Source organism: Arthrobacter sunyaminii (genome assembly GCF_018866305.1).
In the GTDB taxonomy this organism is placed as follows: Bacteria; Actinomycetota; Actinomycetes; order Actinomycetales; family Micrococcaceae; genus Arthrobacter_B; species Arthrobacter_B sunyaminii.
The window spans coordinates 3,768,605-3,823,915 of the sequence record NZ_CP076456.1; the positions used below are offsets into that span (position 1 = coordinate 3,768,605).

Genomic DNA, 55,311 nt, shown 5'->3' on the forward strand with positions numbered 1-55,311 from the left:
CCCGCGTCCGTTGTGCCCGCGCACTGTTCCGCCCGCGCGGACGCTCTGGGATTATTTGGAAGGGACCGGCGTCTGCCGGACCGGACAGGGGCGCCCATGGCTGCGGCTGAATCGCCGGACGAGTCCGGCACTGTTACGCGGTCCCGCAGCACGGCACCCGCCACCGGGTACAAGGGGCAGGATGAGGCCACTGTGGTGGCGCGTGCCCAGGACGGAGATCTATCCGCCTTCGAACACCTGGTGGAGTCTTATCAGGGACGCCTGTTCCGTCTGGCATACCGGCTGCTCAATGACCGGGGTGACGCAGAAGACGTTGTGCAGGACACCCTGACCGCCAGCTGGCGTGCCCTTCCCGGACTGGACCGCTCAAGTGCCTTCGGCAGCTGGGTCTACCGGACAGCTACCAACCGGTGCCTCGACGTTCTCCGCCGCCGCACCGCCCATCCTGAAGACAGCGTCGATCTAACCGGCCTTTGGCCTGCAATCGGTCCGCTGTCCGGAGACCCGCACCGGACAGCAGAACTGGCGGCCCAGTTCGAGTGTTTGTCCCGGGCACTCGCGGAACTTCCGCCCGACCAGCGTGCGTGCTGGCTGCTGCGCGAAATGCACGACCAGAGCTACGCGGAAATAGGCGCCACCCTGGGAATAGGAACGGGCACGGTGCGCGGCCGGTTGGCACGGGCACGGGAAAAACTCGCGGAGGCGATGATCCAATGGCATTAGAGATGCGCGCTGGCCAGGTTGACTGCGGGCGCACGGTCAACCGAATCTGGCAGGACATGCTGCAGCCGCCGGACCGCCACACCCGGTCCTGCCCGGACTGCCGAAGCGTCCGTGCCGATTTGGAGCCGCTGTTCAGGGCCACGAACGTGCTTCGGGACCACGACCTGCGGCACCCGGGTCTCCGGCCGCCGTATGCGCTAAAAGAAAGGGTCCTGGATGCGGCCTTCCTGCAGATGCGGCGCAGCCCCCGGTTGTTCCTGGACGGCACCGCGGAGGGAAGGGTGGAGATCAGCGAAGCGGCCCTCGCCGCCGTCGTGCGCGACGCAGCCCGCGCCATTGGAGGTGTGCGCGCCCGCCGCTGCCGCATTCACCATGAGCCGGAAACAGGTGCCGGGCTGCTGATCCATCTGCGCACTGCAGTGGCCCCGGGAGTCGACATCTGCCGGGCCATGGACTTCCTGCGCCTGACCATTCACGACGCCGTTGAAACGTCCGTGGGCGTTGCACCGCAGGCGGTCCATTTGACGGTAGAGGATCTGTACGATGACTGACCGGCCGCTGCGCGGCAAGGTGATCGGCAGTTCGGTGATAGCTTCTGTGGCCGCACGGGCCGCAAGGGAGACACCCGGAATCCTTCGGTTGGGGCCCCCGCTGGGGCAGCTGGTGGCGCGGGTCCGTTCGGCAGCCCGCAACACCCTGCGCCGGGTTCCGGATACGGGCTACCGGACGAGCCGGGACGGGGTTTTTGCCGCCGTCTCCGACGGCCGTGCAACCGTTGACGTGGAGGTGGCCACGGATGCCCGGTTCAATGCCCTGGAAGTTGCGGCTGACCTCCAGGAACGCGTCCGCCACGCCCTGCGCAGGACCGGAGTTGCAGTCAGTTCGGTGAACGTCACCATCCTCGCCATTGAGGACCCGCCGCCCCCTGCAGCCCCGGGGCGGTGAACCGCGCTTGGGACCGTGGCAAGGCAACTTCACGCAGTGGGCACCGGTGTGGGCGGCGGTGCGCGGGCTGGGAAGCACCCTGGACGGGGACGCGGTGCTGATGGCCCCTTTTGGCGGGGGCGCACCGCAGTATGTGGTTACCTGGCCCGGGCGGAACACTCCCCGGGCCGCCGCGGAGGTCTCCGCGACCCCCGGCGCCCGGCTCACGCTGGTGACCGATGATGCGGACACGGCAAGGGAGTTTGCCGCCGGGCAGGGACTCGCTTCGCTGTCCACGCTGGCGCTGATGACCGCTGATCCCGCAGACCTTCCCCAGGTTCCCCAGCTGCCCGAAGGTGCAGACCTCACCCTGGCGGAATCCCGGGACTATTCGGTGGTGGAAATCAGTGCCTTCGGGGAACCTGTGGCCCGCGGGCGGATTGCACGGGGCGAAGGGTTTGCCGTGTTCGGCGGCATCGACATCCGCCGGCCGGACCCCGACCACACCATGGAAACCGCGGTGCTGGCGGCCCTGGCCGAGGAAGCAGCAGTGCGGGACCTGCCGCTGATCCTGATGCCGGCCCTGCCCAAGTCCGGGTTCTGGTATGCCCGCCAGGGATGGAGCACGGCGGCGGAAGTGCTCACCTTCATGCGCACGCTGGACGCCTAAACTTTTCGTCATGTTTTCACTAAACAGACAAAAATATCCACGATGCGGAAAGCAGTGGAAAGAAAGAGTGTAAGCTCCAACGCATCGATGCATCGGCTGACAACCCAGCCGTCTCACCACTCGTAGGGAGAAACACCATGGCCATTGATGTGAGCGACATGTCCCCCGCCCCGGGGGCCGAAAAAATCCTGACGCCGGATGCGCTGGCGTTTATCGAGGAGCTGCACCACCGGTTCCGGCCCACGCGGGACAACCTGCTGGCAGCCCGGGCTGACCGCCGCAACCGCATCGCGGCCGGAGAAAGCCTGGATTTCCTGCCTGAAACCGCCAGCATCCGTGAGGGCGACTGGAAAGTGGCTGAGGCCCCCGCTGCCCTGACCGACCGCCGCGTCGAGATGACCGGACCGGCATCGCCGGCCAAGATGGCCATCAACGCACTCAACTCCGGAGCAAAAGTGTGGCTGGCGGACTTGGAGGACGCCCACACCCCCACTTGGCACAACGTGGTGGACGCCGAATACAACCTCTACCGGGCGGCGAGGGGGGACCTCTCCTTCATCTCGCCCGAGGGCAAGGAATACACGCTGCGCACGGACGTGCCGCTCGCCGTGCCCGTCGTACGGCCCCGCGGCTGGCACCTTCCGGAAAAGCATGTAACGGTCGACGGCGAACCCGCCGTGGGCGCGCTTGTGGACTTTGGACTGCACTTCTTCCACAACGCCCGGCAGCTCCTCGACAACGGCCAGGGACCCTACTATTACCTGCCGAAGATGGAAAGCCATCTGGAGGCCCGGCTCTGGAACGACATCTTCACCTTCTCCGAGGAATACGTGGGCATCCCGCAGGGTTCGATCCGCGCCACCGTTCTCATTGAGACCATTCCGGCCGCCTTCGAGATGGACGAAATCCTCTACGAACTGCGGGACCACGCCTCCGGCCTCAACGCAGGCCGCTGGGACTATCTCTTCAGCATGATCAAGGTCTTCCGCGACTCCGGCAAGGATTTCCTGCTGCCGGACCGCGCCGACGTCGCCATGACCGCACCGTTCATGCGCGCCTACACGGAGCTGCTGGTCAGCACCTGCCACCGCCGCGGAGCCTTTGCCATGGGCGGCATGGCAGCCTTCATCCCGAACCGGCGGGAACCGGAAGTCACGGCCAAGGCCTTCGAAAAGGTGACGGCGGACAAGACACGGGAAGCCAACGACGGTTTTGACGGGTCCTGGGTGGCCCACCCGGACATGGTTCAGACCTGCCGTGAGGTGTTCGACTCCGTCCTCGGGGATAAGCCGAACCAGGTGGACAAGCTGCGCGACGACGTCTCCGTCACGGCCAAGGACCTGCTGGACGTCTCCACGGCGGAAGGCGCCATCACCGAGGCCGGCCTGCGGTCCAACCTGTATGTGGCCGTGGCCTACACGGCCGTCTGGCTCTCCGGCAACGGTGCCGTGGCCATCCACAACCTCATGGAGGATGCAGCCACGGCTGAAATCTCCCGCTCGCAGGTGTGGCAGCAGGTGCATAACGGCATTGTCCTGGAGGACACCGGAGCCACCGTGACCCCGGAACTGGTGGAACGCCTGCTGGCCGAAGAAACCGAGCGCCTGCGCAGCGAGGTTCCCGAGGATCAGTTCACCCGCTTCTACGCTCCGGCGAGCCAGCTGATTGCAGATATCAGCCTGGCCGACGACTACGTGGACTTCCTGACCCTGCCCGCCTATGAGCTGATCGACTGAGGACCCGCCCGCAGCTCCGGTGCCGCTTCCGGGGCTGCGGGCAGGTAGCCCCGCGCCCACTGGTCCACTACCGCGTAGGCACGCCGGCGCACCGGTTTTGCGGACAGGAAAACATCGTGCAGGGCGTCCGGCACCCGCGCCACGGTCACGCAGTTTCCCAGCGACAGTGCCCGGTTGGCCACCACGTCCACGTCCAGTGCGACGTCGGCCTTTTCGGCGTCGGCTGACCACCGGGGTTGCAGATAGCTCTTGTCGGAGAGCAGCACGAGCACGGGAATGTCGAGGCGGAGCCCCTGGGCGACCACAGCCTGGGCGCGGAACACCGCGTTGAGGAACGCAACGGTGCCCGGAAACCCCCGCAGCGGACGCCACAGAAGGTTGTAGGTCCACTCTCCGCCGAAGGCGGAAAAGACGGCGCGGGCGTAGTTTCCGGCGTCCACCGGAGGCAGCGGTGCGAGGGGGTGCCGTTGTGCCTCCCTGCCGATCAGCGGCGAGATGATCCGCCTGCCCAGTTCCGTAGCCTGGAATTCGAGCCACGGACTGTTCAGCACCAGGGCCGAGGCCGCCCCCGGATGCCGGGAAGCCCAGAGACTCAGGGTGAGCCCGCCGGTGGAATGCCCCAGCAGAATCAAGGGCCGCGCAGGCGTCCCGGAATCTGCGGCTTGGCCGGCATTCGGCGGGACGGGCCTCCCCATCGCGGCGAGTGCCGCGGCGATGTCGGCGTCGTACCCGGTAAGGTCCGTGGTGAATCCGGGGCTTTGGCCCGGACGGAGGCTGCGGCCGTAGTTGTGCAGATCCAGGGCATAGAAGCGCATCCCGGCCTGCGCCCAGTACCGGGCAAGTTCGGTCTGGAAAAAGTAGTCCGACCATCCGTGCACATAAAGGACATCGCCGGCGCCGGCGCGCTCCCCGCCGGGCGGGGTGTCCGCGGGCGAGTAGCGGACCAGTGTTGCCGGAGCGCCGTCGGGCAGGTCAAGCGTCAGCTGCTCAAAGCCTTCACCGAGAATGTCAGGCTGCCAGTCTGCCCGGGACGACCGGTTCCGTTCTTGCAAGACAAAAGTTCCCTTCATGCCGCTTGCCCGGAGACCGGATGGCGTCCGCGCGGCTACCGTCCATGCTCCCGCGCCGCCGAGTCTGCGGTCAACGCAGCCGGGCGGCAGCGCCGCTTGGCCAGCGCACGGAGCGGGTGAGGTTATTGCCGGGGATCTTTGGCAAGATGGCAGCATGACCCCGACCCCTCTCCGTACACCTCCGCTCCCGGCCGCAGAGGTGCGGGCACTGTCCCGTGCACTTTCCGCGGGCGACGTGACCGTTTTTGTTGACGGGACTGCGCTGCGCCTGCCCGCTGCTGCCCGCGATGCTGTGCTGGACCTGCTCGCACGGCTGGGGCGGGGTGAAGGCGTTGTGGTGGCCTCCGACGACGGGGCCGAGCCGGCGGCATCCCGGCCGGCGGCGCAGCCGTCCGGTGCACCGTCAGGGCCGACAACCCCGGGTGCCCGGAGCGGCTCCAACATTCCCCTCCTGACGACATCGCAGGCTGCGGCGGCGGCGGGGATCTCCCACACGTATCTGCGCAATCTCACGGATGCGGGAATCATCCCCGTTGAATACCGCGGCACGCACCGCCGCATCCGCCTGTCCGACGTCGAAGCCTGGCTTCAGGCGCAGCAGGCGGCCAGGCCGGCACGGACACAGGACAGCGGCGCACAAGTTGAGGAGTGAGGGCTCCACTCCCCTATGCTGGGGAGAAACCCGGCGGTTGCCCGCCTCACCTGCAATGCAACGGAGCTAGCTGTGATTATCGGTATCCCCAAGGAAATCAAGAACAACGAATTCCGGGTGGCCATTACGGCCTCCGGCGTCCATGAGTTCACGACCCGCGGGCATCAGGTGCTGGTGGAATCCGGCGCGGGCACAGGTTCCAGCATCAGCGATGCCGAATATGCCGGGGCGGGTGCCTCAATTCTGGATTCGGCTGATGATGTCTGGAACCAGGCCGATCTCATCCTGAAGGTCAAGGAACCGGTGGAATCGGAATACCGGTTTTTCCGTCCCGATCTGGTGCTGTTCGCCTACCTGCATCTGGCGGCCGCACCCGAACTGACGAGGGCACTGCTGGCATCGGGAATGACGGCCATTGCCTATGAAACAGTGCAGGAAGGACGGGTGCTGCCGCTGCTGGCACCCATGTCCGAGGTGGCCGGCCGGCTCTCCGTCCAGGTGGGCGCACAGTGCCTGACGTCCCCGGCCGGAGGTCCCGGACTGCTTCTTGGCGGCGTGCCGGGCGTTCGTCCGGCAAAGGTGGTGGTCCTCGGTGCCGGGGTGGCAGGCACCAATGCTGTGGCTGCGGCAGCGGGCGCCCACGCCGACGTCTCCGTCCTGGACATCAACATTGACCGGCTGCGCCAGCTCGATGCCCAGTACGCCGGCCGGATCCGCACCATCGCGTCCAACGCCTTTGAAATTGAGCGCGCGCTGGCGGATGCCGACCTGGTCATTGGTTCGGTGCTCATTCCGGGAGCCCGTGCCCCGAAGCTGGTCACCAATGACATGGTCTCGCGGATGAAGCCCGGCAGCGTCCTGGTGGACATCGCCGTGGACCAGGGCGGATGCTTCGAGGACTCCCGGCCCACCACCCACGAGGATCCGACCTACCGGGTCCACGGGTCCCTGTTCTACTGCGTGGCCAATATGCCCGGCGCGGTGCCCAACACCTCCACGTATGCGCTGACCAACGTCACGCTGCCCTACGCCGTCGCACTGGCCGACCGCGGCGTCCGCGGCGCGTTTGACGCTTCCCCGGCGCTGGCCCGCGGACTGAACATCGCCGGCGGCAAGGTGGCCCATGCCTCAGTGTCCACGGCGCTCGGCCTGGAGCTGACGGAGGACTGGTCCGCGCTCGTCCCGGCCTGATGCGGAAAAGCGCGGACGGCGGAACATTCCCGGCCGGCCGCGCACCGGGCGCTAGCCTTCAGTGAAATGGGTGGCGGCGGGTTCACCGTTCAGCCGCTCAACTATTTCGCCCGCCAGGACCCGCACCTTGACGTTGCGGCTGTTGGAGGCCCGCCGCAGGATGTCAAAAGCCTCCTGCTGAGTGCAGCTGTTTTGTCCCATGATGATGCCCACGGCCAGATCTATGGTGGTCCGTGAGGCGAGCACACCCTGCAGATCCTCCACGGTGGCCGCATGCTGCGAGACCCGCACTGCCAGAAGCAGGGCCTGCGAGGCTTCGGCGGCGTAAGTTTGGGCGACGCGGCGGAAGTCCTCGTCGAAAACATCCGGACTCTTGGCGTACAGGTTCATTGCTGCTTTGGCATGCCCGCCCAGCTTGAGCGGAACCGCATACATGGACCGGATGCCGTAGTTCCGGATGCAGTCCATGTACTCCGGCCAGCGGCTGTCGGTGGCAGCATTGCGCACGTGCACCTCGGCCTGGATCCGGATCGCGTGCAGACACGGCCCGTCCCCGAATGCGTACTGGAGTTCATCCATCTGCAGTGCCTCGCTGTCGCTGCTGGCCACGGTGAACTGGTGGTCGCGCGAGCGCTGGAAGGTGATACCGCAGTATGTGGTTCCCCGAAGGGAAAGCGATGACGCCGTCAGAACCGCAAGTTCAGATAGAAAGTCCTGCACATCCTCGTGGTGAACGAGCAGATCCTGCAGTTGTGCCCACGGGGCCCTTGTGGTGCTTGAGTCGTCCATGATTCCTCTGCTGGCACATGCCACATCGGAGAGGACGGCGGCAGTATGCGATGGCGGGCGGCAAGCCCGGGCGCGGAATTGTCTGCCGTGCCGTTTGATATTACGATAAAAATTTCACGGTCAAGACGCGGCCATGGCTTTCTGCGCACCCTCCAGCAGAGGATACCCATGGATCCTGCAGTTCAAATTCCCGTCTGTCACCAGTGCGGTGTGGACGACTTTCTCATTTTTGAATCCTTCACCCCGGCGGCAGGCGATACACCCGCTATGGCCAACTACACATGTTCCGTCTGCGAATCCTTCGCAGGACACTTCGTTCCGGCCGGCTGGTTCCCTCCCGGATGGGGCAAATGAGCGCTTCGACCGACAGGTCCGCGCCCGGATATGTTCCCCGGCTGCTTTCCGCCGCAGCGTTCCTCACCAACCGTGCCACCGAAGAATCCCTGGCGGAGCTGCGCCTTACCCATGAACGCACGCTCATCCTGCGGCTGTTGGCCGAATCTCCGGCAACGGAGGATCAGCTCTCCGCGAGTTCAGGGCTGCCCGCCGCCTGCGTCCGCGACTGTCTGGTGGCCCTCCAGCCTTGCGGGTACATCACCTCAGGCTCCGGAGGCCAGTGGACGATCACTGCCTCCGGGGAGAGCATCAGCGCACAGGCCACCCACACCGAAACCCAGCTCATGCTCCTCGCCGACACCGACGTCGAAGGCTTGCGGGCTGAACTGCACGCCCTGATCAGGGCCCTGACGCCGCCCCGCTGAGCACAAACCCAGTTAACGACGAAAGGGGAAGCCAGGCGGTGACTACCGCCTGGCTTCCCCTTTTGAAAGATGCTGCCCGGTTTCCGGCGCAGCGTCCCGGTTACGGAACCATCGTCGGGAAGCGCTCCCAGACGCGGTGGCTTGCCAGCAGTCCGCTGACGCCTGCCGTTACCTCGGCTGGGGTTCCCACCACAACGCCGGGGGCGTCCACAGGAACACCTGCGGCCATGAGGACCGAGCCGCCGTCGCCCAGTGCACCAATGGCCTTGGCATGGCGGAAGGCCTCAGCCAGGAGCATGGTGACGCGCGGGTCAAGGGACGGATGACCCTCGGGGTTGCCTGCCTTGGCATCCAGGCTGTCGACGGCGTCGGGAGCCGGAGCGCCCGTTGCCGCCACCACAATGGCGTCAAACTCGGTGGAGCGCGCGGTCAGGTAGGTCCGCTGGATAGTAACTTCGCCGCCCAGCTTGCCGCCGTGCGGAGCGATCACCAGCGGAACCATGCCCTCGGCGGCGACAGCGGAGAGCACTTCGTTCAGCGCACCCAGGTCCGTTGCGTCGTCGGCCACAACGCCAACCAGACGGCCGGCCACGGGCCAGGTGCCGCCCAGCTGGCTCAGCGCCGGGCTCGGCGGGGTGTCTTCAACGACGACGCTCGGTGCCGGCGCTTCAAGGCCCAGACCGGTTGCCACCTCGGTGGCGAGGCGCTCGTCAATGTTAGCCAGGGACTGTAGCTGACGCAGCCGGATGTTCTCCTCGTAGCACTTGCCGAGTTCAAACGTGTAGGCCTGCACCACATGGTCCTGCTCCACCGGAGTCAGCGAACGGAAGAACATCCGCGTCTGGCTGTAGTGGTCATCGAAGGTTGCCGGATTTTCGCGGACCTTGCGGGACGCCGGCACCTCGGTGGGGACATCGATGAAGGCGCCCATGTCCGCGCCGGCCATGAAGGGGCAGCCGCCGTCGAGCGAATTGGGCTGGTAGGGAGCAACACCCGAGTGGTCCGCGTCCTGGTGGAACCCGTCGCGGAGCATGTCGTTGACCGGGGCGTGCGGACGGTTGATCGGAATCTGGGCGAAGTTCGGACCGCCCAGACGGGTCAGCTGCGTGTCAATGTAGGAGAACAAACGGCCCTGCAGCAGCGGATCATTGGTGACATCGATACCCGGCACCAGGTGTCCGGGGTGGAAGGCCACCTGCTCCGTTTCCGCGAAGAAGTTCGTGACATTGGCGTTCAGGGTCATGGTGCCGATGATCTGCACCGGAGCCAGTTCCTCGGGAACCAGCTTGGTGGGATCGAGGAGGTCGATGCCCTCGAACATTTCGTCTTCGGTGTCCGGGAAGACCTGGATGCCCAGGTCCCACTGCGGGAAGGCGCCGGCTTCAATGGAGTCTGCGAGGTCCCGGCGGTGGAAGTCGGGGTCCATGCCGTTGATGATCTGTGCTTCTTCCCAGACCAGCGAGTGCACGCCCTGCCGCGGCTTCCAGTGGAACTTCACCAGCGTGGTTTCGCCGGCGGCGTTGACCAGGCGGAAGGTGTGAACGCCGAAGCCCTCCATGGTGCGGTAGGAGCGCGGGATGCCGCGGTCCGACATGTTCCACATGGTGTGGTGCTGTGCTTCGGTGTGCAGGGAGACAAAGTCCCAGAAAGTGTCATGGGCACTCTGCGCCTGCGGAATTTCGCGGTCCGGGTGCGGCTTGCCGGCGTGGATGACATCAGGGAACTTGATGGCGTCCTGGATGAAGAACACCGGAATGTTGTTGGCAACCAGATCATAGTTGCCCTCGTCGGTGTAGAACTTGGTGCTGAAACCGCGGGTGTCACGGACGGTGTCCGCGGAACCGCGGGAGCCCAGGACCGTGGAGAAGCGGACAAACACCGGCGTTTCGGTGCCCTTGGCGAGGAAACCTGCCCGGGTGACGCCTTCTGCGGCGCCGTTGGCAACAAACACGCCGTGGGCAGCTGCGCCGCGGGCATGGACTACGCGCTCGGGGATGCGCTCGTGGTCAAAGTGAGTGATTTTTTCCCGCAGGTGATGGTCCTGCAGAAGGATCGGTCCGCGGGGACCTGCCTTGAGTGAATGGTCCGTGTCGCCGAGCCGGGCACCCTGTGCGGTGGTCAGGTACCGGCCGCTCTGCGCGTTTGAGGATTTCGGCGCTCCGGTGGGAACGCCGGTGGGTGAGACCGTTTCTGGTCCGTCCTGGTCAGGCTTCGGGGGCAGCGGTTCCCGCGGCTCGGTCGGCTCAGCCAGTTCCGGAGCCTGCGGCCCCGGTACGCCCGGAATCGAACCGCCGGGTACGGATGTGCTCTTGTCAGACATGTAGCCTCCATCATCGTTCGAACCAGACGCCGCCCAAATACGGCGGCCTCTAGACACCCTACTAAATTAGTAAGCCTGCTGACACTTATTTGCTGTCACCGATTCCACTAATTCCAGCCAGCCTTCGGTTATCCGCTCCAGCGGCATCCCCGCACTGCGATGCAGATGCAGCAGCAGCCCGGCTTCCAGGAAGGACTCCAGCTGGTAGGCGGTCAGCTCCGGATCGCGGATCATCGGAAGGGCGGACAGGAGCATCCTGAGATGGCTCAATTCGAGCTGGCGGGCCGGATGCCGGTAGTGCATCAAGGCATCGACGTCGGCCGCCCGCCGCAGCTCCCCGGTGATATCCAGCGCCTGGATCCGTGCAACCCCGAATGCCCGCAGGCGTTCCAGCGGCGGCGCTCCCGGTCCCAGAGGTGCGGGACCGGCCATATAACCTTCCTGAAAGTCCCGTTCTGCGTGGTCAAGCAGTGCCCGCATCACGCCGGCACGGCTACCGAAGCGCCGGAAAACGGTTCCCTTTCCCACGCCTGCACGGCGTGCCAGATCGTCCATGGTGAGTGCTTCCGCACCCCGCTCGGAAACCATTTCCAGCGCGGTGTGCAGCAACAGGCTGCGGTTTCTTGCCGCATCCAGACGCTCACATCCGCCGCCCGCGCTCTCTTCCCTGCCTGCCTGCATGCGCGCCAGTCTAACCCCCGCGGAATAAAAGCGGACCGTGGTCCGCTTATAGTCTTAGATGCAATACCTGTGCCTCAAACCGGCACGGTCCCTGATAGGAGTTTCCTTGAGCACTAAAGTACTTACCCTGGTCGGCAGCCTTCGGGCCGGTTCCGTCAACCGTCAACTTGCCGAAACGGCCGTCCTGAACGCCCCCGAGGGTGTTGAGATTGTCATCCATGAGGGCATCGGAACCATCCCGTTCTACAACGAAGACATCGACGTCGAGGGCTCCATCCCCGAAGCCGCTGCGGCACTGCGCAAGGCAGCTGCTTCCTCCGACGCCCTGCTGCTGGTGTGCCCGGAATACAACGGAACAATGCCCGCTGTCCTGAAGAACGCCATTGACTGGCTTTCACGCCCGTTCGGCGCTGGTGCCATTGCCGGCACCCCCGCAGCCGTGATCGGTTCCGCCTTCGGCCAGTTCGGCGGGGTCTGGGCCCATGACGACGCCCGCAAGTCCCTGGGAATTGCCGGTGCCCACCTGGTGGAGGACGTACGCCTGTCCATTGGCGGCTCCGTGACCCGCTTCGCCGAGATCCACCCCAAGGATGATGCCGAGGTGGTGGAACAGGTCCGCAGCGTGGTTTCGTCGCTTGCCGGGGCTTCCGCCTCCACCGCTGCCTAGCAGCCCCCTTACACAAATAAGGACGGACCCTGCTGCTGCCGCAGCAGGGTCCGTCCTTTTTGTGTCTCAGTCTTTGTGTCTCAGTCCGGTTTGGTGTCTCAGTCCGGGAAGTTTATTTCCTCAATCCCAGAAGCCGCCGGCCCAGGCCGCGTCCCGCAGGTAGTCACGTGCGGGACCAACGTCCCAAAGCTCTCCGCTGGAGGCAACAATCCCCTTGTCCCGCAGGTCTTCAACAACGTCTTCGGAGCACCCAAGGGCCTCTGACAGGTCTTGGGAAGTCGACGCTACTATGAACTCGTTGCGGCTTGTCACGGGGTCTCCTTCTGGTAGGGCTTGATCGTTGCCTAGTGCCGGTCCAGCAGTGCCGCTTCGTGTTCAGTGCTCCAACTGCGTGCATACAGGCCCAGTGCGGCCTCCTCCCGCAGTGAAAGCCCGAGTCGGTTCAGCAGCATGTGCGCCTGATACACGGTCAAATGCTGTGCGCTCCTGCTGAGCCGGGCTTTGTCCGCCCGGTAGAGGTAATTGTCGAGGCTCCTGAACCAGCGGCGGCGCCAGTTCTCCACTGCGTTTTCGGCAGCGGTGGCAGCCATCAGACGGTGGGTGGGCGTCACCTTCGCGGCAACCTGAATGGTCATCGCCTCCCTGACACTTCCGGCCCGCTGCCCAAAGCCGGCCGTACAGCTGCGCAAATGGCTGTCCCAGTAGTAGTCCCAGGAGATTCGCCGCCGGTCCGGCCAGCTTGCCGAGTGGGGGCCCTTCATCATGGCGCGGGCGGAATCGAACAGCAGGAGCGATCCGAAGGCCCACCTGTTCTGGACCTTCGGAAACCTGACCGTGGCCCAGGCGCCCAGCTCCGAGGAGAGTTCAAAGACCTCTTCCGCCAGGGCCAGTCCTTCCAGGCCCCCGTATTTGGCCAGATCAGCCTCGAGCCTGGGATTCTGGTGTTCCGCTCCGCCGGGACCCAGACGGTCCGTGGCCGGATCGCTGATCTGCTGGGTCATTTCGAGATGGCCAATGACGCCGCTGGCCTGATCCCGCAGCGCGCCCAACAGGGGCGTCAGCCGCTCAAAAATTTCGGGTTCTCCAAGGAACCGGACCCGCACATGCGCGTTGGCCGGTTCCAGGCACCTCGTGTAGTACCACCTGCTGGCCCCGTAGGCCTGTGCTTGGGCCGCCAGCGGGGTAACCAGTTCTCCAATGATGCCGTCCGCTACATCGAAGCCCCCGGTGTAAAAGGAGACTGTCCACCATTGTGCCGTCGGGCGAGTTCGTGAGGCGTTTCGAACTGCTGTCAGCTGTGTCATGGCGTGAGTCCCCTCCGGGGTTGGTGCTTGGTTACCGCCGCTGAGCGGGGTCTTGCTGGTTACTCGTTGTAAATCAAGTTGCTTTCCCCCTGAGGGGATTCCCTAGATCCAGTCCCAAACTTTGGTCATCTTCATTCCCCTCCTGTACCTGCGGCCGATGTGCCGGCCTGTGCGGTTGGTTGACTCCGAAAGCTTCCCCCGCTGCGCAACGCCTCGTCTACCCTTTCCGGTGCCCGGTTCCTGTCATGGCCCCTTTGGCCCTTGCCTGTCATTTATTTGCCTCTGCTCTTGACGAATCGGCCGCATGTCAACAAGGAATATGGCGGATATCCGGTCTTTCTGTGCCGGCTTCCCTGTGATGGCATTAAGCGGTCATGGCAGTCTTTTCGCGGCGGCTATTCTTCCGGCAGCTTGGCCCGCAGGATGTCCCGGATGTAGTTCCGGTTCATGGCAGCCACCGAGAGTCCGTCACCGCCGTAGTGCTCCACGCACATCGGACCGTCAAACCCTGCCTCCAGGGCCATGCCAATGGCCTCCCGATAATTGATGAATCCGAGGGCCAGCGGCGCCGGTGCCGAGGCGTAGGCACCGGTGGCGGGATCGTGATCCCGGAAGTAGTTCTTCAGCTGCCAGTAGTTGGTGTGCGGGAGCATCTTGACCAGCATTTCGCGCCAGTCCTCAACCGGACGGTGGAGGCGCACAATGTTGCCGATGTCGGGGCAAAGCCCCACGTTGGGCAGATCCACCGCTTTCACCAGCTGAACGGAGCTGTCCGCCGTTCCCAGGAAGGTGCCTTCATACATCTCCAGCGACAGGCTCACTCCGCGTGTCGCCGCATACTCGCCCAGCTCCCTGAAGCGCCCGGCCGCCTTGTCCCGGTTGGCGGTTGTGTCCTCGTCCTCGATTCCCTTGGCGAGCCAGAACCAGGTCGCGTCCTTCTGCTCCTGCGTGAGGGGATCATGCAGTCCCAGGCAGACCATGGGTGCTTCGAGGTCCGCCGCCGCGTCTATGGTCCGCTTGGTGTAGGCCATGTTCCGCTGCGCCTGCTCTTCATCGGCGGTGATCACACTTTTGCGGGTGACGGCGAGGTCGCTGAAAGCGAGCCCGTAGGAACGTGCCGTCTCCAGCAGCTGACGGCGCCCGCCGGCGTCGAGGTCCCCCGCCCGGACCCATGAATCCGTCAGGTCGACGTGGTCGAACCCAGCCACCCTGACTTCCCGCAGGGTCTGTTTCCAGGCCTGCGGCCCGGCCTCGGTGCGGTCCAGACCGTCCTGCGTTACTCCCGTGAAGTTGAGCAGGGCCGCTCCGATGGGCCATGTCTCGGGTGTGTACGTCATGTTCTTCTCCTTGCGTTGGTCGATGATGCGGGTTAATGGGCGGGTTCACACCATGTGCTTGCCGCCGTCGATGAAGTACGAGGCGCCGTTGATGAACCCCGCCTCTTCGCCCACCAGGAAATTCACCAGGGCGGCAACTTCGGACGGGCGGCCAACCCGCTGCACGGGAATGTCTCCGGACAAAGCGGCCTTGCGGTCCTCGCTGAGCGGACCGCCCATGATGTCCGTGTCGATGGGTCCCGGGACAACGGCATTGCAGGTGATGCCGTGCGGCCCGAGCTCCCGGGCTGCACCACGGGTGAGTCCCAGCACGGCTGCCTTTGCCCCCGCGTACCCCGTCTTCGAGAAGGTCCCGCCGCCGTCGTACGCCGTTATGGACGAGGTGTTCACAATGCGTCCGCCGCAGCCGCCGTCGATCATGCGGCGGGCTGCAGCCTGCATCATGAGCAGTGTTCCCGTGGCGTTGGCGTCCATGACGCGGGTCCACAGTTCTTTCGTGAGCTCGAAGAGGGTGTGCGGGCTGGCGATTCCGGCAAGATTGACCAGTGCAAGCACCGGAGGCAGCTCCTCATCCATTCGGACAAAGGCTGCCTCCACCGAGGCGGGGTCCGCCACATCAACGGCTATGCCCAGGACGGGCTGCACCGCTTCCGTCGCGAGCTCTGCGGCAAAGGAGTGCACTCCTGCCTCGTCCAGGTCCAGCACAGCCACGGCCCAGCCTTCCCTAACAAGACGGCGGGCAACGTGGCGGCCGATCCCGCGTTCGCTGCCCGTGCCCGTGACAACTGCGGTCCGGCGTTCCGGGAAATTAGCCATGAAAACTCCTAAAGGGGTAGGGAGCCGGCGTCACGCGGCGGTCAGGCGGCTACTGCGTAGACAACCCATGCCAGCGCAAAGGACAGGAAGCCGATCGCCGTGCCCACCACGGTCCAGGTCTTCAAAGTGGTCAGGGTGTCGAAGCCGCAGAACTTTCCAATCAGCCAGAAACCGGAATCATTGACGTGGGAGAACGTGATGGAGCCTGCTGCAATCGCCACCACCACGGCCGCCAGGCCAATTCCGGAGACACCAAGCTCCATGACAGCCGGGGCCATGATGGAACCGGCCGTTGTGGCTGCGACGGTGGCGGATCCCTGCGCAACGCGGAAGGCGATCGCCACCAGGAATCCGGCGAGGATGACGGGAAGGCCAACGGCGTCCAGTCCGGAAGCTATGGTTCCGCCGATGCCGGTTTCGGTCAGGACGCGGCCGAAAGCTCCGCCGGCACCGGTGATCAGGATGATGGAACAAACCGGGGCCAGCGCATGGTCGACCAGGTCCTCCAGGGCACTGCCGATTTTGCCGCGGCCGCGTCGCGGCCGCATGTAGAGCAGGTACATCGCCGTCAGGGTGGCAATCAGCAGCGCGACGGGAGTGTTTCCGATCAGGCGGGAGAGCTGGAAGAGAATGTTGTCTTCGCCCACTGCCCCGGTTGCCTCGAGTGTGCTGAAGAGGGTGTTGAAGAAGATCAGGACCAGAGGCAGCAGGAGCACGAAGATGATGGTCCAGAACCCCGGCCGCGGAGTGTCCTCATCCAGGTCCGCCTCCCCCAGCAGATTTGGAACGGGCATGTCCGGGTACCGCCTGGCAATAATCAGCGCCAGCCGGTACCCGGCGAGGTACCACGCCGGAAGGCCAACCAGCAGAGCAACCACAATCACCATGCCAATGTCTGCACCCATGACCGTTGCCGCCGCGGTGGGACCCGGATGCGGCGGGGTCAGCGCATGCATCATGAGGAACGAGCCGATAGAGGGAAGCACATACAGCATGAAGGAGCCGTCAAGGCGGCGCGCCACCGTGTAAATGATCGGCAGCATCACGATGAATCCGGCATCAAGGAAGATGGGGAAGGCATAGAACAACGAGGCGACGGCCAGCGCCAGAGGTGCCCGCTTCTCCCCGAAACGGCGAAGCATCGCATCCGCAAGGACCTGGGCACCTCCCGATACCTCCACGAGGCGCCCCAGGACGGCACCAAATCCCACCAGCAGGGCAACGGTTCCAACGGTGGTGCTGAAGCCGGCCACGACGACGGTCATTACGTCCCCGATGCCGATGCCGGCTGCCAGCGCGGTTAGGACGCTGATGATAATCAGGGCGAAGAAGGCATGGATCCGCAGTTTGATGATCATCAGCAGCAGGACTGCGATGGCCGCCACGGCGATCGAGATCAGTGCCCAGGAGGGCCTGTCGGCCAGGACGAGTGTTTCAGCGGGTAGAACAGCGGGAATGCGCATAGAGGGAACACCTTTGTTCGCTGGAGTTGCTCCACGGGTATGTGATGTGGGCCATAGTTCGGCACGTCTGGGCTATACCCTATAGGATATTGGGATACTGTCCAGCTGGCCGCCGACCCGCACGGACGGCGAGCCTTCAGCCGCCACGCTGCAAACCCCCAGGCGGGGCGGACCACTGCCTTGTGGGAAAATCTTGAAGGCACACCAACGGCGGGACCAAGAGGAGCACCATGGGTACGGATGCAGCAGGGAGCGGTGCCTGGGTGCAGCGCAGCGTTTTGGCGGATCAGGTTTACACGGAGATTCTTGCGCGCCTGATGGACGGAAAGCTTGCCTCGGGGGACCCGCTCAGCATTGACGGCACCGCCAGGGATCTTGGCGTGTCCCCTACCCCCGTCCGGGAGGCACTGGCCAGGCTGGAAGCCACCGGCATGGTGGTGCGCGCCGCCCTGCGCGGCTACCGCGTGGCACCCGTCCTGAGCCATGACGAGCTCCTGGACCTCATGGATGCCCGGCTGCTGATCGAGGGGCACGCCGCCGAGGTTGCCTGCAGGCACGCGGACGAGGCGTTTCTGGCGGAGCTCGAGCGTTCCATCGAAGACCTGCGGCAGGCGCCCAACGGACCCAACTTTTCCGATTACCGGTCCTATTGGGAAGCAGACGAGCGTTTCCACCGGACCATCGCCGAACAAACCCGCAACCGGTTCCTCCTGGGCGCCTACAACTCCCTGGGCGGACACGTCCACCGCTTCCGCCTGTTTGGAGGAACCGGCGTCCGGGATGCACGCAGTGCCATTGAGGAACATACCCGGATTGTCGCCGCCATGCGCCGGGGTGACGCTGAGGAAGCACGCGCCGCAATGGCCGGCCACATCTGCGGCGTTCGGGACCGTGCTGCGCGGGAACACGAGGTAACCCGCACCGGCACCGGACAGCCGGACTGACACCCCTCTCCCGGCCGAGCCGTCTACTGTGTGGTTGACATCACAGAGTTGCACATGGATCCTATAGGAAAGATGAAATAGCTCCGGTCGAATCCGATCGGACGAATCATTGACCAGTGCATCGGAGGACTCGCCAGTGACCCAGCGAACAGTAGCCGTAGTAGGTTCCGGATACATGGGCGGAGGCATTGCGCAGGTCCTCGCCCTGGGAGGCGCACGAGTTGCGCTTGCCGATGTGTCGCAGGAAGTAGCCGAGAAGAATCTCGAACGCCTGCTCGCCGAAGCGGAGTTGTTCGTTTCGGACGGCCTGTTTCCCGAAGACGCGGTCCGGCGGCTGCGGGAAAACCTTTGGGCGGCCCCCAGCATTGAAGATGCCGTGGCGGATGCCTCCTACATCGAAGAAGCCGTCCCTGAGATCCTTGAGATCAAGCACGCCACTTTGCGGCGGATCAGTGATGCTGCACGGCAGGACGCTGTTATCGGCTCCAACACCTCCACCATCCTGATCGCCACCCTGGCCGAGGCAGTCTCTAACCCGGGCCGCTTCCTGGGGGTGCACTTCTCCAACCCCGCTCCCTTCATCCCCGGAGTGGAAGTCATTCCCCACGCGGGCACCACCGCAGCAACCGTTGAAACAGCCCGGGAAATTGTCGCGCTCACGGGCAAACATGCCGCCGTCGTGAAGGATGTCACGGGCTTTGTGCTCAACCGCCTCCAGTACGCGCTGTTCCACGAGGCCGCCCAGGTGGTTGAGGAGGGCATTGCATCCGCGGAGGACGTGGACACCCTGGTCCGGACCACTTTCGGCTTCCGGTTACCCTTCTTTGGCCCGTTTGCGATCGCCGACATGGCAGGCCTGGACGTTTACTCCTTCTGCTACGCATCGCTGCAGACTTCCTTCCCGGAACGGTTTGCAACCCCGGGAATCCTGAAGGACCTTGTCGATGCCGGGAAGCTCGGCACCAAGTCGGGAGCCGGCTTCCTGCAGATTCCCGCGGACAAATCCCAGGACCTTGTGGCCTACCGGAACAAGGCGTATGTTGCCATGTCCGGGCTGCTGAAGGAGCTCGGACCCAGTCCCGCCGAGGAGGCAGGCCTGGACACCGCCCACACTTCCACGGAAACCCGCTGACCCATGACGTACCTCCTGAACGACCCCGCAGACTTCGCCGTCGACGCCCTGCGCGGATACGCTGCAGCGCACCCGGCGCATGTGATGCCCGCGCACGGCGGTGTGGTGCGCTCCACGGAAACGCCGGAAAACCAGCCTGCCCTGGTGATCGGCGGCGGTTCCGGGCACTACCCGGCTTTTGCCGGCTGGGTAGGCCCGGGCCTTGCCCACGGTGCACCGTGCGGCAACATCTTTTCCTCCCCGTCCGCCTCCCAGGTGTACTCCGTTTCCCGGTCGGCGGAAAACGGCGGAGGCGTTCTCCTGGGCTTCGGGAACTATGCCGGGGACGTCCTGCACTTTGGCCAGGCGGCCGAAAAGCTGCGCGCCGAGGGCGTCGATGTCCGAATTATCAAGGTCTCGGATGACATCGCCTCTGGCCCCGCCGAATCCCACCGGGACCGCCGCGGAATTGCCGGGGACCTGATTGTCTTCAAGATCGCCGGTGCGGCCATTGCGGCCGGTGCAGATCTGGATGAGGCCGAGCGGGTGGCCTGGAAGGCCAACGACGCTACCCGCTCCTTTGGTGTGGCGTTTGACGGATGCACACTGCCGGGAGCCGGGGAGGCCCTGTTCCACGTGCCGGACGGCCAGATGGCCATCGGCCTGGGAATTCACGGCGAACCGGGAATCCGCGAGGTTCCCATGGGAACTGCTTCGGAAGTCGCAGACCTGCTGCTCACCGGCGTCCTCGAAGAGGAACCGGAGCGAAACGGCCCCTACAGCGGCCGGGTCTCAGTGGTACTCAACGGCCTCGGCACGGTCAAGTACGAGGAACTCTTTGTGGTCTACGGCCGGGTGGCTGAGCGGCTGTCCGAGAAGGGGTTTACGGTGGTGGCCCCGGAAATTGGCGAACATGTCACCAGCCTCAACATGGCCGGGCTCTCGCTGAGCATCGTGTTCCTGGACGATGAACTGGAGCAGTATTGGCTGGCACCGGCGGACACCCCCGCTTTCCGGCGAAGCGCGGCCCAAGAGCCGTCGGCACCGCCGCGGACCGGAGTCCACGTTCCGGGCGAGGATCCCATTCCGGAAGCGGCGGAGGAATCCCGGGCATCCGCTGCGGGGATCGTGCAGCTGCTGGAAATGCTGCGCGACACGGCGGCGGAGCACGAAGAGCATTTTGGCCGGCTGGACGCGGTGGCCGGCGACGGCGACCACGGCCAGGGGATGACCTACGGAACCAGGGGTGCAGCGAAGGCCGGCAGCGAGGCTGCAGCCAAAGGCGCCGGAGCGCGGACGGTCCTGCTTCATGCAGGAGACGCCTGGGCAGAGGAAGCAGGTGGCACCTCCGGGGCACTGTGGGGGGCGGCCCTCACCGCGGCCGGCAGCGTCTTCGACGACACCCGCGCCGTGGCGGCACCCGAAATTGTCCAGGCTCTTGCCGCGGGAATCGACGCCGTTGTCCGGCTTGGCGGGGCCCGCCCCGGAGACAAAACCATGGTGGACGCCGCGCTTCCTTTCCGCGACGTCATCGCGGCGGAATTCGCTTCCACCGGCGACCTGGCGGGCTCGGTGAAAAAGGCCGCGGCCGCGGCGCAGGAGGCAGCCAAAGCCACGGCAGACATCACCTCCCGCCTGGGGAGGTCCCGCATCCTGGGCGAAAAGAGTCTGGGTACGCCCGATCCCGGCGCCCATTCCTTCTCGGTCCTGATGGATGCGCTGGGGAATTTCCTCAGCTCCTCACCCGGCACCTCCTGAGGAACAATCGTGACTGTTTGGGTTGGCACCAGCTGGAAGATGAACAAAACCGTCGCCGAGGCCGAAGGATACGCCCGCGGCCTGCTCACCGGTCTTGACGGCCGGCGGCTGGGCGCCGTGCAGCCCTTCATCATCCCCCCGGTCACGGCTCTGTCCGCGGTGGCCGGGATCCTGGAAGATGACCGCCGGGTGCTGCTGGGAGCGCAGAACGCCCATTGGGAGGACAACGGCGCATGGACCGGAGAGGTTTCCGTTCCCCAAGTGGCCGACGCCGGTGCGCAGCTGGTGGAAATTGGCCACTCGGAGCGCCGCGCGCACTTTGGGGAGACCGATGAAACGGTTCGGCTCAAAGTGGCAGCGGTATTGCGGCACGGACTGACTCCGCTGCTGTGCGTCGGTGAGCCTGCCGACGTCTTGGCTGCGGGAAACTCCGCCGAGTTCATTCTCCGGCAGGCCGCCGCGGCACTGGACGGCCTTTCCGGGCAGGAAATCTCCCGGGTCCTGATTGCCTACGAGCCTGTCTGGGCGATCGGTGCCGCCGGGCGGCCTGCCGAACCGGATGAGCTCCGGGCCCCGTTCGCAGCCCTCGCACACAGCTGGGGACACCAGGTGGCCGGACTGCTTTACGGCGGATCGGTGGCACCGGACAACGCCGCCACCCTGCTCGGGATCCCGCACGTGAACGGACTGTTCATCGGCCGCGCCGCATGGCAGGTGGACGCCTATCTGAACTTGCTTGACATTGCCGCGGACACTGCAGGGTGCCGGATCCCCGACCCTATCGACAACAAAACCACCAGCCGAACAAGGAACTGAGGAAATCATGAGCGAGGCCCGGAAACTGCGGATAGTGATCGGCGGAGACGACGCCGGATTTGATTACAAGGAGGTTCTGCGCCGGGACCTGGAGGCGGATGACCGCGTTGAAAGCGTGGTGGACGTGGGTGTTTCCGACTCGGAGAATACTGCCTACCCCCACGTCGCCGTCGACGCCGCACGCATAGTAGCCGCAGGCGAAGCGGACCGTGCCCTGCTGATCTGCGGCACGGGCCTGGGAGTGGCCATTTCCGCAAACAAGGTCCCCGGCATCCGGGCGGTCACCGCCCATGATTCCTATTCCGTGGAGCGCTCCGTGCTCAGCAACAATGCCCAGGTGCTCTGCATGGGCCAGCGAGTGGTCGGCATTGAGCTGGCGCGGCGCCTCGCCAAGGAATGGCTGGGTTACGTGTTTGACCCTGCCGGTGCTTCAGCGGAGAAGGTGGATGCCATCTCCGGCTATGACAAAGGATGACAACATGCCTTTGGCGCAGCGCCGGATAAGGTAGCCTCAGCCGAATCGAAAGGAACGGATGTGGATGACTTGTCCCAAGCTGTCTACCGTTACGCCGTAAGCAGTCCGGGCTGGACCGTAGACGATGCTTCCGAGGCGCTGGGCTTCACCACGCGTTCCATCGAGGCGGCCGTGAACTCTCTGGTGGAGCGCTGCCTGCTGGTCCAGGCCAACACCGGCCGGCGCAGCTACACGGCCGTCTCCCCCGACGTCGCACTGGCTGAACTGGTTGATCCGGATGAGAGGGCGCTCCTGGATCTCCGTTCGCGGATCGGAGCCAAGCGCCGTGAGCTGGCCGCACTGGTTCCCGTCTTTGCCGAGGCCAGCCGGCGGGTATCCACCGATGCCCCGGTGGAGGTCCTGGAGGATCCGGACCAGGTGATGCGCATCCTGATCGAATACGCCAGATCTGCGTCCGAGTGTGTCCTGATGGCGCGGCCCGGGCAGGGGGCCACCGCCGACACCCAGGAAGAGAGCATCCAGAAAGATGTGGACATGCTGCAGCAGGGGGTGTCCCGCCGCACCCTCTACCACTCCAGCATCCGGGACCATATGCCCACGCGCAGAGCCGTTGAGGTTGTCACTGCGGCCGGCGGGGAGTTTAGGACCCTCCCCCAGATGCCGCTCCGGGCAGTGATTTTCGACGGCAAGGTTGCAGTGATCCCGCGGGCAGCACATGCCCAGGACCGGGCGGGGCTGGTCATCCGGGATCCCAACGTGGTTTCCGTCTTTGTCCGGCTGTTTGAGTTCGCCTGGGAGCTGGGCGAGCCGTTCCTTGCCGAAGAACCACGCGGAAATCAGCTGAGCAGTGTGCAGCGCTCAATCCTTCGTGCCCTCGCCTCCGGTCAACCCGATGAGGTCATAGCCCGCCGGATGGGCATCAGCGTGCGGACCTGCCGGCGCCACATCGCCAAGATGCTGGAGGACCTGGGCGCAGAAAGCCGCTTCCAGGCCGGAGTAAAAGCCCACCGGGCCGGGTGGATCTAGACAACTATTGTTGCCGAGAGAGCAACAAGCCGGGCTAGGATGTGGGGATGACTTCCGAGGAGACGACCGCCACAGTTCTGACGGCAGAGACCCAGGCAGCCCTTGACCGTGCCGTTTCTTCCACGCACCGCCATGAAGCCCTCTTTTCAGACCGTGCCTTCCATATCAAGCAGTCGGCGGTGCGTGACGTCTTTGACATCTCCATCCGGCCGGGGCTGATCTCGCTGGCGGGAGGCAGCCCCTATCTGCGTTCGCTTCCCCTGGCCGAACTGGGCCTGTCGGCGCAGCGCATCATCGCCGAACACGGACTCGAAGCGCTGCAGTACGGTGCCGGACAGGGCATGGAGGAACTCCGCATCCAGGCCTGTGAGGTCATGGCAGCGGAAGGAATTACCGACGCCGATCCTGCGGACATTGTCATCACCACGGGCTCCCAGTCCGCCCAGGACGTTGCCGCCAAAGTATTCTGCAACCCCGGAGACGTGGTGCTGTGCGAGGACCCAACCTATGTTGGGGCGCTGAACGCCTTCGAAGCGTACGAGGTTCAGATGCACGCCCTTCCGGTGGACAGTGAGGGCCTGGTGCCTGAAGCGCTGGAGGAAGCGATCGCTTCGCTGCGGAAGCAGGGCAAGACCATCAAGATGCTCTACATCATTCCCAGTTTCAACAATCCCAGCGGAGTGACCCTGGCCGCCCGCAGACGGCCCCGCATCGTGGAAATCTGCGCGCGGGCGAACATCCTCATCCTCGAGGACAACCCCTACGGAATGCTCCGCTTTGACGGGAACCCGCTGGTCCCGCTGCGGGCAGGCAATCCCGATGACGTCCTGTACCTGGGTTCCTTCTCCAAGATCTTTGCCCCGGGCGTCCGGGTGGGCTGGGCACTGGTCCCCCGCCATCTGCACCGCCGCTTCTACCTGGCCTGCGAGGCTGTGGTCCTCTGCCCGTCGCCGCTCACGCAAATGCTGGTGTCCGCCTATCTGCGCGACTACGACTGGATGCAGAACATCCGCGACTCCCGGATGCTGTATGCCTCACGCTGCGCCGCCATGCTCGCGGCGCTGACCGAAGAACTGCCCGACGGCGTGAGCTGGACGGTGCCCGACGGCGGATTCTTTGTGTGGCTGAGCCTGCCCGAAGGCGTGGACACCTATCCCCTGCTGTACGAGGCCATCGATGCAGGTGTGGTGTTCATCCCCGGAGCCGCGTTCTCACCGTCGGATGAACCTTCCAACAAGTTGAGACTGGCCTTCAGCGCTGTTTCAGAAGAGGACATTGCCGAGGGCGTGCGGCGGCTCGCCCCGGTCCTGCGCCGCGCCATGGACCACGCTGCAGGCTAGCGGTTCCTTCGCCGCCGTTCCAGGAACGGAAAGACGACGAGAAACAGGCCCAGGATGATCAGCAGACGCCAGAAGGTGCCCAGTCCGGGGAACAGCATGATCAGCAGGCTGGAGATGACAAAGGCCACTGCCAGCAGGATAAGCGTGCGTTTAAGGTCAATGCGCGGCGGGCCGCCTTGCCCCTGGGGGCTCCGAGGAATAGTCATAGTGTCCCGATCGTATCCGCCGTCAGCCGCGAAAGCAGTGCCTGCTGTGCGTTTGGCCTCTCCGCTGCCTAATCCAGCAGCAGTGCAGGCTCCTCCAGGATGGATGCGACGTCGGCCATGAAACGCGCGGAAAGGTCACCGTCCACCACCCGGTGGTCGAAGGAACCGCCCAGGGTGGTCACCCAGCGCGGAACGACTTCGCCGTCCACCACCCAGGGCTTTTGCTTGATCGTCCCGAAGGCCACGATGGCCACTTCACCGGGGTTGATGATGGGTGTGCCGGTGTCGATGCCCAGGGCGCCGATGTTGGTGATGGTGAGGGTTCCGCCCGACATGTCCGCCGGCGGGGTTTTCCCTGCCCGCGCCGTCGTCGCCAAGGAGTTGAGGGCCATGGCCAGTTCCTTCAGAGACAGGTCCTGGGCATCCTTGATGTTCGGGACCATTAGTCCGCGGGGCGTGGCGGCAGCAATTCCGAGGTTCATGAAGTGCTTGACCAGGATTTCGTCCCCGGCCCAGGTGGCGTTGACCGACGGGTTGCGGGCGGCAGCCCAGATCACGGCCTTTGCCAGGATCAGCAGCGGCGAGACCTTGATGCCGTCAAAGTCCCGTGACGCCTTCAGGCGCTTGACGAACTCCATGGTCCGTGAGGCGTCCACATCCACGAAAATGCTGACGTGGGGTGCGGAAAATGCGCTGTCCACCATGGCCTTGGCCGTAGCCCGGCGCACTCCCTTGACCGGGATGCGTTCAATCCGCTCGTCACGGGGCTTCTGCGCGCCTGCCCAGAAGGTATCCGCGGACTTCTGCTCGGCTTCGCGCTGCGCCTGGTAGCTGATCAAATCCTGCTTGGTCACCTCGCCGCCGGCGCCGGTTGCCGGCACTTCCGCCAGGTTGATGCCGAGGTCCTTCGCCGCCTTGCGCACCGGGGGCTTGGCCAGCACCCGCTGGATCAGGCGGGAGAGGGTGTCCTGCACCGCGGCGCCTGCAGCAGCGACGGCCGGCGTGCGGGCATCGAGTGAGCGCCCGGGGTTCGGTGCCGGCGACGGCGCCGCGGGTGAGGGTGCCGCCGGTGAGGGTGCCGCGCCTGACGGAGCCGGCTGGCTGACGGGCGAAGGAGCAGTCCGGCCGGTCCGCGGCCGCCGCTTCACGGCGTCGGCCTTGGGGCCTGTGCCGGTGAGGGAAGCGCTGGGCTGCCCGTCGTCGTCGGCTGCCGCCGGAACGGGCGCGGGGGTCATGGGCGCCCCCGGCTGCTGGCCGCTCTCCTGGGCCGGTGAACCGGCCGTGACGCTGATAATGGGCGTTCCGACATCCACTGTCTGCCCCTCCTCCACCAGCAGCGCAGACACGGTGCCGGCGTAGGGCGAGGGGAGCTCCACCAGTGATTTTGCCGTCTCAATCTCAACGATGACGTCATTGACGGCCACGGTGTCGCCGGTTTGAACCTTCCACTGGACAATGTCGGCCTCGGTCAGACCCTCGCCCACGTCGGGAAGGTGGAACGTTCTTTCAGTCATGGTTTCTCAATCTTTGTGTGCGGCAAACTGCTTGGCGGCCGGAGGTTAGTAGGCGAAAGACCGGTCCAGGGCATCCATCAGCTTGTCGATGTCCGGCAGATAGTGCTCTTCGACCTTGGCCACCGGATACGGCATGTGGAAACCGCCGACACGGATCACAGGTGCCTCCAGGGACAGGAACGCGCGTTCGGTTACCCGGGCCGCGATCTCCCCGCCGATTCCGCCGAACGTGGGGGCTTCGTGGGTGACGATAAGGCGGCCGGTCTTGCGGACCGACTCGGTGACGGTGTCGAAATCGATCGGCGAGATGGAGCGCAGGTCAATCACTTCGATGCTGCGTCCGTCTTCCTCAGCGGCCTTCGCGGCGGCGAGGGCCACCGGCACCAGCGGTCCATACGCCACGATGGTGGCGTCGGTGCCTTCGCGCAGAACGTGGGCCGCAAACGGATCACCCGAGGGCTTTTCCGTGTCGACGTCGCCCTTCAGCCAGTAGCGGCGCTTGGGTTCGAAAACGATCACCGGATCAAGGCAGGTCATGGCCTGCTGGATCATCCAATAGGCGTCCTGGGGGCTGGACGGGGTAAGGATCCGCAGCCCGGCCGTATGGGCAAACAGTGCTTCCGGTGATTCCGAGTGGTGTTCGATGGATCCGATTCCGCCGCCGTAGGGGATCCGGATAACCACCGGCGCGCTGAGGGCTCCCTCGCTTCGCGAATGCATCTTGGCCAGCTGGGTGGTGATCTGGTTGAACCCGGGGAAGACAAAGCCGTCAAACTGAATTTCGCAGACAGGCGTGTAGCCGCGCAGCGCGAGACCGATAGCGGTACCGATGATCCCGGATTCCGCCAGCGGAGTGTCCATTACCCGGTCCGCGCCAAAGTCCGCTTTGAGCCCTTCGGTTACGCGGTAAACGCCGCCCAGATCGCCAATGTCTTCGCCCATCAGCAGCGACTTGGGGTTCTGTGACAGTCCTGCCCTCAGTCCGGCGTTAATGGCTTTGGCCATGGTCATCGTGCTCATGCGGTGGGCTCCTGGGAGTCGGCAAAGCCAGCCTCGTAGCGGCGGTGGAACTCCAGTTCCTCCTGGATCAGCGGGTGTGCTTCGGCGTAGACGTCGGTAAAGGCATCCGTAAACCCCGGTGATGACATGGCAAGCACATCCTGACGGAGCTTCTCCGCCATGGCCTGTCCTTCCGCCGCCAGCGTCTCGAAGAATTCGTCATCCGCCAGCCCCGCGGCACGGAGGTGCTTCTCCAGCCGGGTGAGCGGATCACGCGAGATCCAGGCTTCCTCATCGGCGCTGAGACGGTACTTTGTGGGGTCGTCGGCGGTGGTGTGGGCACTCATCCGGTAGGTGAAGGCCTCGATCAGCACCGGCCCCTTGCCCGAGCGCGCGTGTTCCAGCGCCCAGCTCGTGACGGCCCGGACGGCAACCGCGTCATTGCCGTCCACGCGGATGCCCGGGAAACCGTAGCCCTTGGCCCGGTTGGCGAGCGGAATGCGGGACTGCACTTCGGTGGGCACCGAGATGGCCCAGTGGTTGTTCTGGCAGAAGAACACCACGGGCGCGTCGTAGGAGGCCGCGAAGACCATGGCTTCGTGGACGTCGCCCTCGGAGCTGGCACCGTCGCCGAAGTAGGCCACTGTGGCGGCCTCGGGCAGCTGCGAATCCAGCTTGCGGTCACGGGCCATGCCCATGGCGTAGCCGACGGCGTGCGGCACCTGTGCGGCGAGGACCAGCGTGTAGAGGTGGAAATTTGTTTCGCTGGGGTCCCACCCTCCGTGGGATACACCGCGGAACCGGCGCAGCAGCGAAGACAGTTCCAGGCCCCGCGTCAGTGCGACGCCGTGCTCCCGGTAAGTGGGGAAGACGTAGTCCTGCGGCTGCAGGGCACTGCCGGAGCCGATCTGCGCGCCTTCCTGCCCGGTCATCGGCACCCACATCACCAATTCACCCTGGCGCTGCAGCGCCGTGGCTTCCTGGTCGAAGCGGCGGATGGTGTACATGTCCCGGTACATGCCGCGAAGATCTTCGGCGTCCAGCTCGGCAGCATAGGCACCGTAGGGACCCTGCAGGAGAAGCTCACCCTCCGGGCTGAGCATCTGGACCATGGCCGGATCGGCCTCCCTGCCCAAAATGCCGATGTCCGCGTTGCCTGCCTCGTCTTCAGGCAGGCCGGAAGCGTTGGCCTCCGGCCGGACAGCCAGGTGCTTCAGATCCATGCTTACTCCTCGCCGGGGCGGTCAGCGACCTGCCCCGCGCTAGATACATATGCCTCAGAAGGAATAGATCACCACTGCGGCATATATGCGGAACGTACCTCCCCAGCCTAACGAGGGCCGCGTCCCGGTCCGCAGTCAGGACACGCTAGGAAACCCCGGGTCCCTTTGTATAGGTCGCACATAGCGCGAGGAATCGAGTGTTGGCCTCCTGCTCACCGATGGTGACCCGCACGCCCTCCGTTCCGAACGCCCGCGCAGCCAGGGCCTGCTGCTCCGCCAGTGCCGCAAACTCGGGGGTATTCTCCCCCAAATCCAGCCAGACAAAGTTTCCCTGCGCCTCGGGTATCCGCCATCCGAGCGCCTTCAAACCCGCCACAACCCGGGTCCGCTCCTCGACGAGTCCTTGTATTCTTTCCACAAGTTCACCGTGGTGCTGCAGTGAGGCAACGGCAGCTGTTTCCGCCAGCTGGGAGACGGCAAACGGCACCGCCGCCACCCGCAGGTACTGGGTCACCGGGGGGTGTGACACGGAGTACCCGACGCGGAGGCCCGCCAGTCCGGCACCCTTCGAGAACGTCCGCAGCACCACAACATTGGGGTGTTCCCGGTACATCTCGATCCCGTTCACGGCCTCCGGATCCCGGACAAAGTCTTCATACGCTTCATCGATCACCACCAGTACGTCAGCGGGCACCTGGACAAGGAAGTCCTCAACCTGGACGGAGGTCAAAGCCGGACCGGTGGGGTTGTTGGGCGTGCACAGCAGGATCACGCGCGTCCGGTCGGTAATAGCCGCCGCCATGGCTTCCAGGTCATGGGTGCCGTCCGCCCGCAGCGGCACCTGGACGCCGTCCGCCCCGGACAGCCCCACGCTGATGGGATAGGCCTCGAAGGAGCGCCACGGGTAGATGACCTCGTCCGGAATGCCGTGCTCGTTCTGTCCGGCAAACGTGGAAAGCAGCTGGTTCAGGGCACCCAAGCTGCCGGCGCCGGTGACGATATCCTCAGCCGGCACGTCCAGGAACGCCGCGAGTTCAGTACGCAGGGCCGTGGACAGCGGGTCCGGGTACCGGTTGATGTCCTGCCTGTTGCTGATGGCCTCAAGCACGGCCGGCAGGGGCGGAAAGGGGTTTTCATTGGATGACAGCTTGTAGCTCTGCAGCCCCTCGATAATCGCCGGCGGCTTGCCCGCGGCGTAGCGGGGCAGCTTCCCCATCACGTTTCGGGGGCGGATCTCGGGAGCCCGGACCTCAGCGGCGTGGGTGTCCTTTTCGGTGGTCGTCATGGGCTTAAGCGTAGTCGCCTTCCACCAGTGGGTGATTTGGAACACTGAAGCCGGTCCATGCCTCCCTCCGCGTCTTGAGCATGCGACTGTGTCAGCATGGAGCCATGCGCTTCCTGATCCAGATCATCATTAATGCCCTCGCCCTGTATGTGGCCGCGTGGCTGTTTCCCGGCATCACGGTCTTCGAAACGGGCGACGCCGTCACCGGCAACCCCACCATTGATCTGGTGCTGGCGTTCCTCTTTATCGGGCTGCTGTTCGGTATTGTCAACGCACTGATCCGGCCGGTCGTCAAGCTTCTGACTCTGCCGCTGACCATCCTGACTTTGGGACTTTTCACGATTGTCGTCAACGCGGCCATGCTCATGCTGACGTCTTGGCTGAGCAGCTACACCCCGGTTGATTTCAGCGTGGATTCCTTTTTCTGGACCGCCATACTCGCCTCAATCATCATCAGCCTGGTCTCCATGGTGGCCGGTTCACTGACCGGGACCCGCCGGTAGCGGGGATGGTGCCCGCGGAGAAGGCATTGGGGCGGGCGCGGGCGACGGCGCTCGTTTCGCCTGGCCGGCCGCATTCTTCGAAGGTGTGGGCGCCGGTTTCCGGGAAAAGCTGAAGAGGCTCCTCGTGGCGATTGATGCGGGCGGAATGATCTCCGCGAGGTATCCCAGCGAATCCTTTAAGGACGGGTCTGCGCTGGCATCAGCCTGGTCGGCCAGCTCCAAATAGAGGTCCAGGTCATGCGCCGGACCCAGTCCGTCACGGCTGGCATCCGCGGGAACCGCGGTCCGTCCCGTCACCGTAACCCGGTCGGCGGTGTCCGGGTTCAGGGTTCCGTCCGCGCCGGGGACCCAGTCCTGATAGTGCTCCAGGTGGAGCACTTTCACTCCATCCGGCGTGCTCCTGTCCCCTGCGGGCGCGGCCGCCGTCACCACCATCTCAACGGAGAATTCTCCCGACTCCGCCAGGCGTGCTCCGGTATTCACGGCGTGGATCCCGCCCTGGCTGTAGCCGACCAGGATGACCGCGTCCTCTGCTGAGGCTCCCGCCTGCCGCAGGGCGTCCGCCACGGCATCGGCAATATATTGGCTGTCCCGTGCACGGCCCTCCGCAATTCCGTAGTTGTCGAAGGGGTTCGGTCCCACAACTATGGTGCCGCTGTCCTGAGTGCCGGGCAGGGTGACAATCCGGACACGGCGTTCACCCTCGTCCACGGTCAGTATTTCCACCACGCCCCGTTCCGGTCCGTCCAGCAGGGTTTTTGAACGTTCCAGCAAACCCCGGGCCGATCCGGCAAGCGGAACCGGCGCCCCGCTGTCCTCCAGCGCGGTGACGTCGATCGGTCTAAGCTCTCCGAACCTGCCCTCTGCCAGCCGCTCCAGCAACTTTTCAATGAGAAAGCCGTCAAACGGCGGAACCATCAGTTCGCTCACACTGCGCTCGGGGAAGCCGCCACCGCCTCTCCGCCACACTTCGATCCCCGCCGGCACTCCGACGGCCAGCCACGAAATCGCTTCTTCCAACCGCCCTTCCGTGTCCAGATAATTCCGGGCAGCCCGGCGAAGATCAACGGCGGCTTCCTCCAGCTCCTGCTGGTTCCGGGAAAGGCCTTTGATGACGAGCTCCGCAGCGCCGGCTGCCTCACGGGCGTGGATGTGCACCGCGCTCGTTCCAACGAGCAGCAAATACATTTCCATGCATCCGGACCGCAGGGAGGTGAGCTGTCCAACGGTTTCCTCCAACGCGCCGGCCACTGACTCCAGCTCCCCGTACTCCACCGTCAGGCCGTGTGCACCGCCCCGGACATGGATTCCCGCCGCGGCATTGTCTTCCGTGGACCATTGATAAGACATCTATGACACCTCATGACCAGAGGCACGGATTTCCTCCACATGCCGGGCAACGGCCTCAGCACAGGTTCTCAGATCTTCCAGCGTGGTCGACACGTTCTTGATGTGCTGCCGGAGGAGGGCCGTGAATTCTCCCGCCGCCGGGGAATACCAGTCCATCCGGATGAGCGCCGGCAGATCCTGTTCGATACCCGCCAGGTCCTTCACCGCCCGGGCGACCCAAGCGGCTGCCTCGCCCGCAGCGTAGACATCGCGCGGGTTGACCACAATCGACTCCGCAGACCTGTCCATCAGCCACCTCCCTTTCCTGGCGGGCTGAACACCCGTTCAGCGATTGCCGTTTCAGTTCTTTCATGTCCGGTCCTCCAGCGGTTCTTCCGGGCTGGGGATGGGGAGGAGCATTCGCCGTCGTCACAGTGCATGCGGCCCTGTGGAGGACAAGGACCGGGTCCCGACCCTCCTATGTCACAGAGCGCCTATGTCACAGAGCGGGAGGCCCCGGTGGAACATGAAAGAATTAGCGCATGGCTGAATCCGCTGCTCCCCGCGTCCCCCTTGCCTCCGTCACCCCCGCCATTGCCCTTGGCCCGCTGGACGGCCGCTACCGCGGCGTCACGGCACCGCTGGTGGACTACCTGTCCGAGGCCGCCCTGAACCGCGACCGCACGCACGTGGAAGTGGAGTGGCTGATCCACCTCACCTCCAACTCAGTGCTGCCGGGCACCTCCCCGCTCAGCGATGAGCAGCAGGCACAGCTGCGCGAAATCGTCACCGGCTTCGACGGCGCCTCCATCACGGAACTGGCCGAGATTGAGCAGGTCACCGTCCACGATGTGAAGGCCGTGGAGTACTACATCGGCCGCCGGCTGGCAGCGGTCGGCATTGAAAACCTGACGGCCCTGGTGCACTTCGGCTGCACCTCCGAGGACGTCAACAACCTCTCCTACGCCCTGGGTATTAAGGGTGCAGTGGAAAACGTGTGGCTTCCCGCAGCACATGACCTGGTGGACCGGATCACCGTCATGGCCGAAGAAACCCGTTCCGTGCCGATGCTCTCTCGCACCCACGGACAGCCGGCCACGCCCACCACGCTGGGCAAGGAACTGGCCGTCACTGCGCACCGGCTCACCCGCCAGCTGCGCCGGATCGAGAAGACCGAGTACCTGGGCAAGATCAACGGCGCCACCGGCACCTACGCCGCCCACTACGCTTCGGTGCCCGGCGCCGACTGGCAGCAGGTGGCCCGCAGCTTTGTGGAGGGCCTGGGCCTGACCTGGAATCCCCTCACCACGCAGATTGAGTCCCATGACTGGCAGGCCGAGCTCTACGCGGACATCGCCCGCTTCAACCGGATCCTGCACAACTTCTGCACGGATGTGTGGAGTTACATCTCCATTGGCTACTTCAAGCAGATCCCGGTGGCCGGCGCCACCGGTTCCTCCACCATGCCGCACAAGGTCAACCCGATCCGCTTCGAGAACGCCGAAGCCAACCTGGAGATTTCCAACGGCCTGCTGGACACCCTGGCCTCCACGCTGGTGACTTCCCGCTGGCAGCGCGACCTCACCGATTCCTCTTCCCAGCGCAACATTGGCGTGGCCTTTGGCCACTCCGTGCTGGCCATCTCCAACGTGGCCAAGGGCCTGGAGCGGCTGGATGTGGCCGACGACGTCCTTGCCGCGGATCTGGACACCAACTGGGAGGTGCTCGGCGAAGCCATCCAGATGGTGATGCGCGCCGAGGCCATCGCCGGTGCTCCCGGCATGGAAAACCCGTACGAGCGCCTCAAGGAACTGACCCGCGGCCACCGCGTGGACGCGGAGCGGATGCGTGAATTCGTCACCGGTCTGGGACTGCCCGCCGAGGCTGAGGCCCGCCTGCTCGACCTCACCCCCGGCAAGTACATCGGCATTGCCGATTCCCTGGTGGACCACGTCACCAAGTAGTCCAAAACGTACGACGACGGCGGGAGGCCGGGTTTTCCAACCCGGCCACCCGCCGTCGTCGTTTTGAACACGCCGGACCTTTAGGGTTGGCCCATGACCGGTTTCCCGCAGCTGCTCCACACGGTTTTGGACACTACTGATGTGCGGGCCCTGGCGGAGTTCTACCGCCAGCTGCTCGGGCTGCAGTATCACCACGGAGATGAACCCGCGCCGGAAGGCGCACCCGACAACGTCGATTGGCTGGTACTGACCGACGCGCACGGCAACCGAAAACTCGCTTTTCAGCACGTGGAACAGCTTGAGCGGACCACCTGGCCCAGGCCTGCTGTGCCCATGCAGATGCACCTTGACCTCACCGTTCCCGACCGTGGGACGCTCGAAGACCAGCACTCCAGGGCAATGGCGCTGGGTGCTGAACTCCTTTTCGACCGGACGGATGATCCCGAGGAGCCGTTGTACGTCTACGTCGACCCGGCCGGGCACCCGTTCTGCATCTTCGTAGCCTGAAGCGGACTCAAGACCCCGCATTTGGGCGGCGGGCCCGTGAAAGGCAGACTGGGCGTCATGGGGTTCATGACTAAGATTCAGCGATACCTCGGCGTGGAGCCGGTAAAGGTACTCGACCAGTATGAGAAAGCAACACGCGCAGCACATTTAACGTGCCGGAGGTGCGGAGCCTTTGTCGCAGCTGAGCACCAGATGTTGCACAACAGCTGGCACGCGGCCCACGACGGGTAGGGGGCTGATGCCCCTACCCGCCCACGTGTTTCCGGGTTCCTAGTCCGCGGCAGCCAGCTGGCCGCAGGCGCCGTCGATCTCCTTGCCGCGGGTGTCGCGCAGGGTGGTGGGGATGCCGGCGTCGATCAGGTGGTTGATGAACTCGCGGGTCACGTGCGGTTCCGGCGAGGTCCAGATGGAACCCGGCGTGGGGTTCAGCGGAATCGGATTCACGTGCACCCAGCCGCGGCCGCGGGAGTTCAGCTTCTTGGCCAGCAGGTCCGCGCGCCACGGATGATCGTTCATGTCCTTGATCAGCGCATATTCGATCGAGACGCGGCGGCCGGTGACGCGGTAGTAGTTGTACGCGGCGTCCAGGGCCTCGTCCACCTTCCAGCGGCTGTTCACCGGAATCAGCTCGTCACGCAGTTCGTCATCGGGAGCATGCAGGCTCAGAGCGAACGTCACCGGGATGTTCTCCTCGGCCAGCTTGTTGATTGCCGGCACCAGGCCCACGGTGGAAACGGTGATGTTCCGGGCGCTCATGCCCAGGCCCTCGGGAACCTCTGCGGCCATCCGGTGCACGGCATTCATCACGCGCTTGTAGTTGGCCAGCGGCTCACCCATGCCCATGAAGACAATGTTGGTGACGCGCTCGGCGTCGTGCCCGCCGTCGCGGCGCTTGCCGCCGAGGCCGCCTTCCTTGATCACCCGGTTGGCCTGGACAATCTGGTCCAGGATTTCCGCCGTGGACATGTTCCGGGTCAGACCGGCCTGGCCGGTGGCGCAGAACGGGCAGTTCATGCCGCAGCCGCACTGGCTGGACACGCACAGCGTGATGCGGCCGGGGTAACGCATCAGGACGGACTCCACGAGGGAACCGTCGAAGAGGCGCCACAGGAACTTGATGGTGTCGCCGTTGTCCGTGGTCAGGCGTTTGACCTCGGTGAGCAGCGTCGGGAACATTTCCTTCACCAGGTCATCGCGGCGCTCCTTGGGGAGGTCGCTCATGGCTTCGGGGTCCGTGGTGTAGTGCTGGAAGTAGTGCACTGAGAGCTGCTTGGCGCGGAACGCCGGGAGGCCCAGCTCTTTAAGCTTGGCCTGGCGCTCGGGCAGGGTCAGGTCAGCCAGATGGACCGGCGGCTGCGACACCCGCGGGGACTTGAACTGGAGCAGCGGGCGGCCGTCGGGTTCCTTGGCCTGTTCCCAGCCCTCGGTGGCGGGCCGCACCTGCGTCTTCCGTGCCTGCAGCTGGGCCTTGGAGGTGCCAACCGGTCTGGACGGGTTTGCGGGGGAAGTATCGAGGGAAGTCATCCCTTCCATTTTTGCATGCATCCGGGTTCTCCGCTTCTCTTAGCCAACTTGCCATGCAGCTGAAACACCGCTGAAACGGCACGCCCCTAGATTGAAGGAAAATCCCGTTCCGGAGCACCCTCAGCAGGAGGCCCTATGCTTGCCGATCAGCCGCCGCACCTCACCATCCGCGAAGTGCCCTGGAGCAACCCCGTGGGCGCTGACCTGCGCGCCGCCCAGCAGGCAGAATTGAACAGCCGTTGGGGAACATCCGCACCCGAACCGGCGCCGCCCACCGCCGAAGACGTGGCCGTTTTCCTCGTTGCGTATGAGAAGAGCTCCGGCCAGCCGCTTGGCTGCGGCGGGCTGCGGCGGCTGGATGACTCGACGGCCGAGATTAAACGGATCTATGTTCTTCCCTACGCCCGGGGTTCCGGCGTGGCCACCGCCGTGCTGACCGCCCTGGAGTACCGGGCGCGGGCCGCCGGATATGCAGTCATCGCCGCCGAATCAGGGTCGGCCCAGCCCGACGGCCAGCGCTTTTACCGGCACGGCGGCTACACCGTGGTGCCCAACTTCGGCCCCTACGCCGAGGTGGCGGACTCGGTGTGCTTCGCGAAGACCATCGGCCCGGGTGTCCAGCCGCCAATCCCTCCGGCGGCCGCTCCCTGGGGCAGGCTCGGCTGAGGCGTGGCCAACCGGCCGAGCGCAACCGCACGTCAGTAGTCGACGCGGTTCTCCGCAACAGTCCAGGCCTCAAACGGGGCGGTTGCCGACACATCCTGAGCCGCAGCCTGCGTCACCTGAAGCGAGCGCTCCGCAACCGGCTTCTCAAAGTACTCGTAGAACACAGCATCATCGAAGCCTGCGCGGGCCGCATCATGGCGGTCCGCCGCAAAAACCACACGGTCCAATCGAGCCCAGAGTGAAGACGCCAGGCACATGGGGCAGGGTTCGCAGCTGGTGTACAGCACGGCGCCGCTGAGGTCGTGGGTTCCGGTGCCGGCACCGGCGGCCCGGATGGCCGTCACTTCGGCGTGCGCCGTTGGGTCATTGTTGGCGGTGACCCGGTTGAGGCCCTCAAAAACCGAACCGTCGGCCGTGACGACGATGGCACCGAACGGACCGCCGCCGGCGGCAACGTTGGCGGTGGCCAGCTTGATGGCACGGGCAAGGTACTGAGCGTCACTGGTGGTCATGGATATCTCCTTGAATGCGGATGGCGGCAACAGCTGCCGGATCTGCCAGGTAGATAGCACCATGCGGTGCCCGCCTTCGGCAGCACAAGGCTAACATCGCAGGCCGATAAAGGGCTGCACCGTGATCCGGCTCTGGACGGGGCAGCGCAGCTGTGACAGCGTTCTTAGAGGGGGACGGAAGGCTGCACCTTCGAAAGGACATGGCCGTGGAGCGCATGATTTTTCCCAATCTCCCTGTTGCCGACCTTCGCAGATCCACTGAGTTTTATCTGGGTTTGGGATTCAAGCAGAGCCCCCAATTCAGCAACGACGACTGCGCCGCCGTGATCATTTCCGACACCATTGTTGTCATGCTGCTTCACCAGGAGTTCTTCTCGGGGTTCCTTCCCGAAGGCGACACCCCGCACCTGCGCGCGGCGGGCAAGGAAGTGCTGAACTGCCTGAGCTGCGACACCCGCGAAGAAGTGGACACTTTCCTGGCGAACGCCGCGAAGAACGGCGGAGCCGTGTTTCAACCCGCGCGCGAACAGATGCCGGGCATGTATTCCGGCGCCGCCACCGACCCGGACGGGCACGTCTGGGAGTTCATGTGGATGGATCCGTCCATCCCCGAGTAGAGACCCGGCAGGACCTGGGAGGGCTTCGCTTGTATCCCGTCATTTATCCGCACCTCCCGGTATCCGACCTGGACCGGTCCACCGGCTTTTACATGGGCTTGGGCTTTACCCTCAATGAGCGGCTCAGCAATGTTGACCTCTCGGCCCTGAATATTTCTGCCGCCATTGTGCTGGTGCTTTTGCCCAGGCCGGTCAGCCAGGAAGGCCGCACGGCCCTGGCCTTTCCCACCCGCGGCGAGGTGGATGAGATTCTCGCCGCCTGCGCGCCGAGCGGCGGCAGGGTGGTGTCCCGTGCCCGGCTCCGGGACAGGGGCGTCTATCTGGGAACGGCCGCGGATCCGGATGGGCACTTGTGGGATTTTTTATGCCGGGACGGCGAGCCGTGGGAGGGGAACCTGTAGCCTCAGGCGGAAGTACTGACACTTACCGAAGGAACCCACGGGCATGGCCATCAGTCCAGGAACCGCAGCGCAGACCGGCTCCCCGTCTGCGCATGCAGCCGACAGCCAGGACGTAATCCGGGTCTCCGGAGCACGGGAAAACAACCTCCGGGGGATCAGCCTTGAGATCCCCAAGCGCCGCCTCACTGCCTTTACCGGCGTCTCCGGCTCCGGCAAGAGCTCGCTGGTCTTCGGCACGATTGCGGCGGAGTCGCAGCGGCTGATCAACGAAACCTACAGCGCCTTTGTGCAGGGCTTCATGCCCAATCTGGCCCGCCCGGATGTTGATTTGCTGGAGGGGCTGACCACGGCCATCATCGTTGACCAGGAGCGGATGGGAGCCAACCCGCGGTCCACCGTGGGCACAGCCACAGACGCGAACGCCATGCTGCGGATCATCTTCAGCCGGCTCGGCCAGCCGCAGATCGGCTCCCCCAACGCGTATTCGTTCAATGTCCCCTCGGTGAAGGCCAGCGGAGCCATCACCGTGGAACGCGGCGGCCGGACCAAGGCAGAGAAGGCCACCTTCAACCGGCTCGGCGGCATGTGCCCGCGCTGCGAAGGAATGGGGTCCGTGACTGACTTCGATCTGACAGCGCTCTACGATGACAGCAAATCCCTGAATGAGGGCGCGCTCACCATCCCCGGCTACAGCATGGACGGCTGGTACGGCCGCATATACAGCGGCACCGGCTTCTTCGATCCGGACAAGCCGATCGCCAGGTTCACGAAGCGGGAACTGCACGACCTGCTGTACAAGGAACCCACCAAGATCAAGGTGGACGGCATCAACCTGACCTATGAGGGGCTGATTCCCAAAATACAGAAGTCCATGCTGTCCAAAGACCCGGAGGCCATGCAGCCGCACATCCGCGCGTTTGTGGATAAGGCCATCACGTTCACCACCTGTCCCGAGTGCGGCGGCACCCGGCTCAGCGCCGAGGCCCGTTCCTCGAAGATCAACGGCAAGAACATCGCCGACGCGTGCGCCCTTCAAATCTCCGACCTCGCGGAATGGGTCCGCACCCTCAACGAGCCGTCAGTGGCACCGCTGCTGGCCGGGCTGCAGCACCTGCTGGACTCCTTCGCTGAAATCGGTCTCGGCTACCTCAGCCTGGACCGGCCCTCGGGAACGCTTTCGGGCGGGGAGTCCCAGCGCACCAAGATGATCCGCCACCTCGGATCCTCATTGACGGACGTGACGTACGTTTTTGACGAACCGACCATCGGCCTGCATCCGCATGACATCGAACGGATGAACCGGCTGCTCCTGCAACTGCGGGACAAGGGCAACACCGTGCTGGTCGTCGAGCACAAACCCGAAACCATCGCCGTCGCCGACCATGTCATCGATTTGGGTCCCGGAGCCGGGAGCGACGGCGGAACGGTCTGTTTTGAAGGCACGGTGGCGGACCTTCGCACCAGCGGCACCGTTACCGGAAATCACCTGGACGACCGGGCACGCCTGAAGGACAGTGTCCGCACCCCCGACGGCGCACTGGAGGTCCGCGGCGCCGGAACGAACAACCTCCGGGACGTCGACGTTGATATCCCGCTGGGCGTGTTCTGTGTGCTCACCGGGGTGGCGGGCTCGGGAAAAAGCTCGCTGATCTCCGGATCGGTGGCACGCCGGGACGGGGTCGTCGTGATTGACCAGGGGGCCATCAAAGGGTCCCGGCGCAGCAACCCGGCCACCTACACCGGGCTGCTGGAGCCGATCCGCAAGGCCTTTGCGAAGGCAAATAACGTCAAGCCCGCACTGTTCAGTTCCAATTCAGAAGGTGCCTGCCCAATCTGCAACGGAGCAGGCGTGATCTTCACCGACCTGGGAGTAATGGCTACGGTGGAGTCCACCTGTGAAGAATGCGGAGGCAAGCGTTTCCAGGCGGCCGTCCTGGAATACACCTTGGGCGGCAAGAACATTTCCGAAGTGCTCGGCATGTCCGTCACCGACGCTGAGCTCTTCTTTGGCAGCAGCGGTGAAGCCTCCACCCCGGCAGCGCACAAGGTCCTGGTTCGGCTCGCCGACGTCGGCCTGGGCTACCTGCACCTCGGCCAGCCGCTCACCACGCTCTCCGGCGGGGAGCGGCAGCGGCTGAAGCTGGCCGCCCAAATGGCCGAAAAGGGCACTGTCTATGTCCTGGACGAGCCCACCACCGGACTGCACCTCGCGGATGTGGAACAGCTGCTGGGGCTGCTGGACAGGCTGGTTGATTCCGGTAAATCGGTGATTGTCATTGAGCACCACCAGGCCGTAATGGCGCACGCCGACTGGATTATCGATCTGGGGCCGGGTGCCGGGCACGACGGCGGCCGGATAGTGTTCGAGGGCACGCCGGCGGACCTCGTGGCCGGCAAAACCACGCTCACCGGCCAGCATCTGGCGGCTTATGTGGGCGCCTGAGTCGGTTTAGCCGGCCGGCTGCACGCAGATGGTGTCCATGGTGACGGTTACCGCGCCGTCGCCCTCTTCTGCGGTGAGCGTGACCTGGATGCCGCCGGTCTCCTTCAGGGAGGCAGCGTGCGTTCCGCCGCAGGGAATGGAAACAGTGCCCCCGGGCAGGTCAACGCTCCAGCGGCGCATGTCGGTGAGGCCGACGCCGTCGCACTCGATCCGAACCTCTGCCCCGGTGGCGGTCCAGTCCGCCAGGATGGCATTGATACCGGCTTCCGCAGCGGGCAGGTCCGCCAGCAGGGTGTCCGGGACAAAGCCCTTGCGGCGCAGGGATTTGCCGAGCCGGTACACATCGGTGGAGCCGTGCTCGGTGATGGTGGAGGTCTCGATGGCCAGGGCGTCGAAGTTCGGGTTGCCGGCGGCATCCGTCAGGACGTCCTTTTTCCAGGCTCCGGCAAGCTGCCGGTTCAGGGCCAGCGACGCCAGGTGGCAGGCCGTATGCCCCGCAGACAGGGCGCTCCGGTAGGCGGCGTCCACGTCAATCCGCACGGAGTCCCCTTCCCGCACGGCCGCACCGGCCGGGAGCAGGTGGGCAACCGTGAAGGCCCAGCCTTCGGTGCCCTTCTTCACCGGAACATCCGCACCCAGGAACAGATCGGTTCCGTCGGTGGCCGCCACCACGGCGTCGCGGATTTCATGAGAGGTGCCGTCGGCAGTGGTCAGCACCGCACGGTCCGCTCCCTGGTCCGGCCACCCGGCATCCACCGGATGCACGGCGGTGGTGTCCAGCAGGACCACGCGGGCGCCGTCGGCGTCTGAAACGTGCAGCACGGTGCCGGAGGACTCCACGGCGCCGGCGGGATAGGTGACAGTTGTATCTACGGTAGGCAGGCTCACAGCCCCACCCTACCGAGGAAACATTGCCGCCTCGAGCGTGACGGCGGTCACTGGATTCTTCTTCCCGGCTCACATGGGGGTAGAGTTCTAAGTACGACGCGGGGTGGAGCAGTTCGGTAGCTCGCTGGGCTCATAACCCAGAGGTCGCAAGTTCAAATCTTGCCCCCGCAACCAAGAAGATGGTCCCCATCGGTGAAAACCGGTGGGGACCGTTTTGTTTAAGCGGACAGGACGGTTGTCGGCATCACACCGCCTCCGGTAGGTTTCAGCACCAATGGGACTCTACTCAAGGGCGGTACGTAAGTGGATGCTGAAATAACCCTGCAGGTGGACGGCAGTGAACGGACACTGACCGTGGACACCCGCACCACCGTACTGGACGCGCTGCGGGACCGGCTCGGAGTGACGTCCCCCAAGAAGGGCTGCGACCACGGGCAGTGCGGGGCCTGCACCGTGCTGCTGGACGGGCGGCGGGCGAATTCCTGCCTGACCCTCGCGGTGGCGCACGACGGCGCGGAGGTCATCACGGCGGAGGGACTGGCCGATGTGGTCCCGGACGGTCATCTGCATCCGGTGCAGCAGGCTTTCCTGGAACAGGACGGTTTCCAGTGCGGTTACTGCACTCCGGGGCAGATCTGTTCCGCGGCCGGAATTATCGAAGAAGCCGCTGCCGGGCATCCCTCCACCGCCACAGATCCGGCGGCCGAGGGCGGCATCGACCTCACCGATGATGAGATCCGCGAGCGCATGAGCGGGAACCTGTGCCGCTGCGGCGCCTACGTCAACATTGTGGCCGCAGTGCGGCAGGCGGCCGAGGCGGCCGCTTCCCTCCGCAAGGGACTGCCCGATCCCGCCGAACCTGCCGTCCCGGATTCCCCCACCGCAGCCTCGATGCCCTCCCATCCGGAGGACCGGTCATGATCCCCTTCGACTACCGGCGTGCCCAGGATGCCGCCTCCGCCGTTGCCCTGGTCTCCGCCGATCCCAACGCCGCGTTCCTGGCCGGCGGCACCAACCTCGTGGACCGGATGAAACTCGGGATTGCCTCACCCGCCCTGCTGGTGGACGTCAGCCGGCTGCCGCTGGACACCGTGGACGTGCTCGACGACGGCCGGGTACGGATCGGCACCAATGTCCGTAACGCAGACCTCGCGGCCAACACCCACATCCGCCGCCGCTATTCGGCGCTGTCGGCGGCTTTGCTGTCCGGGGCCTCCGGACAGCTGCGGAATCTGGCCACCACCGGCGGCAACCTCCTGCAGCGCACCCGCTGCGTGTACTTCCAGGACCCCACCACCCCCTGCAACAAACGCGAACCCGGGACCGGCTGCTCCGCCGTCGACGGCTACACCCGCTACCACGCCATTTTGGGCGCATCGGAGGACTGCGTCGCAACCCACCCCTCGGATATGGCGGTGGCCCTGGCCGCACTGGACGCCGCCGTGGTGGTCCTCGGGCCGGCCGGGGAACGGATCATTCCCCTGAGCGACTTCCACCGGCTGCCCGGGAACGAGCCGCAGCGGGACACGGTGCTGGAACACGGCGAGCTCATCACCGCCGTCGAACTCCCCCCGGCACCCGCCCGGTCCGCCTACCGCAAGGTGCGGGACCGCGCGTCGTACGCCTTCGCACTGGTCTCCGTGGCGGCCGCCCTGGAACTGGAGGACGACGGCGCGAACCCTCCGGTGATCCGTGACGTGCGCATTGCCCTGGGCGGCGTGGCGCACAAGCCCTGGCGCGCACTTCAGGCGGAGGCCGCACTGCGTGGAGCGGAGGCAACCGAAGAGAATTTCCGCGCTGCCGCGGACCTCGAGCTGGCGACGGCTGAACCGCTGCGCGAGAACGGCTTCAAGATCCCCATGGTCCGCAATACGCTGGCCGCGGTGCTGCGGGATCTGGCCGGGGCCCCTGCCCCCGACGCAAGCGCTGCAGGAACTGATCATCCCGAAGGCCCTGACGGACCCGGGGACACCGGCTGGGAGGAACTGGATTCATGAGCAACCTGCTGCCCGGGAGGGCCATCGGCACGCCGTATGAACGCCTCGACGGCGAACTAAAGGTCAAAGGCACCGCCCCGTACGCGTATGAGCAGCCGGTTCAGAACCCGCTGTATCTGTATCCCGTGCTTTCGACCATTGCCCGCGGCGCTGTGGAGCGGGTGGAAACCGCCGCCGCCGAAGCCATCGACGGCGTCTTCACGGTCCTTACCTCCGAGACAACGCCCCGTCTGGAAGACCCCTCCGACCGGGAGCTGGCAGTCCTGCAGGACAACGCCATCGGCTACCGCGGGCAGATTGTTGCCGCGGTCCTGGCCGAATCCCCGGAAATTGCCCGGGAAGCCGCGGCTGCCGTCACCGTCACCTACACCGAGGAGCCGTTCTCCGCCCAACTGCGCGCAGATCATCCGGAATTGTATGCGCCCGAGGAACTCAATGCCGGCACGCCTACGGACAGCAGCGAGGGGGACGTGGATGCCGCTTTTGACACCGCTGCGCTGAAGATCGACCAGACCTATTCCACTCCGGCCGAGCACAACAATCCGCTGGAACCGCACGCCACCGTGGCGCAGTGGGACGGCGCCGTGCTGACCCTGTGGGACTCCACCCAGGGCGTGCATGCCGTGAAGGGCACGCTGGCGCAGGTGCTCGGGCTGGAAGAGGAACAGGTCCATGTCATTGCCCCGCACGTGGGCGGCGGTTTCGGTTCCAAGGGCATGCCGCACGTCCATGTGGTGATGGCCGCCCTGGCGGCGCAGGTCACCGACGGGCGGCCGGTGAAGTTTCCGGTCAGCCGCCAGCACATGTACACGCTGACCAGCCACCGCACCCCCACCCTCCAGCGCATCCGGCTGGGAGCCGCCGACGACGGCCGTCTCACCGCCATGTCACTGGACATCGTGGAACACACCTCCCGGATCAAGGAATTCGCCGAGCAAACCCCGGCGCCGTTCCGGATGATGTATGCCGCCCCCAACCGGAGCACCACCACCCGCCTGGCGCCACTGGACATCCCGGTGCCCTCGTGGATGCGTGCACCGGGCGAGTGTCCGGGCATGTTCGGTCCCGAAGTCGCGATGGATGAACTCGCCGCCGCAGCCGGGCTGGATCCCATTGAACTGCGGCGCCGGAATGAGCCGGAGGTGGATCCGGAGACCGGGAATCCCTGGTCCAGCCGGCATTTGCTGGCGTGCTTTGACCTCGGCGCCGATCGCTTTGGCTGGGACCGGCGGGTCACCCGGCCCCGCTCCGTGCAGGAGGACGGCTGGCTGGTGGGCCTGGGCACGGCCAGCGCCGTCTACCCGTTCATGCGCCAGCCGTCCAACACCGCGCGGATCCGCTATGAGCAGGACGGCATCTACTCGGTGCAGATTGGGGCGGCGGACATTGGCACCGGCGCCTGGACGGCCCTGACGCAGATCGCCGCCGACGCGCTGGACGTGCCGATCGACCGGATCCGGCTGGGTATCGGCGACACGGCCTTCCCTGCCGCCTCGGTGGCCGGGGGATCTTCCGGAACGGCCAGCTGGGGCGGAACAATTATTGCCGCCGCGCGTGCGTTCCGGGCCGACCACGGAGAACATCCCTCCCCCGGGGCGCAGACCGAGGCGAACGCTCCGGAGGACCCCGAGGCGGAGAACCTGGCCCTGTATTCCTTCGGCGCGCATTTCGCCGAGGTCCGGATCTCCTCGGACACCGGCGAAATCCGGGTACCCCGCATGCTGGGCGTTTTTTCCGCGGGACGGATCATCAACCCGCGCACCGCGCGGTCCCAGTTCCTGGGGGCGATGACCATGGGGCTGGGCATGGCGCTGCATGAGCAAAGTGTCCTGGATCCGAGGTTCGGGATCTTCGTGAACCACGACCTGGCCGAATACCACATTCCCACCAACGCAGATGTGCTGGACATGGAAGCGCTGTGGATTGAGGACGTGGACGAGCATGCCGGACCGCTGGGCGCCCGCGGCATCGGCGAAATTGGAATTGTGGGCAGCGCGGCGGCGATCGCCAACGCCGCGTACAACGCCTCCGGGATCCGGGTCCGGGACCTGCCGCTGACGCCGGATAAGTTTCTGCTCTGACCGTCCGTCATAAAGGGTGCCGGGAGGAGCCGGCGTCTTAGGCTGACTGCATGACTGCCGTGCGCCCTGCCTCCTCCGTGCTCACCGGCAGGTTTGTCCGGCTTGAACCGCTCACAACCGGTCTGCTTCCGGAGCTGCACCGTGCCATCGCCGTTCCGGAAGTCTTCGCCGGGGGCTACGGCGGCGGCCCCGCGGGACTGCACCCGGAGCCGGACGCCTTCGCCGCCTGGGCGCAGACCTACTACCGGTGGGATGCCCTGCCATTCGCGGTGCGGCTGCTCCAAGACGGCAGGCCCGGTCCCGTGGCGGGCACCAGCACCCTCGCGGACCTGGACCTGCGCCAGGAGACGATTCAGCTGGGGTGGACTGCGTACAGCCCTTCTGTCTGGGGCACTGCCGTCAACGCCGAGACCAAGCTCCTGCTGCTGGAGCATGCCTTCGGCGCGGGGTTTGGCCGTGTCAGTCTTCAGGCCGATTCCCGCAATGCGCGTTCAAGGGCCGCCATCGAAAAGCTTGGCGGGACGTTCGAGGGGATCCTGCGCCGGGACCGGCTCCGCGCGGACGGCAGCTGGCGGGACACTGCGGTTTATTCCATCCTCGCGCCGGAGTGGCCCGCCGTGCGGGTGGCCTTGGAAGACAGGCTTAGCCGTTTCTCCGGCGTGGCGAACGCCGGTCCGACCGTGCAGGGGCAGCGTCAGCGCTGATCCGGGCCCGGTCCACCCGGCGTGGTGGAACCAACTGCCGGCTCAGGCGCGCTCCGGCGGACTCCCGGGTATCCGGACCGAGGCCACCACGGAGGCAGCAGATACACCAGCGAACCCAGCCAGCCGTCGACGTCGTTGTCCCCGGAGACTACCCACTGCTCAATCCATGCCGCATAGGCGCCGCCCAGATACGCAGCCGTTGCTTCAAGATTGACTGCCGGCACCACGCCATGCGCCTTCCAGACGTGCAGCGACAGGAGGAAGCGTTGGGCCAACCCGCCGGCCATGACGCCCAGGAAGGTTTCGGTATGGAACAACGCCCGATAGACCCGCTCCTCCTCCCTGGTGTGCTGGAGGATTCGCCGCACGGAATCAATGTAGAGCACGTTGATTTCCTCCACGGTCCGCCCCGTGCCGCGCTGATCCACGTCCACGGTGCCCAGCCGGTCCACGACGCCGGCGTAAACCGATGCCGCAAAATCGAAAATATTGCGGTGGTGGCCGTAAAACGTGGTGCGGTGCACCCCGGCCCGGCGGCATAGTGCCGCCACGCTGATGTCCGCGAGTTCGTGATCGCGCAGCAATTCCCACAAACCGGCTTCCAGAGCTTCCCGGGTGCGGGCTGTCCGGGGTTCATCGTGAGAAGAACGCCGCTGGGGCTTGGGGTCTTCCGGTTCAGGCATGGAACTTATCTTCTCAGATACACGAAAGGGCCCCGCCGAAGCGAAGCCCTTCCGTGCCGCGGCGCTGGGGGACGCCGCAAGCTTATGTAGTTGCCGTTAGTGGTTGGCCAGGCCGGCCGTTTCGCCGCCGTCCACCACAAATTCGGCTCCGGTGGAGAAGGAGGAATCGTCGCTGGCCAGGAACAGGATCATGTTGGAGACTTCCTCAGCCTCGCCCATGCGGTGAAGCGCAACATGGTTCATGGGATTCTCCATGCCCTCGGTCATCGGCGTCTTGATGACGCCGGGGTGCACCGAGTTGACGCGGATGCCGTACTTGCCCAGATCCAGGGCCACCGACTTCGTCAGGCCGCGCACTGCGTACTTGGTGGCCGTGTAGCCGGGAAGCTCCACGAACCCCTGCAGGCCGGCGGTGGAGGAGATGTTGATGATGGAACCGCCCTTGGACTCCTTCAGCGCCGGGATGGCGGCCTTGATGCCTAGGAACACACCGGTGAGGTTGATGTTCACGATGGCGTTCCACTGATCCAGCGTGAAGTCCTCGATATGGCCGAAGTTGGCAATACCGGCATTGTTGACCAGTACGTCCAGTCCGCCGAATTCAGTCACTGCTGTTTGGACCGCGGCTTCCCAGTCTGCGGGCTTCGTGACATCCAGGTGGACGTAGCGGGCGTTCTCGCCAAGCTGTTCGGCGGTCTTCTGCCCCTCGTCATCGAGAATGTCGCCGATGACAACCCGGGCGCCCTCGTCCACCAGGCGCTTGGCGTGGGCAGCGCCCATACCCCGTGCACCGCCGCTGATCAATGCCACTTTTCCGCTGACGCGTTCCATTACAAATCTCCTTAGGTGTGAACACGATGTTCTTTGCTATTCAACACCTGTCGAAAAGATTCTAGTCCCAATTGAACCCGTTTGTGGCACAGGGAACAACGCGGCGTGTCGCGCGCACCTCGCCCGAAAGGCCGCTGCCGGCCTCTAGCCGGCCTCCGCCGCAGGCCGCAGCCCTTGCCGCGGCGGCAGCGGAATGATGGCGGACGTTCGGTACTGGTACTGCACATAATCCGGGTAACGGGACCGCGAGATGCTCTCCGTGAACACGGTGGATCCCATAAAGAGCAGGGTGAGCAGCAACGCCCCCAGGATGGTCCAGTGCAGCCACGCCCCTGTGGCTGCCACCGCAAAGCCGTAGAACAGCCACCACTGCGCCTGCTCAAAAAAGAAATTGGGGTGGCGGGAGTACCGAAAGAGCCCGGACTGCAAAAAGCCTGGCGTCGGGGTGCGCCCGGACTTTCGCTCCTGACCCTTCCACTGTTGGAAGTTCCACTGCTGCTGGTCAGCAGCAGTTTCTCCGGCCAGGGCGCCCGCGAACAGCACTGCGAGGATCCAGTCTCCGGCATTGAGCGGGGCAGGGTTCTGGTACACGGTCAGGGCCGGCAGAGTCATCAGGAAGATGATGATGTTCTGGTAAATGCTGATGAACGCGAGGTTGAAGACGGCAAACTGCCACGGCTTCATGCGCTGACGCAGGATCGCCCACCGGTAGTCTTCCCCGCCGGGAGCGTAGCCGCCCTTGCGAGCAAAGTTGAACGTCAGCCGGGCGCCCCACAGAGTGACCAGCACTGCCATCAGGACCAGGCGGCCCTCAAAGCCGGAGGCCACCGCAAAGACCCACACATAGGCGAGGGGAACCAGGGACCAGATGCGGTCAGTCCAGGAATACTCCCGCGTGATGAGCGAGAGCAGCCAGGTGCCCGCACAGACGGCGGCAAAAATCCACAGACACACCATGACCGGATTCATCTTTGGAGAATACGCGCGGGAGCAGTAGCGGGGGAACGGTGGATGCCCGTTCACGAGGCGACGGCAGACGGTCCGTTCCGCACGGACCCCTAACGACGGCGGCTGGTAGCCTCGGCGCATGACCTCACTTTTGCTGCGGCCCTGGCGGCAATCCGACGGCGGCGCGCTGGCAGCCGCCTACCGCGCAAGCTCCGACTTGGACCGGCGGCTGGACCCGGACGCGGAAACACCCGCCGGCGCGGAACGGGTCGTCGGGGAGGATTTGGGCTGGGATTCACAGACGGCCTGCAATCTGGCTATCGTGGCCGATGGTACGGCGGTGGGCAATGTGGGCCTCAGCCGTATCGATCCTCGTCACGGCACGGCATGGACCTATTACTGGTTGGCGGCACCGGCCCGGGGACGGGGATTGGCGGCACGCGCAACGGCAACCCTTGCCCACTGGGCAGCGGAAGAACTGCAGCTTCACCGGTTGGAGCTCGGACACCGCACCAACAACCCTGCGTCCTGTCGAGTCGCCCGGTCCGCTGGGTTTGCCGCCGAGGGAATTCAGCGGGACAAGCTGCACTATGACGGGGAACGGTTTGATGTGGAGATCCACGCCCGGCTGGCGACCGATCCGGTTCCGGCGCTTCAGCTGCTCGAGTTGAGGCTGCCGTGAGCGGAGAAGGGCGTAGGCACGAAGCCTCGCCGACCGACAGACCGGGCCTGATCGCGGTCTCCTACGTCATCTTCCGCAATGGACCTTCAGTGCTGCTGCAGCGGCGCGGCACCACCGGATATCTGGACGGTTTCTGGGCGACGGCGGCAGCCGGGCATGTGGAGGCGGGTGAGTCCGCCGTCGGCTGCGCTGTGCGCGAGACGCGGGAGGAACTCTGCACTGGTTTCCCCTCGCAGCACTTCCCACTTTGATGGTTCCGCACGAGCGGATGGTCTTTGAAGCCCTGTCACAGGATGCGGTGACGCCGCTGCTCACCCTCGGGTTCTCGCAGGACACCGGGACGGGTGATGCAGCGCTGACCTGCTAGCCTGTCCAGACCGGCGGCTGGGGAACTGCACGGAGCACTGTCCCACTGCTTACACGTTCCGCACGTACAGCAGTGAAAGGGCAGCATGCAGACAGGACTCTTCCGTTTCCCCCGCAGGACAACCACCGGGCGGTTTCGCAGGCGCGGACTCGTGGCCGGATTGGCCGCCGCCCTGGCACTCTCGGCGACTGCCTGTTCCAGTACCGGGGCGCAGGCAGAACCGGAATCCCAACCCACCGAAACCAAAAACGCCACCGAAGCAGCTCCGCAGCCTGCGGTGGGGCTTCCCGATACGCCTGCGGGTCTCCAGGCACAGTGGGTCCTGACACTGATCAACAGTGATACGGCGGTCGCAACTGATGGCTTTGCGGACAAGTTCGCGGACGTGATCCTCTCCGAATTGTCTGCAGAGCAACTGGCGGAGGTGCTGGAACAGGTGCGCTCCCAGGGCCCCTGGACGCCCATCACTGTCAACGCGACGGACGCCCAGGGCGTCTTCACGATGGAAAGCACCCCCGGTGACCTCATGGAACTGCAGCTTTCGGTCGATGAGGCAGGACTGATCAACGGCATTTTCTTCGGTCCCGGCACCCCGGCCCGCACGCCCGCTGCCAGCTGGGAAGAAGTGGAAACCAACATGGCAGCCCTGCCGGACGGCTCCGCCATGGCGGTTTACCGCATAGCGGACGGCTCTGCGGACGGCGCTGCGGACGGCACCTCAATCCTGGATATCGATGCCGACACCGCCAAGCCCGTCGGCTCCATCTTCAAGCTCTACGTGCTGGTGGCGGTCAGCGATGCGGTGGCTGCCGGCACGCTGTCCTGGGATGCCAAGCTCACCGTCACCGATGACCTGCGCAGCCTGCCCTCCGGAGACCTGCAGGACGCACCGGCCGGGACCGCCGTCACCGTCCGGGACGCGGCGCAGAAGATGATCTCCATCAGTGACAACACCGCCACCGACCTGCTGATGGACGCCGTCGGCCGCCCCGCCGTCGAGCAGGCGCTCAGCGACGCCGGGCACTCAGATCCGGACCGCAACACCCCGTTCCTGAACACACGGGAACTGTTCCAGCTGGGCTGGGGCGTGGAGGATTCCGTGCGCGGGCAGTGGGCGGAGGCCGACGACGACGGCCGCCGGGAGCTGCTGCAGACCCTGCCGGGCGGCGTGCTGGACATTCCGGACGCGGCGGTCACCACCCCGGTATGGCAGCAGGACCTGGACTGGTTTGCCACCGCGGAGGATCTGATGCGGGCGCATCTGGCCCTGCAGGACCGGGCCGCCACCGACGCTGGTGCACCGCTGCGGGACATCCTCGGCGCCAACAACGGACTCAACCTGGAAATCGGCGGCGACTGGACCTACATCGGGTTCAAGGGCGGCAGCGCACCGGGCGTGATGGCCGGTTCCTGGTACCTGGAACGCAGCGACGGCGAGCGCTTTGTCGTGGTGCAGCAGGGTGCTTCCTCATCTCCGGCAGAGGTAGCTGATCCCATGACGTTCTTCGGACCGGCGCAGGACGCCATTGCCCTGCTGGCGGCGGAGGGCAGGGACTGATCCCGAGCGGTGCTTCGGTTCATAAGCCACGGTCCGGATCCCCTTACCCGTGGCCACTGTCATTCTCCTCCAGGCGCTCCCTGCGGCCGGCGGACACCACTTCAACGTCGCCGCGGACGGAGAATCGGCCCAGCGCTGCCGCCGCACCAATGCTGAGGATCCATCCCATGACCGGCAGGTCGGTGCTGAACCCGGTCCAGGCCCACAGCATGGCCGCCGGCACCGCGAAGAACACGACCACGTGGATCCACTGCCCGCGCACCGGGCGCAGCAGAAGACCTAGGACCACGGCCAGGGGACCGCCCAGCAACAGGGCTCCGCCGGCTCCCCACGTCATCAGCGCCAGCCAAAACATGAAGGCTTCCATGTCCCACGCAGGCTCGTCCCGCCCCGCGAGGATGGCCGCCACGATGTACACGACCGTTACCAGCCCCAGCCACAGCGCGGTGGCAACGAACCACCCCTTGATCAAGGCAAGGTTGCCCAGCACAATCCGGGTTCTTTGCGTGGACAGGTTCCTTTCGCCCATCATGTTCCCCCCCGTCCCGTCACAGTCCCGTTTCCCCTGAACCTACACGGTGCATTGCCTACACCGTGCGTCGCGGGCCGGGGTCGTAAAGTGTGCCGTTGGAGAAGCGGTCGCTGAAATTGCCCAGGGCAAAGTCGCGCAGTTCCCCGTCTCCGGCAAGCTCAGCAGCCGCCGCCACCTGAAGCGACAGGGACGCGCGGTGCAGCTGCGCCCGGGACACCAGGTCCGGATCAGCAATGTCAGTAACCGCAGCAGCGCCAAAGGCGCCGATCAACGGCGCCAGGTCCATCGCGGGATCCCCGAGGCAGGCGTTGTCAAAGTCCACCAACCCTGAAACCCCGGGGCCGTTCCACAGCACGTTGTGCAGGCCCAGGTCGCCGTGCACGACGGCGGGAATCACCATTTCCTCGGCTGCCAGGACGTCCGCCACCACGCGGCCGGCTGCTTTGGCTTCACGGCCCGGCAGGGCCACGGTGATGCCGGCAACTATGGCGGGCCACTCCCCCGCACCGCACCATTCCCGGACCGGGCGGAGGCTGCCTCCGGACCGCGGAATGACGTCGGCCAGCGCCGCCAAGATCCGCGCAAGGGGCTCGCGCACCGCGGTCCATGCTTCAAGCGGCCGGTGGTCGCCGGGAACATAGCTGTTGAGCTGTGCGGACCAGCCGGAGCCGTGAAACGGTGTCCGCAGCACGGCCGGGATGAGAAACGGCAGCCCCGTATGGGTAAATGCGGCCAGGTTGCCCGCTTCACCCTCTGTGCTCTGCACATGGCGTGGCCCGTAGACAACGCGGACAACTGCGGCTTCTCCGAGCACCGCCACGTGATGAAAGGCTCCGCGCCGAAACTGCGCCGCGTCCCAGGGAAGATCCGGCCAAATGGAGCGGAGCGCTGTCCAGGGGTCGGACGGGCGGCTGTCCCTTCCGGGCAGGCTGGCATCAGCGCTGTGCACGGGACCCGGAACCCCGGAGCTAATCTTCAGCGCCGGTCAGGCTCACTTCAAGGCGGCCCTCCCGGACCCGGGTCCGGAACACCGGCTGCGGCGCAGTAGCCGGACCGTGCACCACTTCCCCGCTCTCCACAGAGAAGACACTGCCGTGCCAGGGACACACCACGCACAACTGGCCGCGGGTTTCCTGCAGGTGTCCCTCATGCAGCGGTCCGCCCAAATGGGAGCAGGTATCGGCAAGCACCGAGATGGTGCCGGTTCCGTCTTCGCCGTCCGTACCCTCGCGGCGCAGCACCATCAGCGGAACGCCGCCCAGTTGTGCCGGGCGCGGCCGCCCGTCAGGGAATCCCTCCACCGGGCCCAGCGAATGCCATCCGGACGGAACCTCCTCAGGAAGGTCTTCGTTCCGGTTCACGCCCGCTCCCTGCCGGTAGGAAAGGTGTCCGCCCAGGAAGCCTCCGATGCCTGCGACCGCCAGTCCGGCGAACCCGAGCAGCTTTCCGCTGCCGTGGTTGCCCCGGTTCCTCGCCAGCCACGATGCTGCGTACAGCACGGTGGCAACGGCGGTGCTGGCCTCGTGGACCACGCCCGTCCGTTGCTGCTGCGTGTCGAGCTGCGAGAAGTCAGTGACGCCGGTCAGCGCGGTGGGCATCGCCGACAGCACGCCCAGGGCCACCAGGGTTTTGGCGGCCCGTTCGTTGCCCGGCAGCACATCCAGGACGGCCGCCGAAACCCAGGCCCCCAGCGGCACGGTCACCATCAGCGGATGCACCGGGTGCCCCAGCGGAACGCCGTGAAGCGCATCGGTGACGGTCCCTTGCGGCAGCACCCTCTTCACGATGCGGGACACTGTGCCGGCGGCGGGATCCAGCCAGGCTGCGCCTTCCAGCTTGTCAACGGTACTGACCAAAGGCAGACGCGGCATGATTTTCTCCTCAGACGTGCTGGCGGAATGGTCATCAGGCTAGCCACCGCACCGGCCGGGCACCACCCGTAAGCTGGATTTCATTCTCGGCAGGACAGGAGCAGGAATGGGGCACATCGGATCCTATGTATGGGAACTGCGGCAGAAAGTCGGAAAACGCCAGCTTCTGCTGCCGGGCGCGCAGGTCCTGGTGCTGCGCACCGACGGCACAGCTCTGCTTCAGCGGCGTGTGGACAACGGTGTGTGGGAACTTCCTGCCGGTGCCTGCGAACCGGGCCAGAGCTTTGCCGGAGCTGCCGTGGCCGAGCTCTTTGAAGAGACCGGCATCCGCACCGATCCCGCCAACCTGGTGGCTTTTGCCAGTCTTTCCGATCCGAACCTGCATCAGCTGGAGTATCCCAATGGAGACCGGGTGCACGCCTTCGCGCTCTGCTTCTGCCTGACCGGCTGGGAAGGATCAGTGACCCCGGAAAAGTCCGAGGTTTCCGAAATTGGCTTCTTTCCGCTGAGCGGGGTTCCTGACCCGCTCCATCCCCCCACCCGCGAAGTTCTCCAGCTCTACGGGCAATACCTGCAGACGGGGATCTTTCAGGCTCGGTAAGCGCGGGAAGGGCATGTCAATTCACCGCCGCATTGAGCAGCCGCCGCCGTTTTGGGATTTCGCTGCCGGTACGCACCGGCAGTGAAATCCCAACACGGCAGCGAAAGGACAAACCGGGCACTAATCCGGCAGACTGGCCCCATGACTTCGGGGGAAGAAACTCAACCAAGAACGTTCCGCACGGCGATACCGCTGCGCTACCGGCTGGTCCTGGGACTCCTGGGGCTTGCGGGCGCGGCCGGCTGCGTGCTGGCCGTCGCCGAGGGCGGACGGGCCGCCGTCATCACCGGCGTGCTGGTGGCCGGCCTCTTTCTCGCCGTCATTATGATCACCGTTCGCCTCCACGTCGGTGAAGAGGGCCTGCGGATCCGTGTGGCCGGAATCGTCTCGACCGAGGTTCCCTACCGGGAGATGACGGCCGTCTCCCGGGGCCCCGTGACCGGCATGCGGCACGGAATGGGCCTGCGGATCCTGCCGGAGGGCACCGGGTACCTCGTCGGCGGACCTTCGGTCCGGATCGAATGCCGGACCGGGAACCTGCTCGTGTCCTGCAGCCGCCCCGATGAGCTGCTCGCCGCCCTGGCTCCGCGGCTTTCGGCCAATCAGGCGGCGGAGTAGTTCAGGCAGCGGAGTAGTTCAGGCGGCGGAGTAGCTAGTAGCGGCCGCCCGATGCCGCCGGCGCGCTGTCCAGCATCATCAGGTCCTCGCCGCTGAGCATCAAATCCCCGGCGGCCACGTTGTCCCGCAGATACTTGGGGGTCTTGGTGCCCGGAATGGGAATGATCCGCTGTCCCTGGGCCACCACCCAGGCCAGCGCCACCTGGGCCGGCGTCGCACCGACCCGTTCGGCGACGTCGTGCACCCGCTGCACAATGGCCAGGTTCGCCTTGAGGTTGTCCTGCTGGAAGCGGGGAAGCCTGCGGCGCATGTCATCGGCGGGCAGCTGGTCAAAGGAGGTGAACCGCCCGGTGAGGAAGCCGCGGCCCAGCGGCGAGAACGGCAGGAACGCGAGGCCGTGCTCCTCGCAGTAGGGCACGACGTCGGACAGCCGGTCCCGCGTCCAGAGCGAGAGCTCGGATTGCACCGCGGTCACCGGATGCACCGCCTGTGCCAGTTCAATTTCCTCCACGCTCGCTTCCGAGATCCCGATCGCGCGGGCCTTGCCGTCCGTGACCGTCTGTGCCATGGCGGCCCAGGAATCCTCCAGCGGCACCTCCGGATCTACCCGGTGCAGGATGTACAGGTCAACGTGGTCGGTGCCCAGCCGGCGCAGACTGGCATCAATGGACATGCGGATGTGC

Annotated in this window: 58 protein-coding genes and 1 tRNA gene (1 of these 59 running past the window's edge); 33 read left to right on the forward strand and 26 right to left on the reverse strand. The window is 65.3% G+C overall.

Annotated elements, in window-relative coordinates; genetic code table 11:
- The first annotated feature begins 96 nt into the window (after positions 1-96).
- From KG104_RS17195 to aceB, 5 genes are all read left to right on the forward strand, one after another.
- Positions 97-723: an RNA polymerase sigma factor gene (locus KG104_RS17195; protein ID WP_207348231.1), complete on the forward strand. Its 627-nt coding sequence runs from the start codon at positions 97-99 to the stop codon at positions 721-723.
- Entirely contained in the window at positions 714-1,274 is a 561-nt protein-coding gene (locus KG104_RS17200) for a hypothetical protein (RefSeq protein WP_207348230.1), read from the forward strand. Before KG104_RS17195 ends, KG104_RS17200 begins: the two co-directional genes overlap by 10 nt.
- Positions 1,267-1,668, forward strand: coding sequence for an Asp23/Gls24 family envelope stress response protein (locus tag KG104_RS17205; protein ID WP_104160087.1), 402 nt, complete (start codon positions 1,267-1,269; stop codon positions 1,666-1,668). Before KG104_RS17200 ends, KG104_RS17205 begins: the two co-directional genes overlap by 8 nt.
- A gap of 7 nt (positions 1,669-1,675) precedes the next feature.
- Positions 1,676-2,317: a hypothetical protein gene (locus KG104_RS17210; RefSeq protein ID WP_104096780.1), complete on the forward strand. Its 642-nt coding sequence runs from the start codon at positions 1,676-1,678 to the stop codon at positions 2,315-2,317.
- Positions 2,318-2,454: 137 nt separating this feature from the next.
- On the forward strand, positions 2,455-4,053 hold the full coding sequence (gene aceB / locus KG104_RS17215) for a malate synthase A (protein ID WP_207348229.1): 1,599 nt from the start codon (positions 2,455-2,457) through the stop codon (positions 4,051-4,053).
- Here aceB and KG104_RS17220 read toward each other — a convergent pair.
- Complete coding sequence (locus KG104_RS17220) at positions 4,035-5,105, reverse strand: alpha/beta hydrolase (protein WP_237687200.1); 1,071 nt, start codon at positions 5,103-5,105, stop codon at positions 4,035-4,037. The two genes, aceB and KG104_RS17220, sit on opposite strands and share 19 nt — an antisense overlap.
- A gap of 172 nt (positions 5,106-5,277) precedes the next feature.
- Here KG104_RS17220 and KG104_RS17225 point away from each other — a divergent pair, with 172 nt between their 5' ends.
- Complete coding sequence (locus KG104_RS17225; RefSeq protein ID WP_207348228.1) at positions 5,278-5,775, forward strand: helix-turn-helix domain-containing protein; 498 nt, start codon at positions 5,278-5,280, stop codon at positions 5,773-5,775.
- Positions 5,776-5,847: 72 nt separating this feature from the next.
- A complete protein-coding gene (gene ald, locus KG104_RS17230; RefSeq protein ID WP_207348227.1) occupies positions 5,848-6,966 on the forward strand; it encodes an alanine dehydrogenase in 1,119 nt (372 codons plus the stop codon).
- 51 nt (positions 6,967-7,017) lie between these two features.
- Here the strand turns inward: ald and KG104_RS17235 are convergent, their stop codons facing one another.
- Positions 7,018-7,755, reverse strand: a complete 738-nt coding sequence (locus KG104_RS17235; RefSeq protein WP_207348226.1) for a GAF and ANTAR domain-containing protein — start codon at positions 7,753-7,755, stop codon at positions 7,018-7,020.
- A 350-nt stretch (positions 7,756-8,105) separates the two neighbouring features.
- On the opposite strand from KG104_RS17235, the gene KG104_RS17240 reads away from it, so the two are divergent.
- Positions 8,106-8,516 (forward strand): DprA-like winged helix domain-containing protein, encoded by a 411-nt coding sequence (locus KG104_RS17240; RefSeq protein WP_104053354.1) that lies wholly within the window; start codon positions 8,106-8,108, stop codon positions 8,514-8,516.
- A 100-nt stretch (positions 8,517-8,616) separates the two neighbouring features.
- Here the strand turns inward: KG104_RS17240 and KG104_RS17245 are convergent, their stop codons facing one another.
- Positions 8,617-10,836: a catalase gene (locus tag KG104_RS17245; protein ID WP_104053355.1), complete on the reverse strand. Its 2,220-nt coding sequence runs from the start codon at positions 10,834-10,836 to the stop codon at positions 8,617-8,619.
- 66 nt (positions 10,837-10,902) lie between these two features.
- On the reverse strand, positions 10,903-11,517 hold the full coding sequence (locus KG104_RS17250) for a TetR/AcrR family transcriptional regulator (protein WP_104053356.1): 615 nt from the start codon (positions 11,515-11,517) through the stop codon (positions 10,903-10,905).
- A 58-nt stretch (positions 11,518-11,575) separates the two neighbouring features.
- Here KG104_RS17250 and KG104_RS17255 point away from each other — a divergent pair, with 58 nt between their 5' ends.
- A complete protein-coding gene (locus KG104_RS17255) occupies positions 11,576-12,184 on the forward strand; it encodes an NAD(P)H-dependent oxidoreductase (protein ID WP_104053357.1) in 609 nt (202 codons plus the stop codon).
- Between the two features lie 120 nt (positions 12,185-12,304).
- Here KG104_RS17255 and KG104_RS17260 read toward each other — a convergent pair whose 3' ends face one another.
- From KG104_RS17260 to KG104_RS17280, 5 genes are all read right to left on the reverse strand, one after another.
- Entirely contained in the window at positions 12,305-12,496 is a 192-nt protein-coding gene (locus tag KG104_RS17260) for a hypothetical protein (protein ID WP_104053358.1), read from the reverse strand.
- A 32-nt stretch (positions 12,497-12,528) separates the two neighbouring features.
- Entirely contained in the window at positions 12,529-13,488 is a 960-nt protein-coding gene (locus tag KG104_RS17265; protein WP_207348225.1) for a lantibiotic dehydratase C-terminal domain-containing protein, read from the reverse strand.
- A 395-nt stretch (positions 13,489-13,883) separates the two neighbouring features.
- Entirely contained in the window at positions 13,884-14,825 is a 942-nt protein-coding gene (locus tag KG104_RS17270; protein ID WP_104053360.1) for a sugar phosphate isomerase/epimerase family protein, read from the reverse strand.
- A 45-nt stretch (positions 14,826-14,870) separates the two neighbouring features.
- Positions 14,871-15,641, reverse strand: coding sequence for an SDR family NAD(P)-dependent oxidoreductase (locus tag KG104_RS17275; protein ID WP_207348224.1), 771 nt, complete (start codon positions 15,639-15,641; stop codon positions 14,871-14,873).
- Positions 15,642-15,682: 41 nt separating this feature from the next.
- Positions 15,683-17,104 (reverse strand): GntP family permease, encoded by a 1,422-nt coding sequence (locus KG104_RS17280; RefSeq protein ID WP_207348223.1) that lies wholly within the window; start codon positions 17,102-17,104, stop codon positions 15,683-15,685.
- A 230-nt stretch (positions 17,105-17,334) separates the two neighbouring features.
- Between KG104_RS17280 and KG104_RS17285 the strand changes: the two genes are divergently transcribed.
- The 7 genes from KG104_RS17285 to KG104_RS17315 all read left to right on the forward strand — a co-directional run bounded on the left by KG104_RS17285 (position 17,335) and on the right by KG104_RS17315 (position 24,574).
- Positions 17,335-18,048 carry a GntR family transcriptional regulator gene (locus KG104_RS17285; protein WP_207348222.1) on the forward strand — a complete coding sequence of 238 codons (714 nt, stop codon included), beginning with the start codon at positions 17,335-17,337 and terminating at the stop codon, positions 18,046-18,048.
- A 136-nt stretch (positions 18,049-18,184) separates the two neighbouring features.
- Positions 18,185-19,180 carry a 3-hydroxyacyl-CoA dehydrogenase family protein gene (locus tag KG104_RS17290; RefSeq protein ID WP_207348221.1) on the forward strand — a complete coding sequence of 332 codons (996 nt, stop codon included), beginning with the start codon at positions 18,185-18,187 and terminating at the stop codon, positions 19,178-19,180.
- Positions 19,181-19,183: 3 nt separating this feature from the next.
- The gene (locus KG104_RS17295; protein ID WP_207348220.1) at positions 19,184-20,917 is read left to right on the forward strand and encodes a dihydroxyacetone kinase family protein; all 1,734 of its coding nucleotides are present in this window, start codon (positions 19,184-19,186) and stop codon (positions 20,915-20,917) included.
- Positions 20,918-20,926: 9 nt separating this feature from the next.
- Positions 20,927-21,733, forward strand: a complete 807-nt coding sequence (locus KG104_RS17300; protein WP_207348219.1) for a triose-phosphate isomerase — start codon at positions 20,927-20,929, stop codon at positions 21,731-21,733.
- Positions 21,734-21,740: 7 nt separating this feature from the next.
- Entirely contained in the window at positions 21,741-22,208 is a 468-nt protein-coding gene (locus KG104_RS17305) for a ribose-5-phosphate isomerase (RefSeq protein WP_104160073.1), read from the forward strand.
- A gap of 60 nt (positions 22,209-22,268) precedes the next feature.
- Complete coding sequence (locus KG104_RS17310) at positions 22,269-23,234, forward strand: helix-turn-helix transcriptional regulator (RefSeq protein ID WP_207348218.1); 966 nt, start codon at positions 22,269-22,271, stop codon at positions 23,232-23,234.
- Positions 23,235-23,281: 47 nt separating this feature from the next.
- Positions 23,282-24,574 carry an aminotransferase-like domain-containing protein gene (locus KG104_RS17315; RefSeq protein WP_207348217.1) on the forward strand — a complete coding sequence of 431 codons (1,293 nt, stop codon included), beginning with the start codon at positions 23,282-23,284 and terminating at the stop codon, positions 24,572-24,574.
- Here KG104_RS17315 and KG104_RS17320 read toward each other — a convergent pair.
- The 5 genes from KG104_RS17320 to KG104_RS17340 all read right to left on the reverse strand — a co-directional run bounded on the left by KG104_RS17320 (position 24,571) and on the right by KG104_RS17340 (position 29,801).
- Positions 24,571-24,780: a hypothetical protein gene (locus tag KG104_RS17320; RefSeq protein ID WP_104053370.1), complete on the reverse strand. Its 210-nt coding sequence runs from the start codon at positions 24,778-24,780 to the stop codon at positions 24,571-24,573. The genes KG104_RS17315 and KG104_RS17320 overlap by 4 nt on opposite strands.
- A gap of 68 nt (positions 24,781-24,848) precedes the next feature.
- Entirely contained in the window at positions 24,849-26,294 is a 1,446-nt protein-coding gene (locus KG104_RS17325; RefSeq protein WP_207348216.1) for a dihydrolipoamide acetyltransferase family protein, read from the reverse strand.
- 45 nt (positions 26,295-26,339) lie between these two features.
- Positions 26,340-27,314: an alpha-ketoacid dehydrogenase subunit beta gene (locus tag KG104_RS17330; RefSeq protein WP_104102320.1), complete on the reverse strand. Its 975-nt coding sequence runs from the start codon at positions 27,312-27,314 to the stop codon at positions 26,340-26,342.
- Positions 27,311-28,516, reverse strand: coding sequence for a pyruvate dehydrogenase (acetyl-transferring) E1 component subunit alpha (pdhA, locus tag KG104_RS17335; protein WP_372434190.1), 1,206 nt, complete (start codon positions 28,514-28,516; stop codon positions 27,311-27,313). Before pdhA ends, KG104_RS17330 begins: the two co-directional genes overlap by 4 nt.
- Before the next feature lie 145 nt (positions 28,517-28,661).
- Positions 28,662-29,801: a histidinol-phosphate transaminase gene (locus KG104_RS17340; protein WP_207348215.1), complete on the reverse strand. Its 1,140-nt coding sequence runs from the start codon at positions 29,799-29,801 to the stop codon at positions 28,662-28,664.
- A gap of 104 nt (positions 29,802-29,905) precedes the next feature.
- On the opposite strand from KG104_RS17340, the gene KG104_RS17345 reads away from it, so the two are divergent.
- A complete protein-coding gene (locus KG104_RS17345; protein WP_104053374.1) occupies positions 29,906-30,304 on the forward strand; it encodes a phage holin family protein in 399 nt (132 codons plus the stop codon).
- Here KG104_RS17345 and KG104_RS17350 read toward each other — a convergent pair.
- Together KG104_RS17350 and KG104_RS17355 are read right to left on the reverse strand one after the other, a co-directional pair.
- Positions 30,281-31,654 carry an alpha/beta hydrolase gene (locus KG104_RS17350; RefSeq protein WP_207348214.1) on the reverse strand — a complete coding sequence of 458 codons (1,374 nt, stop codon included), beginning with the start codon at positions 31,652-31,654 and terminating at the stop codon, positions 30,281-30,283. The two genes, KG104_RS17345 and KG104_RS17350, sit on opposite strands and share 24 nt — an antisense overlap.
- On the reverse strand, positions 31,655-31,942 hold the full coding sequence (locus KG104_RS17355) for a hypothetical protein (RefSeq protein WP_104160066.1): 288 nt from the start codon (positions 31,940-31,942) through the stop codon (positions 31,655-31,657). It abuts the gene before it with no gap.
- A 233-nt stretch (positions 31,943-32,175) separates the two neighbouring features.
- On the opposite strand from KG104_RS17355, the gene purB reads away from it, so the two are divergent.
- Positions 32,176-33,597 carry an adenylosuccinate lyase gene (purB, locus tag KG104_RS17360; RefSeq protein WP_104160065.1) on the forward strand — a complete coding sequence of 474 codons (1,422 nt, stop codon included), beginning with the start codon at positions 32,176-32,178 and terminating at the stop codon, positions 33,595-33,597.
- A gap of 93 nt (positions 33,598-33,690) precedes the next feature.
- Positions 33,691-34,104: a VOC family protein gene (locus KG104_RS17365; protein WP_207348213.1), complete on the forward strand. Its 414-nt coding sequence runs from the start codon at positions 33,691-33,693 to the stop codon at positions 34,102-34,104.
- 270 nt (positions 34,105-34,374) lie between these two features.
- Here KG104_RS17365 and rlmN read toward each other — a convergent pair whose 3' ends face one another.
- Positions 34,375-35,628: a dual-specificity RNA methyltransferase RlmN gene (gene rlmN / locus KG104_RS17370; RefSeq protein ID WP_237685545.1), complete on the reverse strand. Its 1,254-nt coding sequence runs from the start codon at positions 35,626-35,628 to the stop codon at positions 34,375-34,377.
- A 135-nt stretch (positions 35,629-35,763) separates the two neighbouring features.
- On the opposite strand from rlmN, the gene KG104_RS17375 reads away from it, so the two are divergent.
- Positions 35,764-36,294 (forward strand): GNAT family N-acetyltransferase, encoded by a 531-nt coding sequence (locus KG104_RS17375; protein ID WP_104053383.1) that lies wholly within the window; start codon positions 35,764-35,766, stop codon positions 36,292-36,294.
- 32 nt (positions 36,295-36,326) lie between these two features.
- Here KG104_RS17375 and KG104_RS17380 read toward each other — a convergent pair whose 3' ends face one another.
- A complete protein-coding gene (locus KG104_RS17380) occupies positions 36,327-36,806 on the reverse strand; it encodes a nucleoside deaminase (RefSeq protein ID WP_207348212.1) in 480 nt (159 codons plus the stop codon).
- 215 nt (positions 36,807-37,021) lie between these two features.
- On the opposite strand from KG104_RS17380, the gene KG104_RS17385 reads away from it, so the two are divergent.
- The 3 genes from KG104_RS17385 to KG104_RS17395 are packed head-to-tail and all read left to right on the forward strand — an operon-like array spanning position 37,022 to position 40,267.
- On the forward strand, positions 37,022-37,423 hold the full coding sequence (locus KG104_RS17385; RefSeq protein WP_237685606.1) for a VOC family protein: 402 nt from the start codon (positions 37,022-37,024) through the stop codon (positions 37,421-37,423).
- Between the two features lie 29 nt (positions 37,424-37,452).
- On the forward strand, positions 37,453-37,824 hold the full coding sequence (locus KG104_RS17390) for a VOC family protein (protein WP_104053385.1): 372 nt from the start codon (positions 37,453-37,455) through the stop codon (positions 37,822-37,824).
- Between the two features lie 43 nt (positions 37,825-37,867).
- Positions 37,868-40,267 carry an ATP-binding cassette domain-containing protein gene (locus KG104_RS17395; protein WP_207348211.1) on the forward strand — a complete coding sequence of 800 codons (2,400 nt, stop codon included), beginning with the start codon at positions 37,868-37,870 and terminating at the stop codon, positions 40,265-40,267.
- Between the two features lie 6 nt (positions 40,268-40,273).
- Here the strand turns inward: KG104_RS17395 and KG104_RS17400 are convergent, their stop codons facing one another.
- Positions 40,274-41,155, reverse strand: coding sequence for an alanyl-tRNA editing protein (locus KG104_RS17400; protein ID WP_207348210.1), 882 nt, complete (start codon positions 41,153-41,155; stop codon positions 40,274-40,276).
- Between the two features lie 97 nt (positions 41,156-41,252).
- On the opposite strand from KG104_RS17400, the gene KG104_RS17405 reads away from it, so the two are divergent.
- The 5 genes from KG104_RS17405 to KG104_RS17425 all read left to right on the forward strand — a co-directional run bounded on the left by KG104_RS17405 (position 41,253) and on the right by KG104_RS17425 (position 45,937).
- A tRNA-Met gene (locus KG104_RS17405) sits at positions 41,253-41,329 on the forward strand.
- Between the two features lie 129 nt (positions 41,330-41,458).
- Positions 41,459-42,076 (forward strand): (2Fe-2S)-binding protein, encoded by a 618-nt coding sequence (locus tag KG104_RS17410; protein ID WP_104053388.1) that lies wholly within the window; start codon positions 41,459-41,461, stop codon positions 42,074-42,076.
- The gene (locus KG104_RS17415; RefSeq protein WP_207348209.1) at positions 42,073-43,152 is read left to right on the forward strand and encodes an FAD binding domain-containing protein; all 1,080 of its coding nucleotides are present in this window, start codon (positions 42,073-42,075) and stop codon (positions 43,150-43,152) included. Before KG104_RS17410 ends, KG104_RS17415 begins: the two co-directional genes overlap by 4 nt.
- Positions 43,149-45,233: a xanthine dehydrogenase family protein molybdopterin-binding subunit gene (locus tag KG104_RS17420; RefSeq protein ID WP_207348208.1), complete on the forward strand. Its 2,085-nt coding sequence runs from the start codon at positions 43,149-43,151 to the stop codon at positions 45,231-45,233. Before KG104_RS17415 ends, KG104_RS17420 begins: the two co-directional genes overlap by 4 nt.
- A gap of 50 nt (positions 45,234-45,283) precedes the next feature.
- Positions 45,284-45,937: a GNAT family N-acetyltransferase gene (locus KG104_RS17425; RefSeq protein WP_207348207.1), complete on the forward strand. Its 654-nt coding sequence runs from the start codon at positions 45,284-45,286 to the stop codon at positions 45,935-45,937.
- Here the strand turns inward: KG104_RS17425 and KG104_RS17430 are convergent.
- The 3 genes from KG104_RS17430 to KG104_RS17440 form a co-directional block, all read right to left on the reverse strand.
- Complete coding sequence (locus KG104_RS17430) at positions 45,928-46,620, reverse strand: TetR/AcrR family transcriptional regulator (RefSeq protein WP_104053392.1); 693 nt, start codon at positions 46,618-46,620, stop codon at positions 45,928-45,930. The two genes, KG104_RS17425 and KG104_RS17430, sit on opposite strands and share 10 nt — an antisense overlap.
- Before the next feature lie 96 nt (positions 46,621-46,716).
- A complete protein-coding gene (locus KG104_RS17435; RefSeq protein WP_207348206.1) occupies positions 46,717-47,451 on the reverse strand; it encodes a glucose 1-dehydrogenase in 735 nt (244 codons plus the stop codon).
- Between the two features lie 144 nt (positions 47,452-47,595).
- The gene (locus KG104_RS17440) at positions 47,596-48,420 is read right to left on the reverse strand and encodes a DUF1295 domain-containing protein (protein ID WP_207348205.1); all 825 of its coding nucleotides are present in this window, start codon (positions 48,418-48,420) and stop codon (positions 47,596-47,598) included.
- A 118-nt stretch (positions 48,421-48,538) separates the two neighbouring features.
- On the opposite strand from KG104_RS17440, the gene KG104_RS17445 reads away from it, so the two are divergent.
- The 3 genes from KG104_RS17445 to KG104_RS17455 all read left to right on the forward strand — a co-directional run bounded on the left by KG104_RS17445 (position 48,539) and on the right by KG104_RS17455 (position 51,006).
- Positions 48,539-49,081 carry a GNAT family N-acetyltransferase gene (locus KG104_RS17445; RefSeq protein ID WP_207348204.1) on the forward strand — a complete coding sequence of 181 codons (543 nt, stop codon included), beginning with the start codon at positions 48,539-48,541 and terminating at the stop codon, positions 49,079-49,081.
- Complete coding sequence (locus KG104_RS18280; RefSeq protein WP_307859008.1) at positions 49,078-49,332, forward strand: NUDIX domain-containing protein; 255 nt, start codon at positions 49,078-49,080, stop codon at positions 49,330-49,332. The genes KG104_RS17445 and KG104_RS18280 overlap by 4 nt, the downstream gene beginning before the upstream one ends.
- A 267-nt stretch (positions 49,333-49,599) precedes the next feature.
- Positions 49,600-51,006, forward strand: a complete 1,407-nt coding sequence (locus KG104_RS17455) for a serine hydrolase (RefSeq protein ID WP_207348203.1) — start codon at positions 49,600-49,602, stop codon at positions 51,004-51,006.
- Between the two features lie 43 nt (positions 51,007-51,049).
- Here KG104_RS17455 and KG104_RS17460 read toward each other — a convergent pair whose 3' ends face one another.
- From KG104_RS17460 to KG104_RS17470, 3 genes are all read right to left on the reverse strand, one after another.
- A complete protein-coding gene (locus KG104_RS17460; protein WP_104053397.1) occupies positions 51,050-51,538 on the reverse strand; it encodes a hypothetical protein in 489 nt (162 codons plus the stop codon).
- A gap of 55 nt (positions 51,539-51,593) precedes the next feature.
- Positions 51,594-52,358 (reverse strand): aminoglycoside phosphotransferase family protein, encoded by a 765-nt coding sequence (locus tag KG104_RS17465; protein ID WP_181032200.1) that lies wholly within the window; start codon positions 52,356-52,358, stop codon positions 51,594-51,596.
- A 148-nt stretch (positions 52,359-52,506) separates the two neighbouring features.
- Complete coding sequence (locus KG104_RS17470) at positions 52,507-53,409, reverse strand: Rieske (2Fe-2S) protein (RefSeq protein WP_207348202.1); 903 nt, start codon at positions 53,407-53,409, stop codon at positions 52,507-52,509.
- Between the two features lie 106 nt (positions 53,410-53,515).
- Here KG104_RS17470 and KG104_RS17475 point away from each other — a divergent pair, with 106 nt between their 5' ends.
- Positions 53,516-54,010, forward strand: a complete 495-nt coding sequence (locus tag KG104_RS17475) for an NUDIX domain-containing protein (RefSeq protein WP_207348201.1) — start codon at positions 53,516-53,518, stop codon at positions 54,008-54,010.
- Between the two features lie 141 nt (positions 54,011-54,151).
- Positions 54,152-54,628 carry a hypothetical protein gene (locus KG104_RS17480; RefSeq protein WP_207348200.1) on the forward strand — a complete coding sequence of 159 codons (477 nt, stop codon included), beginning with the start codon at positions 54,152-54,154 and terminating at the stop codon, positions 54,626-54,628.
- Positions 54,629-54,662: 34 nt separating this feature from the next.
- Here KG104_RS17480 and KG104_RS17485 read toward each other — a convergent pair whose 3' ends face one another.
- On the reverse strand, positions 54,663-55,311 hold the 3' portion of the coding sequence (locus KG104_RS17485) for an aldo/keto reductase (RefSeq protein WP_207348199.1). Its footprint extends 329 nt past the window's final position; the window shows 649 of its 978 coding nt (coding positions 330-978); its start codon lies beyond the right edge, outside the window; it ends in the stop codon at positions 54,663-54,665.

Coding starts and splice junctions, on each gene's coding strand:
- KG104_RS17385 (WP_237685606.1), top strand. CDS start 37,022: ATGATTTTTCCCAATCTCCCTGTTGCCGACCTTCGCAGATCCACTGAG.
- KG104_RS17325 (WP_207348216.1), bottom strand. CDS start 26,294: ATGACTGAAAGAACGTTCCACCTTCCCGACGTGGGCGAGGGTCTGACC.
- KG104_RS17440 (WP_207348205.1), bottom strand. CDS start 48,420: ATGAATCCGGTCATGGTGTGTCTGTGGATTTTTGCCGCCGTCTGTGCG.
- KG104_RS17320 (WP_104053370.1), bottom strand. CDS start 24,780: ATGACTATTCCTCGGAGCCCCCAGGGGCAAGGCGGCCCGCCGCGCATT.
- KG104_RS17380 (WP_207348212.1), bottom strand. CDS start 36,806: ATGACCACCAGTGACGCTCAGTACCTTGCCCGTGCCATCAAGCTGGCC.
- KG104_RS17205 (WP_104160087.1), top strand. CDS start 1,267: ATGACTGACCGGCCGCTGCGCGGCAAGGTGATCGGCAGTTCGGTGATA.
- KG104_RS17430 (WP_104053392.1), bottom strand. CDS start 46,620: ATGCCTGAACCGGAAGACCCCAAGCCCCAGCGGCGTTCTTCTCACGAT.
- aceB (WP_207348229.1), top strand. CDS start 2,455: ATGGCCATTGATGTGAGCGACATGTCCCCCGCCCCGGGGGCCGAAAAA.
- KG104_RS17255 (WP_104053357.1), top strand. CDS start 11,576: ATGCAATACCTGTGCCTCAAACCGGCACGGTCCCTGATAGGAGTTTCC.
- KG104_RS17415 (WP_207348209.1), top strand. CDS start 42,073: ATGATCCCCTTCGACTACCGGCGTGCCCAGGATGCCGCCTCCGCCGTT.
- KG104_RS17365 (WP_207348213.1), top strand. CDS start 33,691: ATGACCGGTTTCCCGCAGCTGCTCCACACGGTTTTGGACACTACTGAT.
- KG104_RS17435 (WP_207348206.1), bottom strand. CDS start 47,451: ATGGAACGCGTCAGCGGAAAAGTGGCATTGATCAGCGGCGGTGCACGG.
- KG104_RS17480 (WP_207348200.1), top strand. CDS start 54,152: ATGACTTCGGGGGAAGAAACTCAACCAAGAACGTTCCGCACGGCGATA.
- KG104_RS17315 (WP_207348217.1), top strand. CDS start 23,282: ATGACTTCCGAGGAGACGACCGCCACAGTTCTGACGGCAGAGACCCAG.
- pdhA (WP_372434190.1), bottom strand. CDS start 28,516: ATGGATCTGAAGCACCTGGCTGTCCGGCCGGAGGCCAACGCTTCCGGC.
- KG104_RS17340 (WP_207348215.1), bottom strand. CDS start 29,801: ATGACGACCACCGAAAAGGACACCCACGCCGCTGAGGTCCGGGCTCCC.
- KG104_RS17245 (WP_104053355.1), bottom strand. CDS start 10,836: ATGTCTGACAAGAGCACATCCGTACCCGGCGGTTCGATTCCGGGCGTA.
- purB (WP_104160065.1), top strand. CDS start 32,176: ATGGCTGAATCCGCTGCTCCCCGCGTCCCCCTTGCCTCCGTCACCCCC.
- KG104_RS17275 (WP_207348224.1), bottom strand. CDS start 15,641: ATGGCTAATTTCCCGGAACGCCGGACCGCAGTTGTCACGGGCACGGGC.
- KG104_RS17445 (WP_207348204.1), top strand. CDS start 48,539: ATGACCTCACTTTTGCTGCGGCCCTGGCGGCAATCCGACGGCGGCGCG.
- KG104_RS17375 (WP_104053383.1), top strand. CDS start 35,764: ATGCTTGCCGATCAGCCGCCGCACCTCACCATCCGCGAAGTGCCCTGG.
- KG104_RS17460 (WP_104053397.1), bottom strand. CDS start 51,538: ATGATGGGCGAAAGGAACCTGTCCACGCAAAGAACCCGGATTGTGCTG.
- KG104_RS17330 (WP_104102320.1), bottom strand. CDS start 27,314: ATGAGCACGATGACCATGGCCAAAGCCATTAACGCCGGACTGAGGGCA.
- KG104_RS17250 (WP_104053356.1), bottom strand. CDS start 11,517: ATGCAGGCAGGCAGGGAAGAGAGCGCGGGCGGCGGATGTGAGCGTCTG.
- KG104_RS17235 (WP_207348226.1), bottom strand. CDS start 7,755: ATGGACGACTCAAGCACCACAAGGGCCCCGTGGGCACAACTGCAGGAT.
- KG104_RS17420 (WP_207348208.1), top strand. CDS start 43,149: ATGAGCAACCTGCTGCCCGGGAGGGCCATCGGCACGCCGTATGAACGC.
- KG104_RS17265 (WP_207348225.1), bottom strand. CDS start 13,488: ATGACACAGCTGACAGCAGTTCGAAACGCCTCACGAACTCGCCCGACG.
- KG104_RS17355 (WP_104160066.1), bottom strand. CDS start 31,942: ATGGACAGGTCTGCGGAGTCGATTGTGGTCAACCCGCGCGATGTCTAC.
- KG104_RS17195 (WP_207348231.1), top strand. CDS start 97: ATGGCTGCGGCTGAATCGCCGGACGAGTCCGGCACTGTTACGCGGTCC.
- KG104_RS17345 (WP_104053374.1), top strand. CDS start 29,906: ATGCGCTTCCTGATCCAGATCATCATTAATGCCCTCGCCCTGTATGTG.
- KG104_RS17240 (WP_104053354.1), top strand. CDS start 8,106: ATGAGCGCTTCGACCGACAGGTCCGCGCCCGGATATGTTCCCCGGCTG.
- KG104_RS17200 (WP_207348230.1), top strand. CDS start 714: ATGGCATTAGAGATGCGCGCTGGCCAGGTTGACTGCGGGCGCACGGTC.
- KG104_RS17305 (WP_104160073.1), top strand. CDS start 21,741: ATGAGCGAGGCCCGGAAACTGCGGATAGTGATCGGCGGAGACGACGCC.
- KG104_RS17425 (WP_207348207.1), top strand. CDS start 45,284: ATGACTGCCGTGCGCCCTGCCTCCTCCGTGCTCACCGGCAGGTTTGTC.
- KG104_RS17295 (WP_207348220.1), top strand. CDS start 19,184: ATGACGTACCTCCTGAACGACCCCGCAGACTTCGCCGTCGACGCCCTG.
- KG104_RS17280 (WP_207348223.1), bottom strand. CDS start 17,104: ATGCGCATTCCCGCTGTTCTACCCGCTGAAACACTCGTCCTGGCCGAC.
- KG104_RS17350 (WP_207348214.1), bottom strand. CDS start 31,654: ATGTCTTATCAATGGTCCACGGAAGACAATGCCGCGGCGGGAATCCAT.
- KG104_RS17225 (WP_207348228.1), top strand. CDS start 5,278: ATGACCCCGACCCCTCTCCGTACACCTCCGCTCCCGGCCGCAGAGGTG.
- KG104_RS17270 (WP_104053360.1), bottom strand. CDS start 14,825: ATGACGTACACACCCGAGACATGGCCCATCGGAGCGGCCCTGCTCAAC.
- KG104_RS17470 (WP_207348202.1), bottom strand. CDS start 53,409: ATGCCGCGTCTGCCTTTGGTCAGTACCGTTGACAAGCTGGAAGGCGCA.
- KG104_RS17285 (WP_207348222.1), top strand. CDS start 17,335: ATGGGTACGGATGCAGCAGGGAGCGGTGCCTGGGTGCAGCGCAGCGTT.
- rlmN (WP_237685545.1), bottom strand. CDS start 35,628: ATGACTTCCCTCGATACTTCCCCCGCAAACCCGTCCAGACCGGTTGGC.
- KG104_RS17395 (WP_207348211.1), top strand. CDS start 37,868: ATGGCCATCAGTCCAGGAACCGCAGCGCAGACCGGCTCCCCGTCTGCG.
- KG104_RS17475 (WP_207348201.1), top strand. CDS start 53,516: ATGGGGCACATCGGATCCTATGTATGGGAACTGCGGCAGAAAGTCGGA.